This is a genomic window from Arthrobacter sp. AK01 (assembly GCF_021109375.1).
Taxonomy (GTDB): Bacteria; Actinomycetota; Actinomycetes; order Actinomycetales; family Micrococcaceae; genus Arthrobacter.
Genome location: NZ_JAJOHP010000002.1, coordinates 1 through 54,733, shown reverse-complemented (window position 1 = coordinate 54,733; position 54,733 = coordinate 1). Strand labels below are relative to the sequence as shown.

The following is a 54,733-nucleotide window of genomic DNA, read 5'->3' as shown; positions in this document are numbered from 1 at the left end:
ACTATCGGAAAGCGCAGCGTCGCCCTGTCGAAGCCGGTGAGCAGGACCTTCCGGATCATGCGGCGAGGGAACGCGTGGACGAACTCCTGAACCGGGTGCTCATGGAAGAGGCGTTGCTCCGGCTCAGTCACGAGCACCGTGAGGTCCTGGTGGCCCTTCACTACCAACGATTCACCGTCAGCGAGGCAGCACTGCAGCTGAACATCCCGGCGGGAACCGTGAAATCCCGGGCTTTCTATGCTGTGAAAGCCCTCCGAACAATCCTTGATGAAATGGGGGTGGAACGATGAACGGCAACTCCGTCCACCAATTACTGGGCGCCTACCTGCTGGGTGGGCTCGAGCCCGAGGAAGCCCGCACGTTTGAGGACCACCTCGCCACCTGCGCAGAGTGCCGACGCGAACTTGAGGAACTCGAAAGCCTGCCTGCATTGCTCGACGCCGTTCCTGCCGCTGACGCGGTTGCCCTCACTGTCGCTGGGGGTCCGAACGGGCTCTCGCCTCTGGAGCCGAAACCCGAGGTGCTTCCCGAGAACGTCCTGGTGGACTTGTCCGTCCGCAGGCGGAAATCACGACGCCGGTGGGCGGCTTTGGTGGGTGCAGTGGCCGCTGCCTGCCTGGCTGTTGGTTTCCTCGCCGGGCCGCTGTTGAACCAGCCACCGAAACCGGATGCGAGCTACTCGGTGCAGTCGGACAGTGGATTGCAACTGACCGTGGGCATGGTGAAGAAGAATTGGGGCACCGAGCTCGAGGTCGAGGGCCGGTCCATGCCGCTGGAAGGGACACTTTACCTTTGGGTGAAGGGCAGGGATGGCGCCGAGGAACGCACTTGTGGCTGGACGGCCACCGCGAGTGGCCGGATCAAGATCACCGGCGCCACTCCGGTGCAATTGGCTGGGATTGCCGGCGTTGAGCTTCGCGACGAGGCAGAGAAGACGGTGGCCTCGATTTCGGTGCCGTAGAGGGCTTAGTGCTCTGTGACTCCGTTGCCGGGCACGCCTTCGCCTTGCGAGCGGAGTTCTGCCACCAGCGCCGGGTTCTCGCAGGCCCGGGCGAACGCTTCAATACGCCGCTCGATCTCCCGGCCCAGCAGCCAGCTCCCAATCCTCTCAGCCACGGGCTTCAGGAAAGCCGGGCGGCAGGAAAAGGTGTACTTCCAGACTGCCCGTGTGCCGCCGTCGTCTGGTGTGAACCGCCAGCCACCGCCGAAGTTCTCGAAGAACCACGGCCCGGAGACCATAGTCATGCCGACGTTCCTGGGCGGTGTGTAGGAGACGTACTCGCTGACCATCTTCAAGCCCATGCGTGAAACAGTCCGGGTCCGCACGCCTTTGCCAGCTGACGTGGCTCCGTCCAGGAAACCCTGCGCGGAGATGAATGGGTCCCATGTGAGCCGGAATTCGCCTGTGGTCTGGGAGAGGGCAAAGGCGGTTTCAGGGTCAAGCCGAATGAAACGCTCCGCGCGGACTTGCGGCATCAGAACCCCTGGCCCGAGCCAAGCACCAGGAACACCATGAACACGATGCCAAAGATGTTGACCGCCATAATCGCCAGTCCGATGATGCCCGTGATGCGCCCCGCGTTCATGCGCCCGGCGCGAAATACGGCGATCAGCCCACAGACCACAGCAAGGACGGCGAGCACCACCGCGACGCCCGCCAGCACCAGCGCACCGACCCACCACGCGTCGTTGCCCTGGTTGTAGCGGCTCATAGCCGAAGCGATGGCCGCGATGCCCAGGGGAATGCTGACGACAGCCGCGATGGGTGAAAGGACAGCGGCAATGATGCTCGTGATGCCGGCACCCAAGCCGCGATTACCCGTTCGTTGGGGCTGCTGGTAGTAGTCGATCGGTGGCTGGTAGCTCATGGTTCCCCCAAAAGTCCGTGGCTAGATCTTGCGGTAGGTAAGGTCGAAGATCATGCGTCCGGCCTCGTGGGCTTTGTTTTCGAAACTCGTCCGAATGCGGCCTTCGAATCGTGGAGCCCAGCCGCCTTCCTGGTCCACACCTTCGTTCGGGCCAGTGTGTTCGGTGCTGACGGGCGCACGGCCTTCCCTGACCGGGGCACCGCCGACTACGGATTCGACGCCGGATTGCCACACTTGCGTCAGCGGGCTTTCCTCGCCGCTGCGCTCGCCTTCATGCATGTTCTCGAACTCAGTGGAATCCGCCAGCACTTCGCGGACGTGCACTGCGTAATTGGACCAGTCCGTGGCAATTCGCCAGTAGCCACCCTTTTCCAGGGCCTTGGCTGCGACGGAAGCGAAAGCCGGCTGGATGAGCCGGCGCTTGTGGTGACGGGCCTTGTGCCAAGGATCCGGGAAGAACACCCAGAGTTCGCTGACCGAACCTTCGGGGAGCATCGACTCCAGAACCTCGGGAGCGTTGGCTTCCACCACACGCACATTGGTCAGCCCGCGGCTGTTGATCTTGATGATGGTGTTGGCCAAACCGGGCGTGTAGACCTCGACCGCGAGGAAGTCCTTGTCCGGGTTCTGCTCGGCAGCGTGAACCACGGCGTCACCTAAACCCGAACCGATCTCCACAATGAGGGGTGCCTTGCGCCCGAAGACGGCCTCGGCGTCGAAGGTGTAGTCCGGGTGTACGGAGGTGTTGGCGACGTGCCGGGGAACTTGGATGGCCCAGCGCTCGGCGTGCTCTTCCCACGCTGCCTGCCTGCGGCCCTGCAAACGGGTGCCTCGGCGCACGAAGCTCACCGGGCGGCCACCGTAGGTGCCGAAGGAGGCCTGGCTGCCGGGCGTGACTGGTCGCGGGGAATCTGGGGTTTCACTCATCGCTTCCAGAATACTTTGGTTCCGGCTGGCGGCTCTGCAGAGCCCGCCGCTGAGTGCCCGGTACGCCGCAATGCACGCTGGGCTCCATCTCGCTGATGGCGTCCAGTGATGACACCAACGCCTTCGCGCTTTCGCTCCGTTTCCGGTCTATACCCGGCTACCTCCAGTGGCCCGTGTTATCCAGCCCGCCGTACTGGGACTGACCAAGGGTCTTTCCACGGCGGAAATCCCGGAGTGCACGTTCCGACTCCGGATCCGAATCGACCGGCCGCCGCTGCTTCGTCCTCCTCCGCAGATAAACCGCGATCGACGCAACGATCAGCAATCCTGCCGCAATTGCCACCCCTAGCAACTCCATGGCGCCCCCTTTGTGAAACAACTATAGATTCCCCTCCCCGAATGGCCCAGGTATCTGGGCCATCGCGGCATGGTCTACTGCCCACGAGGATGCCCCCGTATTGCTGTCCACCACGGGCTGGGAACGCAGTGCATGCTCGCAGAGATGACCCCATCAGGCATCCCAGACCCGTGGCTGACAGAATAGGACGTGTGACCTCCTCCAAGACCCCCGGCTACCCGGAGAAATCCGTGCTCCCTGACATTGCGGTGGACGCCGAGATCGACGACGAGCCAGCCGCGGACCCCACGCAACTACGGGGCAAGCGCGGGCTCGTGTACCTCGGCATCTGTCTGGTCCTGATCGGCCTGAATCTCCGCACGGTCTTCTCGAGCTTCTCCGCCGTCCTTCCGGAAATAACGTCCGACGCCGGCCTGCCGGGCTGGTCGCTGGTGGTCCTCACCACGGTGCCGGTCACCTTGCTGGGCGTCTTCGCGCCGCTTGCCCCCATCCTCGCCCGGAGGTTCGGTGCTGAACGCGTGCTTTTGGGGGCCATGGCAGTCCTCACGATGGGCTTGCTGCTGCGGCCCGTGGAGTTCCCGGGCATGGGTCACTTGCCCGCACTTCTGGCCGGAACAGCTGCCTGCGGTGCCGCAATAGCGCTTTGCAACGTCCTCCTTCCGGGTGTCGTCAAAAGGGACTTCCCGCACCGGCTTGGCTTGATGGGCGGCCTGTACACCACTGCGATCTGCGCTTCGGCTGCCCTTGGCGCGGGGTTCACGTATCCGGTGTTTACGGCAACCGGCCACTGGACCTCGGCGCTGTGGTTCTGGGCGGTGCCGGCCGCCGTCGTACTTCTGCTTTTCCTGCCGTTGGCAATCCGCCAGCCGTCGGTCAGGCACCAGGCAGTCCACGGCGGCGTGAACGTGTGGCGGTCAGCCGTGGCCTGGCAGGTGACCCTGTTTATGGTGCTGCAGGCCATGATGTCGTTCAGCGTGTTCGCCTGGATGGCGCCCATCCTGCGCGACCGGGGGATCGACGGGAGCACGGCCGGGCTGATCGTCTCGGTGTCGATTGTGCTGCAGATGCTCGGCTCACTGTTTGCCCCGGCGCTGGCCACGCGTTTCAAGGACCAGCGCATCATCAACATGGTGGTGGCCCTCATGACCGGCGGTGGTTTCGCGCTCACGATCTTTGGCCCCACCGAGCTCATCTGGGTATGGACCGGGTTGAACGGGCTGGGACAAGGATCGCTGACTGCCGTGGCCTTGACCATGATCATGGTCCGCACCCGCGACGCCCACACTGCCGCGCACCTGTCCGGGATGATGCAGGGAGTTGGCTACGGGGTGGGTTCACTGGGCACGTTGATGGTAGGCCAACTGCACCAGGCAACGGGCGGATTCGCGGCAGCCGGGATCCTGTTCCTGGTGGTGGGATCCTTGGCCGCGTTCTTCGGATACCGGGCAGGCCGCGACCGCTTCGTTTAACGTTGTGAGGCCCACTCTGCATCCCAAAAACCCAGGGAAGAGCGCAGAGCGGGCCTCGCAACGAAAGCCGGAGTAGCTAGACGGTCAGGTCCTTGCCCTTCGTCTCCGGGATGGAGAAGGCGAACGCGATGCCCACCAGCAGCAGGATCACCGCATAGACGTTGAACAGGTAGCCCTGCCCGATGGTGCCGAGCCACGTCTGCAGGTACGGAGCCGTGCCACCGAAGACAGCGACGCAGATGGAGTACGGAACGCCGACGCCGATGGTGCGGATGTGCGTCGGGAACAGTTCTGCGTAGACCGCCGGGACGATTGCAGCGCTGCCGGCGATGAAGAACAGCATCACGGACATGGACACTGCGAGCTGCCACGGCGAGTCCTTGAGCAGCCACGTCATGGGGAAGTGCAGCAGGGCGGCGCCGGCGGCAGAGACGATGATCACGGGCTTGCGGCCGATGCGGTCCGACAGCTTGCCCCAGAAGGGAAGGGCAGCGATGAATACCACGTTGGCGATCACACCGGCCCACAGGGCTTCACCGCGGTCCATCTTCAAGGATGTTGCTGCGTAGCTCGGCGCCACCACGCCCCAGATGTAGTAGACAACGGTCAGGCCCACAGTGAGGCCGATGACCTGGAAAGCCTGCTTGCGGTACTTGATGATCTGCGGCAGGATCGGCAGGCGCTTCTCGTTCGGAGCCTCGGCCTCGAAAGCCTCGGTTTCCTTCATCTTGGCCCGCATGAACAACGCGTAGATGCCCAGTGCGCCGCCGATCAGGAACGGGATACGCCAGCCCCAGGCGTTCATTTCGTCCTTGCTCAGGACGTTGGTCAGGATCGCGCCCAGCAGGGTGCCGGCCAAGATGCCTGCCGTGCCGGAGGTGTAGATGAGGGTCGCCCAGAAGCCGCGGTGTTCCTTGGGTGCCATCTCGGACAAGTACGTTTGCGACGACGGCAACTCACCACCGTGGGCGAGGCCCTGGATGAGCCGGGCCACCAGCAGCATTACCGAGGCGAAGGCACCAACTGCAGCGAAGGTCGGTGCGATACCGATGAGGAGGCTGCCCACCGCGCCCAGTGCAACGGCGACGGTCATGGACGTCTTGCGCCCGATCCGGTCGCCGATCCAGCCGAACACGAACCCGCCGAACGGACGGGCAACGAACCCGACGGCGAAGATCGCCAAGGTGGACAGCACAGCTGACGTTGGGTCTGCCTGGCTGAACAGGGCACTCGCGATGAATGGCGAGAACGTGGCGTAGATTGCCCAGTCGTACCATTCAACGGCGTTGCCGATGCCGGTGCCGACCAGCGTGCGCATGTGCGACTTGTGGACCTTGACGTCGGGGGACGTTCCTACGGTGGTGGTCATGTGGTTCTCCAAAGTGGGGAGGGGAGTTAGTTGCCGGCGAGGGCGGCGATACGGGATACGGCGAGCTCTGCATACAGTGCGGCGCCGTCGGTGAGGACGCCGTCGTCGAACAGTGCGTAGGGCGAGTGGTTGAACGGCGACGTCGTGTGGTCGGCGCCGGGGGCAACGGCGCTGAGGCCCACAAACGTGCCGGGAACTTCGGCCAGGACGCGGGAGAAGTCCTCGGAACCGCTGAGCGGAGTGGCCATCCGAGTGTGCCTGGACTCGCCGAACATTCCGGCGATCACCTTCTCGGCGGTGGTGGTCTCGTCCTCGTCGTTGATGGTGAGGGGGTATTCCTCCTGGTAGTGCACGTCCGCCTCCAAACCGTGGGCTGCGGCAATGCCGTGCAGCAGCCGGGGTACTGCTTCCATCATCTTCCGGCGGGACTCTTCGGAGAAGGTCCTGATGGTGGCTTCGATGCGGGCGGTCTCAGGAATCACGTTGCGCTTTGTTCCTGCGTGCAGAACGCCGACGGTCAGGACGACGGGATCGAACATGTTGAACTGGCGCGTGACCATGACCTGCAGGGCGGTGACCATCTCGGCGGCTGCCGTGACGGGGTCCTTTGCCGAGTAGGGGGCAGAGCCGTGGCCTCCGGCGCCCAGCACTGTCACCACGAGTCCGTCCGAAGAACTGAGCATCACACCCGGCTTGGTGACGAACTGGCCGTGCGGTTCCAGCGAGGAGAACACGTGCATTCCGTAGGCGGTGTCCGCGCGGCGACCGGCAGCGTCAAGGACACCTTCCTTGATCATGTAGCTCGCGCCGTCGAAGCCCTCTTCGCCGGGCTGGAACATGAGGATCACATCGCCGGCCAACTGATCGCGGCGTTCAGCCAGGAGGGTGGCAGCGCCAGCGAGCATGGAGGTGTGGAGGTCATGCCCGCAAGCGTGCATGGCGCCATCCACACGGGAGGTGTAGTCCACGCCGGTGGTTTCCTGTACCGGAAGTCCGTCCATGTCGGCACGCAGCAGCACCACGGGCGTCTCAGCTGAAGCGTGAGCCGCGCCGCCCCGCAGAACCGCGGTGACCGACGTCGTTTCCTGGCCCAGGGTGATCTCGTACGGCAGTCCGTCCAGCGCCTTGAGTACCTTCTCCTGGGTCCGGGGGAGCTGCAGGCCGATTTCCGGTTCGCGGTGGAGGTCGTGGCGGAGGCGGACGATGTCGTCCCGTAGTTCCTTGGCGTCGGCAGCGATGGTCATCTGTGCTCCTGGTCTATCCGGTGAATATGTTCCTTAGGCCATTCTGGGGTGACCTGTTTCACACTGCTCAAAACATCTGGAAATATGCGCATGACCTATGGATATGACAGGAATCATGCAGCACTCTGAGAGAATCGGCTCATGGAGCTCAGTGAAGAAGATCTGCGGCTGATCAACGCCTTGCAGATATCACCCCGGATCAGCTGGTCCGACGCCGGCGAAGTCCTCGGCGTCCACGCCACCACCCTGGCGTCCCGATGGGAGCGCTTGCGGGCGGCCGGAGCGGCGTGGACAACGGCCCACCTCATGGGGGATCCGAAGGACATGTGCCTGGCCATGGTGGATATCGACTGCGAAATGCACCTCAGGCCGGACGTCACGGCCGCGGTTGCCCAACTTCCCGAGGTCATCACCGTGGAGGAAGCCGCCAGCAACCGCGACCTCACCCTGACGGTCATCACCCAGGACCTTGAACAGTTCAGCACGCATTTGTTGCCGAGGCTCAAGGAAATCCGGGGCCTCATCAAGTACCACACGGCACTCTGCACGCGGATCCACACCAGCGGCTACGCCTGGCGGCTCAACCTCCTGACCAAGACGGAACAACAGGCACTGCGGGCGCTCGCCGGACCCGAGTCGGCCAACCCTTCAGCGCCCGACACCATCGTGGTCCCGCTCCCGGAAAGCCACCTGGCGCTGATCCCGTTCCTGGCGCGTGACGGCCGCGCAACGGCGGCGGAGATCGCCCGCGCGCTGGGACGCAACCCCGCCACGGTTCAGCGCCAACTGGGGCGGGTCCTCAACAGCCGGATGCTGTCCTTCCGCTGCGAAATTGCCCAGCAGTTTTCCGGCTTCCCCATCACAGTCCAATGGTTCGCGAACGTTCCTGCGGGCGAACACGAAGCCGCCGCCACGGAACTGAGAGCTATCCGGAACATACGCTTCTCCGCGTCCACCACGGGCCGCACCAACTTCACCATGATCATGTGGCTGCGCTCGCTGGCCGATGTCATGGAAATGGAGCTCACCATCCAGCAGCGCATTCCGGGCATAGTCCTGGTGGAGAGCGTGGTCATGTTGAACACGGCAAAGCGCGTCGGGTGGATGCTGAACCCGGACTCGACCGCCACCGGAACAGTGGTTCCGCCCTACGGGGAGCTGCTGCCCGATGGTATCTAGGCGTGCTTGGTTGCCCTCAGGACGGTGTCCAAGGTGGTGCCGGACTCGCCGTTGGGACCGGTAATCGTACGTTCGCGGTCAGTGAGGATATTGACGAACCACGGCTCGCGATCCAGGCGCAGCTCGCCGGCCAACTGCTCGGGCGTGAAGAACATGCCGGAGTCGTGGTGGTGGCTCCACGACGGCAGCCCGTGTGGGTGATGCCCCACCACCAGCAAAGTGCCGCCCGGTGCCACAGCGGCCGCTGCCATTGCCACGGACTCGCGCCATGGCAGCAGGGGCGAGTGCAGGAACTGCGCCGAGACCAGATCGAAGACCGGCTCCGGTTCCCACTCAGTAAGGTCCTGCTGCTGCCAGGTGATCCGGTCCGCATGATCGGTCTCCGTTGCGTGTGCGGCTGCCCGTTCAAGCGCGACGGCGGACACATCCAACGCGGTGACCGTCCAGCCCTGCCCTGCGAGCCACAGGGCATCACCGCCCTCTCCGCAGCCCAGGTCCAGTGCCTTGCCCGGCTTCAGGCCCTCCGCTTCTGCCACGAGTTGCGGGTTCGGATTCCCGCTCCACACCCTTGACCGCTCCCGATACATTCCGTCCCACATGTCCACGGCATTGTCCGCGTCCTCATGGAGGTTCAGGCCGCCCTGCTGGGCTCCCTCGTGCTGGTGTCCGCGTTGGTGAGTGCCGGCGTCGTGAGTGTGTTCAGTCATAAGCCAAGCGTGCCGTGAGCCGCGTGCGAAAGGCAACGCTTGTTGCTATTCCGGCAAGTTCCACCGCTGGGCTCCGGCCCCTGAAGCGCCCAGCTCGTCCGACGGGTTCTGCAACGTGCACGACTTCAGGCTCAGGCAACCACAGCCGATGCATCCGTCCAGGTCGTTGCGGAGGTGCTGCAAGGCCGCGATCCGCTCGTCGAGTTCCTTGCGCCACCGCAGGGACAATTTGGTCCAGTCGCGCTTGGTAGGGGTTCGCCCGTCGGGCAAGGAGTCCAAGGCCTCGCGGATGTCCTTGAGCGGCAGGCCGACGCGCTGCGAGGTCTTGATGAATGCGACGCGCCGCAGCGTGTCGCGGCGATACCGCCGCTGGTTGCCTGCTGTCCGCTCCGCTTCGATGAGTCCGTTGCGTTCGTAGAAATGGAGGGCCGACGGCGACACTCCACTCCGCTCGGACAGCTCACCGATAGTGAGGGGCCGGTGGGTATCGACTGGCGGCATGGCGTTGCCTCCGTTGGCAGGGGTGGTGGATTGACCTCAACATTAGTTGAGGTTCTAGGCTGACGTCCATGACCTCTGACACCTCAACGGCCGGGATACTGCGCCGCCCATACTTGCTCGCCACCGTGGGGGCTTGCGCGCTCGTATTCCTCAGCGCGTTCGAGTCCCTCGCGGTGACCACCATCATGCCGCTCGTGAGCCGCGACCTGGACGGCGCCAGCCTGTATGCACTGGCCTTCGCGGGCCCGCTGGCAACGGGTGTGATGGGCATGGTGGCGGCGGGCAACTGGTCCGATCGTCGTGGTCCGGCGGCGCCCCTGTACTCCTCCGTGGCGTTGTTTGTGGCGGGACTGCTGATCGCTGGCACGGCAGGAACCATGGAAATCCTGGTGCTCGGACGGTTGGTGCAGGGACTGGGCGGCGGCGCGATGACCGTGGCCCTCTACGTGTTGGTGGCACGCGTGTACCCGCCGGCGCTGCACCCTAAAATCTTTGCCGCCTTTGCCGCGTCCTGGGTGGTCCCTTCCCTGGTTGGCCCGTTTGCGGCAGGTGTTGTTGCCCAGCTCAGCAGCTGGCATTGGGTGTTCCTAGGTGTTGTTGGGCTGGTTGTTCCGGCATTGCTGATGGTGGTTCCGGCTGTGCGGGGAATGGACTCCGAACCCGCTGCCGAACCCGTCCCCTGGGCCTTCGGTCGCATGGGATGGGCAGCGCTGGCAGCCTTGGCCGTCCTGGGACTGAACCTGTCCGCGGAGGTGCCGGGCGTGGGCGGGGTGATCGCCGTCGTCGCCCTTGTCATTGCGTTGGTGGCTGTCCGCCCGCTGGTGCCGCGCGGAACGTTGACTGCACGTCGCGGCCTTCCCAGCGTGATCCTGGTTCGCGGGCTTGCCTCGGCAGCATTCTTCGGGGCCGAGGTGTACCTGCCTTACCTGCTGACGGAGCGCTACGCGTTCACGCCGACGTTCGCCGGGCTCACACTGACCGGTGCCGCGCTGGCGTGGGCCGGAGCGTCGGCCATCCAAGGGCGGTTGGGCGCCAAGCTGGCCGACGACCTTGCCGTGAAAGTCGGTGCTGCCCTGGTGCTGATTGCCGTGATCTCCACCCTGGTGACCGCAGCGTTCGCTCTGCCCGCGTCCGTGGCCATTGCTGGTTGGATCCTGGCTGGTGGCGGCATGGGGCTCATGTACCCAAGGCTGTCTGTGATGACGTTGGCCCTTTCCACCCCGGAAAACCAAGGTTTCAACAGCGCCGCCATGTCCATCTCCGATTCCCTCGGCGGCGCGCTGTCCCTCGCCGCCACGGGACTCGTCTTCGCTGCATTTACGACGACGAACTCGTTTGCGGGGGTCTTCGCGCTGACGGCGGTGATCGCCGTCGTCGGGGTTCTGATTGCGCCGCGCGTCGCCGCCCGGGCTGCCGCATCCGAATCCGACGCCTCGAGCGCTGAACCCGAGCTCACGCGCCACTCCTGACCCGTTGTGGGGCCTGCTCTGCGCGCTTCGCGAGCCCGGAAGGGCGCAAAGCGGGCCCCACAAGAAGGGCCCCGAGCTGCCCCGATGAGGGTCCATCGTGGAAACACTGCTAAGCTAGGAACACTTGATGTGCGGTGACGCCCTGAAGCAGGTGGCCTGAAAGGCTGCGCGACGGGGCATTTTTCATGTGAGAGGCACATCCTGCGTCGATGAACGCGTTCTATTTGGTCCCGGCCACCGCTGTTGCAGCGAACCGGTAGATCACCTGACTTTTCCTCGGCGAACCCCTGGCCCAACCGGCGTCGGGGGCCGATGTCCGCACTTGGACACCGCCCGAAAGACATGAAGTTTATGACTACTTTTGCTGCCCTTGGCACGCCCAAGCCCATTGCTGAATCCCTCGCCGCAGATGGCATCGAAGAGGCATTCCCCATCCAGGTGAAGACCCTCCCGGACACCCTCGCAGGCCGCGACGTCCTGGGCCGTGGCCGCACCGGCTCCGGTAAGACCATTGCTTTCGCCATCCCGCTCGTGGCCCGCTTGGCCGAGCGCGAAGCAAAGCACTTCCGCAAGCCGGGCCGCCCCATGGGCCTGGTCCTTGCACCGACCCGTGAACTGGCAACCCAGATCAACGCCACCATTGAACCGCTGGCCAAGGCCATGGGCCTGAACACCACGGTCATCTACGGTGGCATCTCCCAGGCACGCCAGGAAAAGGCGCTGCGCGCCGGCGTCGACATCGTCATCGCCTGCCCGGGCCGCCTCGAAGACCTGATCCGCCAGCGCATCCTGACCCTCGAAGCCGTTGAGGTCACCGTGCTGGACGAGGCCGACCACATGGCCGACCTCGGCTTCCTCCCGGTCGTCAAGAAGCTTATGGACATGACCCCCACCCAGGGTCAGCGCCTGCTCTTCTCCGCAACGCTGGACAACGGTGTTGACAAGCTGGTCAACCGTTACCTGTCCAACCCGCTGACGCACTCCGTGGACGATCCCCAGGCCGCTGTCACCACCATGGAGCACCACGTCCTGGTGGTCAACGACCAGACCGTCAAGAAGCAGCTCATCGTCGAACTGGCCTCCGGCGCCGGCCGCCGCGTCCTCTTCATGCGGACCAAGCACCACGCCCGCAAGCTTGCCAAGACCCTGACCGACGCCGGCATCCCCGCCGTCGACCTCCACGGCAACCTGTCGCAGAACGCCCGCGACCGTAACCTTGCCGAGTTCTCCAACGGTGACGTCCGCGTCCTGGTGGCCACCGACGTCGCAGCCCGCGGCGTGCACGTTGACGACGTCGAACTCGTTATCCACGTGGACCCGCCCACAGAGCACAAGGCGTACCTGCACCGCTCAGGCCGTACGGCCCGCGCAGGTTCCGATGGCACCGTGGTCACCCTGACGCTCCCCGAGCAGCAGAGCGACGTCAAGAAGCTCATGAAGGCTGCCGGCGTTGACGTTTCGTTTGAACGCGTGACCGCCAACTCCCCGTTGGTTGCTGACCTGGTGGGCGACATCGCGGACAAGGTTGACCCCCGCACCCGTGCAGCTCTCCTCGCGGCGAAAGCCCCGCAGGGTGGCGGCACGTCCACCGGCGCCAACGCCCAGCGCAAGCGCGCACGCCGTTCCACGCAGGCTGCTCCCACCGCGGGTGGCCGTGGCGGTCGCGGCGGACGCGGCAAGGTTGGGGCTGAGCCGGTTCGTACGGACACCAACCGTGCCGATCGCCGCGCAGCAGCGAACGACGACGTCGCCCGCAGCTCACGTGGTCGCGGCAAGGCAGCTTCCACGCACCGCAACGACGTTCCCGGCTCGCAGGGGCAGAACGGCCGCAGCGGTCGTCCGGCTACCGGCCAGCGCTCAGCTTCGGCTCCGCGCACGGCATCCACCACGAGCACCCGCACCGGTGGAAACAAGGCCGTATGGTCTTCCGCCACGGGCGCTACGTCCGGTGGATCCTACGGTTCGGGTGCCTCCGGCAACTCCGGTCGCGGTGGCTCCGGCGCAGGTCGTCCGGCCCGCAGTGGCCCGCGTCGTGCATCGGCTCCCGCTTCCAACGAGCGTCGCGGCCGCTAACGACTCACCAGCCTCGGGCGCGCCACTCCTCAAGGTGTGGCCGCTCGGCGCCAAGGGTCGTGGGCAATCCATGGCCAGGGTGCACCACGGTTTCGTCCGGATAGGCGTCGAACAGTCGTTCCGACACGTCGTTCAACAGTGAAGTGAAGCGTGCAGGATCTTTCTGTGTGTTGCCGACGCCTCCCGGAAACAGCGAGTCTCCACTGAAAATGTGGGCAGGCCCGTCTGGATCCTGGTACACGAAAGCGATCGAGCCCGGGGTGTGTCCACGCAAGTGGACTGCTGAGATCTCGAAGTCGTCAAAGCGCTCAACGTCGCCATGACTAAGCCGGACGTCCACTGGAACCGGCAACGCATCGGCGTCGTCCGCTCCGGCTGAGGTGGTCGCGCCGGTAACGGCGACCAATTCCGGCAGGGCCCGGACGTGGTCCCAGTGCTGGTGAGTGGTGGCGATCCTGACCAGTTTGGTGGGGGCCGACGAATCGGCAGCACTGTCTTCCAGCATTTGCTGAATAGCCGGGAGGTCGTCTGCTGCGTCGATCAGCAGCTGCCCACCTGTGGACTTTGAGGTCAACAGGTAGACGTTGTTGTTCATCTCGCTGACCGAAATGCTGCGGATAGTGACGTCACGCAATGAGTGAATAAGCGAATCCATCGTGTCAGTCTATGCAGTTGCCGGGTTGCCTTCGCGGCCCTGCGATACCCAGTTGGGGTCGGCCGAGCGTGAACCCACGACGGCGGCCGCGGCTTGGTCGAGCACCTCACGTTGTGCTGTCCCCAGTTGCAGGGACAGTGCCCCCAGGTTCTCGTCGATCCGGTGCGTTTTGCGCGTGCCGGGGATGGGAACCACGGAAATCCCGAGGCGCTGACCTTGGGTGAACAGCCAAGCCAGGGCTACCTGGGCAGGAGTTGCATCCAGCCCGCTGGCTACCTCGCGAACCGCGGCCACGACGGCCTGGTTTGCATCAAGTGCCTCGTCGCCAAAACGGGGGATCTTATGGCGGAAGTCATTCTCGCCGAGGTCACCCGCGCTGACGGTTCCCGTGAGGAACCCTCGGCCCAGCGGCGAATACGGCACGAACCCAACGCCAAGTTCCTTGGCTGCAGGAACAACGTTGAGCTCAACATCCCTGCTCCAGATTGACCATTCACTCTGGACTGCGGCAATGGGATGGACGGCGTTGGCCTGCCTGAGCTCCTCGGCTGTCACTTCGGACAGTCCGAGGTGCCGGACCTTGCCCTCACGGACCAGCTCCGCCATGGCCTCCACGGTTTCCACTATCGGAACGCGGAGGTCGCGGCGGTGCAGGTAGTAGAGGTCAATCACGTCAGTGTCCAGGCGGCGGAGGCTCGCTTCTGCCGCTTGCCTGACGTAGGGCGCATCCCCGCGGACTCCCGTGTACCCGTCCGCGGGGTTGCCCTCAATTCCGAATTTCGTGGCCACTTGGATTTCGTCACGGCGCTCTTTCAGGAGCTTGCCCACGAGTTCCTCGTTGCTTCCGGCGCCGTATACATCGGCGGTGTCGATGAACGTGATGCCCGCATCCACGGCGTGCCTCAGCGTTTTGAGCCCTTCCTGGGGATCGATGCCGCCGTAGACAGGGGTCAGGGCCATCCCGCCGAAACCGAGGGGGCTTACCTTGAGGCCATCGCCGAGTTGAACTGCAGTCATGAACTTCTCCAATGCGCGTAGGTGTTCCAGAGGGCCCTTTGTTGGCGTGAACTCTGTGGCCGCGGTGGGTATTCCTGCTGGGCCCCCCGACTTGGAGTAAGTGTGCGGTGTTGCCCTGCCCCAATTCGACGGCTTGCTGCGCATTCGATGGTAGGAGACGTCTCATGCGCAGCGGGCCATCGAAATGGACCAGCGACCGCGGTGGGGTGTTCGCTACTCGGCTTTGGCCACGGACTTATCGGCAGGCAAGGCCTTCAAACCGGCAGCACAGCCCACGATTCCCGCGATGAAGAGCAGCTTCAGCGGGCTCGCGGACTCCACGCCCGTGATCATGGCCCAGCCAACAGTGAGAGCTGCGCCGATGCCCACCCACACCGCGTAGGCAGTTCCCAAGGGGATTCGTTTGACCGCGATGCCCAGTCCGAGCATGCTCAACACCGCAGTAATCGTGAAGACCACGGTGGGCATGAGCTGCGTGAAACCATTGGAGAGGCCCAAAGCGGTGGCCCACACGGCTTCGAGCAGTGCCGATGCCAAGAGGATTGCCCAGGAGATGCCGTTGCCGGTGTTCTTTGTCTTAGCAGTCATGGCTATGCCACCACCTTCAGGCCGACCACACACGCGCCGATTCCAGCAAGCAGGAGCAGCCGGGCCGTCGTCGCACGTTCAACCTTGGTGACCATCGCGTACGTTGCGGTCAGTACGACACCGACGCCAACCCACACTGCATAAGCCGTGCCCGTGGGGATGGACTGCATCGCGATGGCGAGTCCGGCCATGCTGGCGACGACCGACACCAGGAAAACGACTGTGGGGACGGGTTTACGGAAGCCCTTGGACCGGTGGAGCGCTGCGGCCCAGACGGCCTCGAGTGCTCCGGAAAGAATGAGAATTATCCACGACATGACATTTCCTTTGGCCAGTCTTGTCGCATTCCGGGTACTGAACCGTCGTCCGGAGGTTCCAGAGCGGAACCTTCATTTCAGGCTAGCAACTCCCGCGCGGGGTGGCCACCTCTGGTGGTTAACGTCACCACCTCAGGCGTGGGCCTCCACGTGGTCGATCGAGATGACAGCGATGAATCCGCGGCCCGAGATCTCCGGACTCCGGGTATCGGAGCCGACTACGGCGTCGTACCGTGACAGCTCGACGGGTTCGGCCGCGCTGGGTGCCGGGGCGTCGCCGTCGGACTCTTCCTCCACAGCGGCGCCCGGCGCAACTGTGGCTTTGCCCTCGAGCAGGATGGCAAGCTGGCCCTCGAAAACCGGGTGTGCGCGCTTCTTGGAGATCTCCACGATGGAGGTGTAGCCCTTGAACGCGCCTTTGCGCGCAATGACGTTGAGATCCCGGATGTCACCAGTAGGGAGGGTGGCTCCCGATGCGGCCTCGCCCGAGAACCGGAACGGCCGGTACTTCTCCAGAGGGTGCTCGGCTCCGTCCACAGTGAGGAGCAGCAGTTCGCCTTCGATGATGGTGATCACGCGCTCCATGCCCGGGAAGGTGGAGAATTCTCCGGCTTTGGAGACGTCGGCGATGCTGACGCGCCAATCCCATGCCCCGTCCTGGGCCGAAGCGGCTTTCGGATGGCTGGCCAGTTCACGGGTCACCCCGCCCCCATTGCGCCATGGTTCAGGATGGATGTCGGCAAAGCGGATGATCTCCATCCGACCAGCCTAGTGGTGGACACCGGTTCTGCGTTGGCATTGCGGCTTGCTAACGTCATATGTGGAAAACGTTGTGAGTATGGCTGGAGGCACGGGAATGTTCGTCAAAGTGTGCGGATTGAGCACGCCCGAATCCGTGCGGGAAGCCGTCGACGCCGGTGCGGACGCCGTCGGCTTCGTCCTCACCACCAGCCCCCGTGAAGTCAGCCCTGAACAGGTGCGTATCCTGCTGCCCTTGGTGCCGCCGGGTGTTCAGGCAGTGGGTGTCTTCCGGCACGAGGCCGCAGCTGATGCCGTCGCCATCGCCCGTGACGCAGGGCTTGGGTGGGTACAGCTCCATGGTCACCGGACTGCCAACGACGTCAAAACCGTGCACGACGCCGGGATGCGGCTCATCCGCGCAGTCACCATGGGAGCCGCCCGGGACGAGTTCGCTGACCTGGGCGAGGAAGTGTTCCTGATCGACGCCGCCGTGCCGGGTTCGGGGGAGTCCTGGGACTACGCGTCCGTGCGGGAGAAGGGCCTCGACGGCAGGGAGTGGCTGCTGGCAGGTGGACTTGAACCCGGCAACGTCGCCTTCGCTGCCGCTGTTGCCGGAGCTTGGGGAGTGGACGTTTCTTCTGGCGTCGAGGCATCGCGCGGAGTGAAGGACCTGGCCAAAATCCGCGCCTTCGTCCACGCCGCCAAAGCCTGATCCTCTCTCACCTTCCGCGGGTTTAAGGCCGTTCCTCTCTCACCTTCCGTTAGCTTTCGGTGGTCGCTCTCTCACCTCCAGCCGTCCCTGCGGTGATCAGGTGAGAGATGGTTGATGAAAACGGGTGATTAGGTGAGAGAGCATCGGACTTGTCACTGGCACCCCCTAGAATCGCTCCCAACAGCAGGTCCACCGCTGAAACGCATCGAGAACCACGGAAACCAGGAGCCAAGCATGAGCACGGAACACTTCACCCTGACCATGAGCCGCGAGTTCGACGCCCCCCGTGAGAAGGTTTTCGAAGCGTGGATGGAGCCGGACAAGCTCACCCAGTGGTTCGGACCCGTGGAAGTGGACGCTCCCCGCGACAAGATCATCGTCGAGCCCCGGGTGGGCGGTATCTGGCAGGTCGTCATGGTGTGGTCGGACGAGAATGGCGAGCAGTCGGCCCCCATTGAAGCCGTGATCACCGAGTTGGACACGCCGGCCCTCTTGGTCGCAACAGCCAAAGCTGCTCCGGACGCCGATCACGAATTCGAAGAAATGCGCCTTGAATTCGAAGACCTCAACGGCCGTACACGCATGAACGTCACTCAGGGTCCGTTCGAATCGGAAGAGTGGGTAGACATGACCCGCGATGGCTGGGGCACTTCGTTCGACAAGCTGGACGCGCTCCTGGCCTAGCCCTGCGTACGAACCCGGCGATGAGTCAGGGAAGAATCAGGGCAGACCCCTACGCTTTTTGTCGGGCCCGCAGGGGAGAATGGGGACTATGAAAACGATCCTTAACGTCATCTGGCTTGTCTTCGGTGGGTTTTGGCTGGCCTTGGGTTATTTCGCGGCCGGCATCATTTGCTGCGTGCTCATCGTGACCATCCCGTGGGGCATAGCTTCGTTCCGGATTGGCGCATATTGCCTGTGGCCCTTCGGTCGGATGGTGGTTGAGAAGCCGGGCGGCACAGGTGTCTTCGCGCTTCTCGGCAACGTTATCTGGTTGCTGGTGGCGGGCATCTGGATCGCTATCGGTCACGTGGTCACCGCAGTTGCAATGGCCATCACCATCATTGGCATCCCGCTGGCGATCGCCAACCTGAAGCTGATCCCGGTGTCGCTGATGCCGCTCGGCAAGCAGATTGTCCCTACCAGCCAGCCGTTCGTCAGCACCTACCGCTAAGAAGCAGAAACCGCGCCGGTGCGCAGATCGAGACTGAACGTCCGATCCCTTCGCACCGTCCCGCCGTCGGCCTCTGCAGTGAACGCGAGTTCCAGCGTGCTGTGCCCGATGTCCGACGCCGTGATGGTGTACGTCGGCGTGAAGTAGAGAACGTGCTCGCCGGGCGGCAGGTCCGCGGGTGGGAAGTCACCGGGGTTGTCGTGCGGTCCGAGTAGTACGACGCCGGTAGCCGTCCCGGTGCCGACGTTGCGGACGCGCCCGGTGAAGGCAAGGATGTCCCCGGCCTTGTGGCCGGGGACGATGGGTCCGTAGTTGAGGTCCTGCGCCTCCCGCGTGCCAAGAACCTGGTCCCCGGCGTAGCCTTGGCCGATTTCCTTCCAGGTCTGCACATCCCATTCACCGTCGCTGTTGGAGGGGATCACGTGGAAGTCGCCGGCGTTCTGCCACACCGCGGGCCTGCCTGGGGTGACGGAGCGTAGCTCCATGTCAAAGACCAAGCCGGCCGGTTCCGAAGCATCCGGAACAGCCCGGGGTGGAGCGGAAAGCTGCCCAGTGAGCTGCTCGGCAGGGATCGATGCGAACACGATCTCCCGGTACCCCTGCCTTTCATAGAGAACCCCGATGTTCCCATCCGGTAGCCGCGTCACCGTCGAGTACGCCGAACTGCCGCCGCAGAGCAACAGCTTGGCGGGCCAGGTGGCGCCGTTGTCGGGGGAGAGGCTTAGGACGGTGTTGCGACGCAGATGCGGGTCGTGGTTGTTGCTCGCGAGCAGCCAGGATGAAGTCTCCGGCGTGGCAAGGGCAGCAACACTTGGCATACCGTCGAAGCGCGCCAAGGAACCGTTGTCGCTGGGGTCCGGCAAATCCGGAATAGCCTGCAGCGGGCTCCACGTCTGACCGCCGTCCTCGGACTCGGCGGACAATCTGCAGGGCGTGGCCCGTGAATGCAGGAGCAGCCGGCCATCGTCCAAGCACACAACTTTGTTTTCGTTGGGCCCTATCCCGGCGGGACCCGCTCCAATCAGGTCACCCAGGGCCCAGGTATCGCCATGGTCGTCGCTGAATGCAGATGCAGCCATGATGTCGCCGTCCACTAACAGCACAAACTGCTGCACCAACCGTCCCCTGTACGGCCCGGCATGGATCTGAATTCCTTGTCCCGCCGCGGCGAAAAGGCCTGTTGCTCCGCGCACTTTGAGCTGCGAGGTGAGCCGACGGTGCTGCCAGGTGTCGCCGTCGTCGTCGGAGAAGCTGACATCTGCGTGCTGGACGTCGTCATCGGGCTCCAAACCGGAGACGGCCTCGAAGAAGCCCGCGTGCGTCCCGGCGGAATGGAACATGAATATGCGGCCGGTTTCGGCGTCCACCAGCAGGCTCGGGTCCCCGAAGCCGTGGAGTCCCGATCCTGTGCGGACCAGCTGCTGCGACTCCCAGGTGATCCCGTTGTCGTAGCTGCGGCGCAGGAGGAGATCGATGGGATTGGGGAGATCGTCCAAGTTGGGCCGGCCGTCGTAGGAGGCCAACACGGTGCCCCGCGTGCTGACGGCAAGCGCCGGGATGCGGTACTGACGGTAACCGCCGACGCCCCGGAGAGCCAGAACATGCTCAATGTCGGGGACGGCCAAGGGCATTCTAGGGCGGGAAGAACTCAAGAGGTAGGAGGTCACACCTCCATGCTAGCCCGAAGCCATACGCGCCGATAGCCTTGGCGGGTGACCAACAGAGCCCGGCTGCAAGCCGGTGGCGGACTGCTCACGCCATTTCGCCGGCGAGGTTGCGCCGGGCAGCGTCCAGCCACAGATCCTTGGCGCGTTCGCCGTGGAACAGCGGGTCAAGGCTTAGGAGATGGCGTACGACGGCGGCGCGACCGGTCGCGAAGTCGTCGTCGCTGACGTAGGCGTAGTCTTCCCGGACGGCGGCCAGGTAGCGTGCGTAGGCCTGTTCGTCGCCGCCGAGTACGGAGAGGTCGGCGTCGCAGAGGAGTGCCCCGGCGTGGTCGCCAGGCTCTGGGGAGTGGCTGGACGTGAGCCGGACCAGCCGCGCCACCTCGGCCACATCGGCGGGAGCCAAGCCGGCAGCCATGAGACGGTCCTCGGCCAGCAGGGCTGAGTCCTCCTCATCCTTCCCGGCAACACCTTCATAAACGGCATCGTGGAACCACGCCGCCAAGGAGACGGTCCGCGCAGGCAACGCCGGTTCGGTCAGGACGTCCAGTGCTTCCAGAACTGCCAGGAGATGTGTGCGGCTGTGATACTTCCTGCCGTCCTCACCCCACCGCTCCAACAGCTCAAGCCCCAGCTCCTCATGGCCGGGGAAAATACTGTTCCAACGCTCCATCAGAGGAACTGTCAAGGCTTTGCTCCGCTCCCTCGCAGGAATCCGCAGGCCGCTGGCGATGAGTTTTCGGACCAGCACCCGGGCCTCCACCGGGATTGCGCCGGCGAGCACGAGATCGTCATAGCGGCGTTCCGGAACGTCGTAGTGGTCCCCGTCGAAGGCTCTCTCCGGAACCCCCGCGGCGGCTGCGAACGCGTGGAGCTCGTCCAGCGACGTGTCCGAAACCAGGTGCGAAAATACGGTCCCGTGCGCTGGCCACAGGGGCGGATCGACGTAGATGGCCATTGCCAAAGTGTAGTCCCAGGCGATCCTTCCCAGTTGCCGGCCATCGGGGCGTCTACCGCCGTGCTGCGCCCCGGAAATACGGGCTTCACTGCCCGCGCTGTTCACGGCAACTGGGAAGGAGCGTAGGAGGATCAGCGTTCCGCGGGCAGGATGTTCTGGTTGCCGCGGAACACGTTGTCAGGATCGAACTCACGTTTCACCAAGGACAGCCGGCGATAGTTCTGCTCCCCATAGGCCGCCATGATCCGGTCCTGGCCTTCGTCGCCGATGAAGTTCAGCCACACTCCGCCCGTGGTGTGCGGGGCGATGTCCTGCCGGAACTGCTTGACCCATGCTTTGGCGTCCTGGCCGCCCTCCCGCGTCTCGGATAAACCGAAGGGATGGCTGACCCATGCCGCTCCGCGGTGCTGCAAGGGCGTCTCAGCCGCGGCAGGCCCGGAAACAGCCCCGCCCCATCGGGCCACCAGTTGCTGCGAATGGGGACCAGGGAGCCGCTGCGCCGAATCAACCAGGAGATCGAGCGCATCATCGCTGAGCTCGTTGTGGTAGTCGGCGCTCCAGTAGTTGTAGAGGTTCGGAGGGTCATCGATCATGCACTGGAAGTCCGCGTAGCCCATGGGAGAGACCAGGTCCACAGCGGGGCCAAGATCGCGGAACGGCTTCGCGTGCTCTTCACCGGCCTCCATATCGCCGGCGTAAAGATAGGCCATGCCGACGGCGAGCTTGCCCACCATGTTTTCCGGGACAAACTCTTCCGGGGGAGCGGTGAGGTACACGAGCGCTGTTCCGACGGCGTCGGGGGCTTCCAAAGCGAGCCCACGGAAGGCGCGCGACAAATCCGTGGCATCCTCCCCGGGGAACAGCATGAGGCCGGCCATGACGGTAGGACCGACGTCGTGCAGCTGGAACGTGAGGGAGGTGGCTACGCCGAAGTTTCCGCCCCCGCCGTGGAGTGCCCAGAACAGTTCCGGATTCTCGTCCCGACTGGCGGTCACCTGCTCGCCGGAGGCGGTGACCAGGTCCACGGCGAGCAGGTTGTCGCATGCGAAACCGTACGAACGCTCCAGCCATCCCGAGCCGCCGCCCAACGTGAATCCGGAGAGCCCGGTGGTGGACGCGCGGCCGCCGGTGACGGCTAGGCCGTACTGTTGCGTTGCGCGGTCGAATTCACCCCACGTGAGTCCGGCGCCGGCGGTGGCGGTCTTCGCTTCTGGGTTGACGCTGATCGATTTCATGGGGCGGACGTCAATGACCAGCCCGTTGTCGTTGGTGGACATACCGGCCACCGAGTGTCCGCCTGATCGCACCGCTACGTCCAAATTGTGGTTCCGCGCGTAGCTGAGGGCCTCGGCAACCTCGCCGGGACCGGAACATTTTGCAATGACGGCAGGCTTGCGGTCGATCATCGCATTGAAGAGTTTACGGGCTTCGTCATAGTCCGGGTTGTCCGGACGAATCCATTCCATGGGACGTTCCTTTGAATGTGAAACTCTCCCCCAGAACAGGGTACGGCGGCGGGTCCCTGTGAACCATGGGTAGCGCAAAGAAGTACGACGGCGGCCGCGCCGTTCGCGCCTGACGCACCCATGCTGACCGGTGCGACGGGGCGCAATAACTTGAATCCGGGCATCAAGTCATATTTCGTATGCGGAACAAACAAGTCATCAGAACCGCAAACACGGAACTACACTCATTCCATGCCGCAAATACGAATTTCCGAAGCCGCCCGCTTCCTAGGCGTCAGCGACGACACCGTGAGGCGTTGGACGGAAAACGGAACGCTGACCGCCCAGAAGGACCCAGCCGGACGCCTCGCCGTGGACGGATTGGAACTCGCCACGCTTGCCCGCGACCAGTCCCACCTCCCTGACGACCCCTCGCGGTCGGGAAGTTCGGCGCGGAACCGTTTCGTCGGCCTGGTCACAGGAATCACCGCGGACAAGGTCATGGCCCAAGTCGAGCTGCAGTGTGGTCCGTTCCGGGTGGTGTCCCTCATGAGCAGCGAAGCCGTCCGGGAACTCGGGCTGGAACTCGGTTCAGTCGCCACCGCCGTGGTTAAGGCCACCACCGTCATTATCGAAACTCCGCAGGGAAAGAGCATCATATGAGGACCCTCCACCTGAAGAAGAGCATTGTGGTCATATCGGTTGCGGTCGGGTTGGCCGGCGCGCTCGCGGCCTGCGGCACCACGGCACCCGCCGCAACACCATCGAGCACCGGCAGCACGTCCCAGTTGAGCGGAACAGTGACCGTCTTTGCGGCAGCCTCCCTCAAGTCAACCTTTACTCAACTGGCCAAGGACTTCGAAGCCAGGAACCCCGGCACCAAGGTAACCCTGAGCTTTGCCGGCTCCTCCGACCTGGTCACGCAGATCAGCCAGGGCGCTCCTGCCGACATCTTCGCTTCCGCCGACACCAAGAACATGACAAAGCTGGCCGACGCCAAACTGCTGGACGGTGCCGCTACGAACTTTGCCACCAACGTCCTGGAGATCGCAGTGCCGCCCAGCAACCCGGCGTCGATCTCTTCCTTCGCAGACCTCGCCAAGCCCGGCGTTAAAGTCGTCACCTGCGCCAGCCAGGTTCCTTGCGGCGCGGCAACAGACACGGTTGCGAAGGCCAGCGGCATCACGCTGACCCCCGTCAGTGAGGAATCTTCGGTGACCGATGTCCTCGGCAAAGTCACCTCGGGCGAGGCCGATGCCGGTCTGGTCTACGTCACGGACATCAAGGGGGCCGGCGATAAGGTCAAGGGTGTGCCCTTCCCGGAGTCGGACAAGGCCGTCAATACGTATCCGATCGCCACGGTAAGCTCCAGCCAGAACAAGGAACTGGCAGCGGCCTTCATTGCTGCGGTCACCAGTGAAGCAGGCAAGAAGGTTCTGGGCGACGCCGGATTTGGCGCACCGTAGCCTGGCTGCGGCACTGAACGCACAGCTGTAAGGGGAACATGAAGAGCGCCACCGGCTATCAAGGCATCCCGCGTTGGATCTACGCCATTGCAGTCGTGGGTGGACTCCTGGTTGTCCTCCCGTTGGCGGCAATGCTCGCCAAGGTGAACTGGCCGCAGTTCGTCCCCCTGATCACGTCCGAATCCTCACTGGCCGCCCTGGGATTGAGCTTGCGAACCTCGGCCGCCAGTACTCTGCTGTGCGTCGTGCTGGGAGTTCCATTGGCGTTGGTGCTGGCCCGGAGCGAGTTCCGGGGCCAGCGGCTCCTGAGGGCGTTCGTCCTCTTGCCGCTGGTGCTGCCACCCGTCGTCGGCGGCATCGCGCTCCTGTACACGTTTGGGCGGCAGGGCCTCCTGGGGAAGTCCCTGGAGGTAGCGGGCATCCAGATTGCGTTTTCCACCACCGCGGTGGTGTTGGCCCAAACGTTCGTGGCCTTGCCCTTCCTGGTGGTCAGCTTGGAGGGTGCCCTGCGATCAGCTGGAAACAAATATGAGGCCGTCGCGGCGACACTCGGGGCCCGACCCACCACGGTCCTGCGCCGCGTCACGCTTCCGCTGGTCCTGCCGGGGCTGGCGTCGGGAGCCGTGTTGTCGTTCGCGCGCAGCCTGGGGGAGTTCGGCGCGACGCTGACGTTTGCCGGAAGCCTTGAAGGGGTGACGCGCACGCTGCCGCTGGAGATTTATCTTCAACGGGAGACCGACGCCGACGCTGCCGTCGCGCTGTCCCTGGTCCTGGTGGCTGTCGCGGTGGCTGTGGTGGGGCTCAGTTATGGTCGCCGGCGCAGCAGCACACCTTCGGAGGTCCGAGCATGAGCTTCGAACTGCAAGCCAGCCTCCGCGCCAGGGACTTCGACATGTCACTCAGCCTTGCCGACGGCGAGACTGTGGCCATCCTCGGTCCCAACGGTGCGGGCAAATCCACTTTGCTGGGTGTGATTTCCGGGCTGTTGCGACCGGATTCCGGTTCGGCACGGATCGCAGACAAACAGCTGTTCAACCTCGACGCCGGTACTCGCCATTGGAGCCCGCCCCACCTCCGCGGGACTGCGCTGCTGGCCCAGGAGGCGCTGCTGTTTCCGCACCTGAACGCCCTGGACAACGTGGCGTTCGGTCCGCGAAGTGCCGGGGCTTCCAAAGTGGCGGCACGGGAAACCGCACAGCACTGGCTTGCCGAGGTGGACGCCCTGCCCCTGGCCAACCGAAAGCCCTCGCAACTATCCGGCGGGCAGGCCCAACGTGTGGCAGTGGCCCGCGCTTTGGCCGCCGAGCCCGAGCTCCTCCTTCTCGATGAGCCCATGGCCGCCCTCGATATCCATGCGGCACCGTTGCTTCGCCGCGTGCTCAAACGCGTTTTGAAGGATCGGAAGGCCATCATCGTCACTCACGATGTCCTGGACGCCTACATGCTGGCCGACCGTGTCATCGTGGTGGAAAAGGGCCGGATCGCAGAGGAAGGCCCCACCCGTCAGGTCCTTGAACGGCCCAGGAGCCACTTCGCAGCTGGTTTGGCGGGCCTGAACCTCGTCACGGGCACCATCACCGAGGAGGGAATCACGACGCCGGATGGCCGGGTTTTCGCCGGCCAGCATGATCCGGGCTGGTCACCCCTGCCCGGACAGGCAGGCGTGGCTGCGTTCCCGCCGTCGAGCGTTTCCGTCTTCCTTGGCGAGGTGCACGGAAGCCCCCGCAATTCGTTTGCCGTCACCATCACGGACCTTGAGCCGCATGGGGACCAGATCCGGGTCCGCGCCGCGGGCGGTCCGGCCCAAGCATTGTCCGCCGACATCACCCCCGCGGCGTCCGCCGACCTTGGACTTGTCCCGGGCATGGACGTGCGGTTTGTGGTCAAGTCTGCGCTGGTGGCGGTCTATCCGGCCTGAGCCTGTCTACTCCCGATACATCTTCTCCGCGTAGGACGGTCCGTAATAGGTCTCCAGCTCTTCCAGCGGAGTCTCCGGTTGCGTGTAGGCCTGTGAAAGCACCGCGATGCTCGGCAGGTCGCCGGTCTCCCAGGTCTCGGGTTGCCAGAGTCCGCTGCGCATGAAGGCCTTGCCGCAGTGCGTGAACACTTCCTCCACTGAGACCACGACGGCGGCGCGCGGCCGGTGGCCTTTGACCACCATCAGGTCGAAGAAGTCGGCGTCGCGGACAATTTGCGCGGTCCCGTTGATCCGTAGGGTATCCGTGCGGCCCGGGACCACGGAGAGAATGCCGACGTTCGGGTTCTCCAGGATGTTGTGGAAGCCGAAGGCGAGCTTGTTGCCCGGCCGTTCCGGGATGGCAATAGTGTGCTGGTCCAGGACGAGGATAAATCCAGCGGGGTCGCCTTTGGGTGAGGCGTCAACGCGCCCCTGTGCGTCCGTCGTCGAGATCACGCAGAAGGGGCTGGCGGCCAGCCATTGCCTGTCGAAATCGCTGAGCGCTGTTCGCACCTTCCGGCGCACGCGTTCAAGCGGCAGTCCGATCAATTCTTCGAGTTCGTCAGCACTTGAAATGGCGTCCATGCCCCCAGCCTAAGCTGCTTGCCAAGACGGTGGCTCTGGACACCTGTTTCGCCGTGGGCAAACATGGAACACAGTGGGCCAAAAATCAAAGTTGAGCGTAGTAGACTCAACTTTGAAAGTATTGGTTCAACTCCAGAAAGGGAGCACTCTTTGGACGTCAAATTCACCACCAAAAGCCAGGAGGCCCTTTCTGCGGCCGCCATGAACGCCTCAACTGCCGGTAACCCGCAGCTTGAACCGGCACACCTCTTGAAGGCCCTCATGGACCAGCGTGATGGCGTGGCCGTGGCCCTGCTGCGTGCCACCGGTGCGGATCCGGACGCCGTGAGCGTGCAGGCAAGTTCGGCCATCAAAGCGCTGCCTTCTTCCTCGGGGAGTTCTGTCCAGCAGGCACAGCTCTCGCGCCAGTCCATGCAGGCCATCCAGGCCGCCCAGAACGAAGCCGACAAGCTCGGCGATTCCTTCGTGTCCACCGAGCACCTGCTGTTGGGCCTCTCGGCGGGAAGCGACGCCGTTGGCAAGTTAATGCGCGACGCCGGTGCCTCCCATGAAGCGCTGCTCGCTGCCCTGCCGGGTGTCCGGGGCGACCGGAACGTCAACTCTCCGGATCCGGAAAACACCTTCCAGGCCTTGGAGAAGTTCGGTACAGACCTCACTGCAGTGGCCCGATCCGGCAAGCTGGACCCGGTCATTGGCCGTGACAGCGAGATCCGGCGCGTGGTCCAGGTCCTGAGCCGCCGCACCAAGAACAACCCTGTGCTGATTGGCGAGCCCGGCGTCGGCAAGACCGCCGTGGTGGAAGGACTCGCCCAGCGCATGGTCGCTGGCGATGTCCCGGAGAGCCTCCGGGGCAAGACGCTCATTGCGCTGGACCTCGCCTCCATGGTGGCTGGCGCCAAGTACCGCGGCGAGTTCGAAGAACGCCTGAAGGCCGTGCTGGAGGAAATCAAGAACTCCAACGGCCAGATCGTCACGTTCATTGACGAAATCCACACGGTAGTTGGTGCGGGGGCCACGGGGGACAGCGCCATGGATGCCGGCAACATGCTCAAGCCCATGCTGGCACGTGGCGAGCTGCGCCTCATCGGTGCCACCACGCTGGACGAATACCGCGAGAACATCGAGAAGGACCCTGCCTTGGAGCGCCGGTTCCAGCAGGTCTACGTCGGTGAACCCAGCGTCGAGGACACCATCGGTATTCTTCGTGGCTTGAAGGAGCGTTACGAGGCCCACCACAAGGTGGCCATCGCTGACTCCGCCCTTGTGGCTGCGGCGACTCTATCCAACCGCTACATCTCCGGCCGCCAGCTGCCGGACAAGGCCATCGACCTCGTGGACGAGGCAGCGTCCCGGCTCCGCATGGAGATCGACTCCGCGCCGGAGGAGATCGACCAGCTCCGCCGCGCCGTCGACCGTTTGACCATGGAAGAGCTGGCCCTGCAGGGCGAGACCGATCCAGCGTCGGTGGAACGCCTGGCTGCCCTGCGCGCGGATAAAGCCGACAAGAACGAGGAACTCAGTGCCTTGAACGCGCGCTGGGAGGCTGAGAAAGCCGGCCTCAACCGCGTCGGTGACCTCAAGGCCAAGATCGACGAACTGCGTTCGGTTGCGGACAAGGCCCAGCGCGAAGGTGACCTCGAATCGGCGTCGCGGATCCTCTATGGCGAGCTGCCCGCCCTGGAACGGGAACTGAGCGCCGCCGCTGAGGAGGAATCGGCACGGAGTGATTCGAAGCCCGAGCTCATGGTGGCTGAGGACGTGACTGCCGATGACATCGCCGAGGTCATCTCCGCGTGGACGGGTATCCCTGCCGGGCGAATGCTGCAAGGCGAATCCCAGAAACTCCTCCACATGGAGGAAGAGCTGGGCAAGCGCTTGATCGGGCAGTCAAAGGCTGTCCAGGCCGTGTCCGACGCTGTGCGTCGTGCCCGTGCCGGGATCAGCGACCCCAACCGCCCCACAGGTTCGTTCCTGTTCCTGGGTCCCACCGGCGTTGGCAAGACGGAACTGGCCAAGGCCTTGGCCGACTTCCTCTTTGACGACGAACGCGCCATGATCCGGATCGACATGTCCGAGTACAGCGAGAAGCACTCGGTAGCCCGCCTTGTGGGAGCCCCTCCGGGATACGTGGGCTATGAGGAGGGCGGCCAGCTGACTGAGGCTGTTCGCCGCAGGCCGTACTCCGTGGTGTTGCTGGACGAGGTTGAGAAGGCCCACCCGGAGGTCTTCGACATCCTCCTGCAGGTCCTCGACGACGGTCGGCTCACCGACGGCCAGGGTCGGACCGTGGACTTCCGCAACACCATCCTGGTGCTGACCTCAAACTCCGGAAGCCAGTTCCTGGTTGACCCGACCATGGATGCCAGAGCCAAGCGTGAGGCTGTGATGGCTGTGGTGCAGGCATCGTTCAAGCCCGAGTTCCTGAACCGCCTGGACGAGATCGTCCTCTTCGATCCGCTGTCCGTGGAGGAACTCGCTCGAATCGTGGAGCTGCACGTGGCCGAGCTGAGCAACCGCCTCCGGGATCGTCGCCTGAGCCTTGAGGTGACCGAGGGGGCGCGGGCGTGGTTGGCCATGTCCGGATTCGACCCCGCCTACGGCGCCCGGCCGCTGCGCAGGCTGGTTCAGCGTGAGATCGGTGATCGCCTGGCCAAGGAGATCCTTGCGGGCGAGATCAGCGATGGCGACACCGTGCTGGTGGACACCGCAGCTGACCTGGACGAGCTCACCATTGACGGCCTGGAAGCACTGGCAGGTCCCGACGGCGGTATACCGGTGGGTGCCGGGCTCACAGTCCGTAAGAAATAGCGAGGGTTGGTGGACTACTTCTGGAGGAGGTCTTCCTTGATGGAGTTTCCTGAGTCCACCACGATGAAGCAATCAACGCGGCGGTCGCCCCGATCCCAGCTTGTGGTGCTCGGGTAGACGTTCTGTTGAAGCAGTACGTAGTTGTCGGCTGCCGCGTTGAGATTCGCCACTGAGGCCTTGCACACCTCGCGTCCCTTGTCCCGCAGGGCATTGGTTCCCGGGAACGAATCGTCGCCCGGGTACACGTGCACTCCAATGAGTTGGGCCGAGTGTTCGGTATCGCAGGCGACGGCCCGTGCTTCGCTGGCATTGGGATCAAAGTCGGCGAAGCAGTCGCCCACTTGGAAGTCTTTGGAATTCGCATCCCGGGGGAGGGGTCCCGGGGTTGCCGTGGCGCTCGGAGTGGTGACAGTGGCCTCGGGACGGGCTCCCAGCAGGTTGAGCAGCACCCAGATCACAACACCAATAAGGACCAGCACGCCCACCACGATGCCGCCGATGACCAGGCGCTGGCGATTAACTGGATCGCCTTGGGCTTCCGGGGGCAGCTCCTGGCCCGGGAAGGGCGGCTGGCCCGGGTAGGGTGGCTGGCCCTCTTGCCCTGGATAAGCGCTGGGATAAGAGGGCGCCTGCGCTTCGGTGGGCGGTAGGGCGGGATCGGGCTGGGCCGCGGGGTCCGGCACAAAGTCAGGGTCGAGTTCGGGAGCAGGGTCCGGTTGGAGGCCCGAAGGCGGCGCCCACGGAGCTGCAGGCGGTTGCTCACCGGCCGCCAGCGGTGGCGATTCGGGCGCGGGTGGAGTCTTATCATCGTCCTTGTCGCGTGGTGAACCATCGCGTGGCGGAGTGTTGTCCTGGCTCATTTCCGGGGTGTGCCTTCCTGCTGTGACGCCGCATTGAGGCAGACTCTACCCAATTTTCGGGTCCCTGGGAGGTGTTCGGGCTTGGATTTGGCAGGAGTCGGCCTGGACGCGGGGCTGAGGTGGCGCGCAGGCACCCCTGAAAGCATGTAATCTAGACATACGACAAATTGACCAAACATTCCGGGGCCTCACCGATAGCCAAGGTGACCACCTCCGGTCCAAGTACAAAAGGGGGTCACGCCATGGGGCGCGGCCGTCAAAAGGCAAAAGCTACCAAGCAGGCTCGGGACATTAAGTACTACTCCCCGAACACTGACTATTCGGCACTTGAGCGGGAGCTCACGGGTCCGTCCAGTCGTGTAAAGAGCCACTTCCCCGAAGATCCCCCGGAGCCGGACTATTCGGCTTATGAGGACAAGTACGCGGAAGACGATGACGACGAGGTTGACACCCGCCGAATCGGATAGCTGTCGCAACCAACAGGTGCCGTAGGCACTGAGTTGCGGACCGCCATCGTACTTCAAGGTCATCGCGCATTTCCGGATGCCGTATATCTTTGAAAAAGGGACCTCAGGGCACGTCATTCATTGGCGTACCCTGAGGGCCCTTTTTTGCGTAGGCTGGAGTTTCGAGCGCATCGAAAGGAACACCATGCCGGAGGCCGACAGCTACAAGCAAGGGACACCATGTTGGGTGGACCTTTCCTCCACCGACATTGACGTTTCCAGGAAGTTCTACAGCGACCTCTTCGGATGGGAGCTGGACGCCATGGACGCCGGGAACGGCATGACCTATTACATGGCCAAGCTCAAGGGCCGATACGTCGCCGGCATGATGCAACAGCTGCCAGATGCTCCAGAAGGAATGCCTTCGTATTGGGCAAACTACCTTGCAGTTGATTCGGCTGACGAGGCCGCCCGGCGTGTGGAGGCCGCGGGCGGTGCCCTTGTGTTCCCTCCTGACTCCGTCCCCAACGGCTCAGGGCGTATGTTCTTCGCCACAGATCCCACCGGAGCCCAGATCGGGTTCTGGGAGGCCGGCAACCACCCCGGATCGGGCCTGATCAACGAGCCCGGCACCATGGTTTGGAATGAACTCCAGACCAATGACGTCCCCAAGGCAGTGGCTTTCTATGAGGCCGTCACTGGCTGCACCAGCAACACGGCGCCTGCGGGGGACCTGCAGGAATACACGAATCTGCTGGTGGACGGGAGGGCTGTGGCGGGCGCGCTGAAGCTTCCCATCGAGGGGTTGTCGCCGTTCTGGATGACATATTTCAACGTGGTGGACATCGATGCCACGGTTGCGCAGGCAGTTGAGTTGGGCAGCCATGTCATTGCACCGGCTTTTGACGTTCCGGGGGTGGGGCGCATGGCAGTCCTCATGGACCCGGCGGGTGCAGCCTTTAGCATCATGTCTGGCCTCGCAGCATGACGTCACGGAAGCGGTACGCCAGCGGTGAGCCGTGCTGGGCGGACCTGCAGACAAGGGATGTTGCTGCGGCCAAGGATTTCTATCAGCACGTGTTCGGCTGGAGCTACCAGGACCTGCCCACGCCGGATGGCCGAAGCTACGCGCAGGCCTTCGTGAAGGATCAGCTGGTGGCCGTGATCGCCCCGCAGAATCCCATGCAGGAAGCTGCCGGAACGAACGGCCAGTGGAACGTGTACATCGCGGCTACGGATACTGAAGAGATTGCTGACGACGCGGTCCATGCTGGAGGGAAGCTCCAGTTCGGCCCCGAGGCTGTCGCGGACACTGGGGTCCTGGCGTTCATCGAACCACCTGGCGGCGGAACCACTGGAATCTGGCAGGCTGGAACGCATAGAGGGAGCCACTTGTTCAACGAGCCCGGTGCGTTGGCGTGGGCTGAACTGTTGACGCCTGAGCCACAGGCCGCCGTCGGCTTTTTCCAAGAGCTCTTCGCGCACGAGGTCACCGAATATCCCCAGGACGACGGCGGCAGCTACAGCACGCTGATGGTCAACGGTGACGAGGTGGCCGGCGTTGTGCCTGCCGGCGAAGGGGAAGAGCCCGGCTGGCAGATCTACTTTGCTGTCGCGGACCTGCGCAAGGCGGTGGAAGCCGCGGCAGCCGCCGGGGGAGAGGTCCTGGTGGAAGCGGAAGACCATCCCGAGACGGGCTCCCTCGCTACCATCCAGGACCCACAAGGCGGAGTCCTGAGCCTGATCCAGGTCTAGGAAGAGCAAAAGAGGGGCGGGGGGGGTTGGGCAGGGCGGGCGCGCGAGGTTAAAGGGGGATAAACGCCTATGGGGTTGGGGGGTCCCAACCGGCCCCCCCCCCCGCGCCCCCCCCCCCCCCCCCCCCCCCCCCCCGGGGGGGGCCCCCCCGCCTTCGCCTCTACACAACCCACACCCCCGGGGGGGGGCCTGTGCCCCGGCCCCCCCCCCTCTCTTTAAGAGGCGATAAACCGCTTAGGCGTAGGCGTTCACCAAACGGACAGCCCCGCCGTCGACGCCCTTGGCGCCCTGGACGTAGTCCGGCCCGGTCTTGTCGATCGAGTCGCTGTCAGCCGACACGGTACCCATGACCCAGGACGGAAGTCCGCGGTCGTTGAGGCGGGCAACAGCGGCGTCGGCTGCTTCCGCGGAAACGATGGCCACCATGCCCACGCCGAGGTTCAGCGTGCGCTCCAGGTCGGCCAGCGGAACGTTGCCGAGCTCGGAGACCAGCTTGAAGATCGCGGGCAGTTCCCAGGTATTGCGGTCAACCGTGGCCACGAGGCCCTGCGGAAGGACACGTGCCAGGTTGGCGGCCAGGCCACCACCGGTGACGTGGCTGAAGCCATGAACCGCTGCGCCGCCGGTGACGGGGAAGGCGCGGGCGAGGTCCAGGCAGTCGGCTGCGTAAACGCGGGTGGGCTCCAGGAGCTCTTCGCCCAGCGTGCGGCCGAGCTCGGAAACCTGGCGGTCCAGTGCCCAGCCGGCGTGGTTGATGACGCGGCGGACCAAGGAGTAACCGTTGGAGTGCAGGCCGGAGGAAGCCATGCCGATGACGACATCGCCGGCACGGACGCGGTCCGGGCCGAGCAGGGCGTCGGCCTCGACGATGCCTGTGGCGGCACCTGCGACGTCGTACTCGTGCTCACCCAGAAGGCCCGGGTGCTCAGCAGTTTCGCCACCCACAAGGGCAGTACCGGCAACGGAGCAGGCAGCAGCGATACCGCGGACGATGTCTGCGATGCGCTCCGGCACGACCTTGCCGCAAGCGATGTAGTCGGTCATGTAGAGCGGCTCAGCACCCACCACAACGATGTCGTCCACCACCATGCCCACCAGGTCGAAACCGATGGTGTCGTGGATGTCCATGGCCTGCGCGATGGCAACCTTGGTGCCCACGCCATCAGTGGAGGTGGCGAGCAGCGGCTTCTTGTAGGTCAGGAGCTTCGAGACGTCGTACAGGCCAGCGAAACCGCCGACGCCGCCAATCACCGAAGAGTTGTGCGTCGCCTTGATGGCGCCCTTCATGAGTTCGACTGCGCGGTCGCCCGCTTCAACGTCGACGCCGGCAGAAGCGTAGGTGATACCGGAGTTGTTCTCAGCGGCGGGGGTAGCGGAGCTCATACAGACTCTTTCTTGTCGGCGTCGGTCAAACGATCAGCGTCGGTAAGCAGGTTTTCGAATTCGGCGTCGGGTCCGGGATCGCAACCCGTGGCGCCCGGCTTCTCGGCGGGGTCCTCGGAATCGTCCACTGAGTCGGACTCTGCGGCCGGTTCCAGGCCGCCAAGGTCGGTGCGCTCCAGCAGGTTCTTGCCCAGCTTGTCCGCGTGCGGGAGCTCGATGGGGTACTTGCCGGTGAAGCAGGCCGTGCAGAGACGTTCGCGCGGCTGCTGGGTAGCGCCGATCATGCCGTCTTCGGAGATGTAGGCCAGCGAGTCAGCACCGATTGCCTGGGAGATCTCCTCGATGGTGGCGCCGTTGGCGATGAGCTCTGCCCGGGAGGCGAAGTCGATGCCGTAGAAGCAGGGCCACTGAACCGGGGGAGAGGAGATCTTCACGTGCACCGCAGCGGCACCGGCTTCGCGGAGCATTCGCACGATGGCGCGCTGCGTGTTGCCACGGACGATCGAGTCATCCACCACAACGATGCGCTTGCCGCGGATGACGGATTCCAAGGCGTTGAGCTTGAGCCGGATACCCAGCTGGCGCAGGGTCTGCGACGGCTGGATGAAGGTACGGCCCACGTAGGCGTTCTTGACGAAGCCGTGTGCGAACGGGATACCCGACTGTTCGGCGTAACCAACAGCCGCTGGGGTACCGGACTCGGGAACGGGAATGACCAGGTCTGCCTCATGCGTGTTTTCGCGGGCCAACTGGCGGCCCATCTCAACGCGGGCCTCGTACACGGAGCGGCCGGCAATGGCAGCGTCCGGGCGGGCGAGGTAAACGTATTCGAAGACACAGCCAGCCGGTGTTGCCTCGGCGAAGCGCTGCGAACGGACGCCGTCCTCGTCGATGGCGATGAACTCGCCGGGCTCGATTTCGCGGATGAAGCTCGCACCAACGGTGGCCAGGCCGGCTTGCTCGGACGCTACAACCCAACCGCGGTCCAGGCGGCCAAGGCACAACGGACGGATGCCGTAGGTGTCGCGGGCTGCGTAGAGGGTTCCCTCATCCATGAAGACGAAGCAGAAGCCACCCTTGATCTTGGGCAGCAGCTCCAGTGCGGTCTGCTCCAGGGTCTTGCCCTCTTCGCCCTCAAGGAGTGCGGTCACCAATGCGGTGTCAGAGGTGTTGCCCTGCTTCATTTCACCGGTCAGCTGGCCATCGTTGCGCTCAAGGATCATTTCCCGGAGCTCAGCGGTGTTGGTCAGGTTGCCGTTGTGGGCCAAGGCAACCGTGCCGGTTGCTGTCGCACCCAGGGTTGGCTGCGCGTTGGCCCAGTGGCTTGCACCGGTGGTGGAATACCGGCAGTGGCCAACGGCCAGGTGCCCGGTAAGGGTATTCAGGGTTGTCTCATCGAAGACTTGGGACACAAGGCCCATGTCCTTATAGACATTGATGCGCTTGCCGTCACTGGTAGCAATACCAGCCGATTCTTGTCCGCGGTGCTGCAGCGCATACAGCCCGTAATAGGTGAGTTTTGCTACTTCTTCACCGGGAGCCCAAACCCCGAAGACGCCACAAGCGTCCTGGGGGCCTTTTTCGCCGGGGAGAAGATCATGAGAAAGTTTTCCGTCGCCACGTGCCACTGGTCGATTGTCTCATGTTGTGGCCGTGGTAAGTTCCCTCGCGGCCTATGTGACCCCGGTATTGGGCGTGTTCCTGCAAAAATGCGGCGTGTATCACACTGGCCCCCCTCAAAAGAGGTGGGCCGGGCGCCCGGCTTAGCGGACGTCGTCGTGCTCTGGCCCCTCGTCCGGAACCGAATCCGGCACGGCTTCCACCACGGCCCGCTGCGAGCGTTTGATGCTGATGCGGTCGAGGACCAGGGCGAGGATCGAGAAGAGGATCACGCCGCCGCCGGCGCAGACGATCAGGAAGAAACCGAAGACTGTGCCGGCGTCGAAGGCGGGGTCGGCCTGGCGGCCGTACGCAATGATCGCGGCCACGATTGCGCCCACCACCGCGCCCAGAATCATGAAGGGTACGAACTTGGGTGCCCTGCGAACCGTGATTTCGCGGCGGGCGGAGTTGGGGGTGGTGTCCTCTGAAGCCATGCGTTAAAGCCTACCGTTCCCCGCCCAAGTGACAGTTAATGCCAATGTCCTTCAAGAACATTGGCATTAACTGTCAGGTCGGCGTTGAGTTAGCTGCCGCGGTACGTCGAGAACGCGAACGGGCTGAGCAGCAGCGGCACGTGGTAGTGCTCCCCGGCATCGGAAACTGTGAAGTTCAGGTCCACTTCCGGGAAGAAGGTCTCTGTGCCGAGGCCCTCGTAGTAGGCGCCGGTGGCGAAATTGAGGCGGTAGGCGCCGCCGGGAATCCGCTCCGGACCGAGGGTCTTGATGCGACCGTCGGCATCGGTTTCGCCCTTCGCCACAAGGGTCCAGTCGTCACCTTCACGGACGTAGAGTACGACGGCGACACCCGCCGCCGGGCGGCCGGACCCTGTGTCCAGGATGTGTGTGGTTACTTGTGAAACGCTCATGCGTTGACTCCTTCGCTGATCAATCCGGAGAGGCGCAACAGTGCGATCTCCCGCAATTGGCCAGCCACGATCGTGTCTTCTTCTTCGGGTGTGTGGGTGATGCGTTCCTGGAGGGCGCTGAGCATTTCCTGCGCGCTGCGGCCTGCGGCGCGGATCAGGAATACCCTGCCGAACTTCTCCTCGTAGGCCAGGTTTCCCTCAGCCAGGGCGGCCGTGGTCTGGTTGTCTCGCGGGTCCACTCCAGCCTGTTCCGACCGCGACATCGCGGCCTCGGTGGTTTGGGCCTTGGGGCGTTCGCCGATCCGGGGATGGTGCGCCATGGCAGACTCCACCTCCGCGGGGGTGAACGGATCGGCGGCGCGCTGGGCCTGGCCCAGCAGTTCGTCGACGTTGGTGAAGGGCCGCGCGTCTACGACGGCCTCTACCCAGCGGCTGATATCCAGGCAGGGGGTCAGGATCCTGATGGCCTCGTCCCGGTCAACACTGTTGAATTCTGCAAGCTCCATGCTTGTGACATCCTCGTGCAAATGCTGGCATCCATGGTGTGGGCTATGCGGAACTCCTGCTCTTGCAAGAGGAAGCCTTTGCTTCAAAGCTTCCGCATCATGGAACTGTTATTTCAGCATACGTAATTCAGTTAAGCCGAGTTATTGCCCCGGTGTCAAGAGACTACCGCGCTCCGACGCCGCGTTCGCGTGGTGAGGTACAGGCGGTGCGCGGTGATGACCAGCGCCAACCAGGCGACGCCGATGGCCCACGCCGCCAACACGTCAGTCAGCCAATGGTGGCCGAGGTAGACGCGGCTCAGGCCCATGGTGAAAGCGAAGACCCCTGCCACCAGCACGGTAATGATCCGTGCCCGCATGCTCTTAAGTCGCAGGATGATCAGGTAGGCCACGATGCCGGCGATAACTATGGAGTTCAGGGAATGGCCGCTGGGAAACGACGCGGAATGCTCGTAGGGAGGAATGGCGTCCGCAAGGTCCGGACGTGAACGGCCGAAGATCGGCTTACCCAGGATGGTGATGAGCAGTGAACCCAGCCCGGCGGCAAGCATCAGGATGACAGGTGTCCATGACCGCCGTTTGGCGGCAAGGAAAATCATGATGCCGACGGCAATGATGGGCATGCCCACGGTGCCGCCAATATTCGTGTAGGCGGTGACCGCAACATCCAATGCCGGGGAGCGGACGCTTTTCGCAGCGGCCAGGACGGGATCGTCCAAGCCCGCTACGCCGTCGGCTTCCGTCACGGACTCGTAGACTTCGCCGAAGACCAAAGCCAGGGAGAGTGCTGCGGCAAGCCCGACGACGAGGGTGATGATCAGCGCTGCGTATGGGCCAAGGAGTTTGGTCACCCATTCCGCGCCCCGCGCCATTGTTCGGCCAACCGGTGATTTCCAGTGGGTCAGATCCTGCCCGGCAACGAATCTGTCCTGGCTTACTTCGCCACGGACGCCTTGCTCCGGCGCCTCTTTTCCTTCAGTCGTCACTCTTGTCCCCTATCCGTGGCGGCCTCCGCGTTGGTGAGTAACCTTAGCAGTTTGGGCTTGGGTGATCCTGAAGAGGCGCTGTTCCTTCAGGGGAGGGGCTGGCCCACTTTGACCAGCAGGGTGTCCTCCGGGTCGAGTTCCTTGCCATCAGTGGCGAAGGGTTGAAGCTGTGCAAGCGGCTGTCCCGTTGCCTTGGTGACCAGGATGGAGTGCTTTTCGTCGGTGGCGAAGGCGTTGCGCTCGCCCCACTGCCGGAGGCTGAGGATCAGGGTGAAGAGGTCGCGTCCGGCGCCCGTGAGTTCGTACTCGCTGCGGGTGCCGCGGTCGTTGGGAATCCGGGTCAGGACACCCCTTTCCACCAGTAGTCGCAGCCGGTCCGACAGGATGTTCTTGGCTACGCCCAGGGACTTCTCAAATTCCGAGAAGCGACGTTTTCCGTCCAACGAATCCCTGATGATCAGCAGCGTCCATTTGTCTCCGACAAGATCGGCCGCCCTCGCGACGGGGCATTCGGGATCTGTCCAATCCACCTCGGTTGGTTGCAACATGAAACCATTCTGCCATAGGCTGATTCGGTTGCATATTGAAACCAAACAGAGGAAACCGTGCCATGGGCATTACCGAGCTGACAAGATCCGGACAGGGAGTACGCCGACGCCTCCTGCTGTTGCTCGCCGTCGTGGCGGGTTTCATGGTCTCGAACCTCTATTACGGGCAGCCACTCCTCGACCGGATCGGGGCTGACTTGGGAATCCCTGTGGCGGGCGTCGGTTCGGTGGTGGCATCAGCGCAGGCCGGGTATCTCCTGGGGCTGGTTCTTTTGGTGCCATTGGGAGACGTGGTTGACCGTCGCGCACTGATCGCCCTCCAAGTTGGTGCTACGGCCGTGGGAGCGTCCGTCGTGAGCTTCGCGTCATCGCAGGCGGCTCTGCTCATGGGCTTCGTGCTCCTGGGTGTGGCCTCGTCCGTCGTGCAGACCATCGTGGCGTACACCGCCGCATCCAGTACCCTGGCGGAACGGGGCCGAAGCATCGGTACCGTCACGGCCGGCGTCGTGAGCGGCATCATCCTTGCGCGGACCGTGGCCGGTGGGATGACGGAGCTGTGGGGGTGGCGCTCTGTTTATGTACTCGCAGCGGCGGCCGGTGCCGTCCTCGCCGTCGCAGTTTTTCGGGCCCTGCCGTCAGACCGCCAGGTCCGGGGGGAGGTTCGTTACTGGCGGGCCGTTGGATCTGTGGTGGTCCTGACCCGGAGCAATCCCGTGTTCCGCACGCGGGCGCTCATCACCATGCTGCTTTTCGCGTCATTCGGTGTGCTGTGGAGCGGTATATCTCTGGTGCTGAGTGGGCCGGCTTGGAACCTTCCGCCAAGCCTGATTGGCCTCTTCGGGCTGGCTGGCCTGGTGGGGATATTGGCCGCGTCCAAGGCGGGAGCGGCGGCAGACAGGGGATGGGGCGAACGGGTCACAGGCCTCAGCCTTGCCTTGCTGCTGGGCTCGTGGTTCGCGTTGTCCTTGGGGGATTGGTCATTGCTCTGGCTCATCGCAGGCATCATCATGCTGGACGCAGCTGTACAGGCTGTCCACGTCAGCAGCCAAACACTGATCGTGGCGGGAGCCGAGGAGTCGGCCAGCAGCATCATTGGCAGCTACATGGTGTTCTATTCCGTGGGAAGTGCTGCAGGTGCCGCTACGGTCGCGCCTGTGTACGACGTATGGGGCCGGACCGGGGCCAGTGCTCTGGGGGCATTTTTCGCGTTGCTGGCCTTTGCGGTTTGGGGTGCGGACCAGCTCCGACGCCCCAAGAAGCTTGCTGGAGCACGCTTGGCTCGCACCGCACAGCATGCTGGGGCAGAATGACCTCAACCAGCTAAGGAGTTCGCACATGCCAGAGATTCTGACGTCCAGGTTCCTGTTCGGTCCCGGCCCCAGCAATTGCTACCCCGAGGCCATGGCCGCCCTCGCCTACCCCGTGCTGGGGCATCTTGATCCTGTGTTCATCGAACGCCTTGATCACACGTGCGAAGGACTCCGGACCGTCTGGGGAACCTCCAACGCGCGAACACTCCCGCTGAGTGCCACCGGTTCCGGCGGGATGGAAGCGGCTTTCGTGAACACCGTGTCCGACGGCGACGTGGCAGTCATTGCTGTCAACGGACTCTTTGGAGCCCGGATGTGTGAGGTGGCCAGGAGGTGCGGGGCGACTGTCGTTCGCGTCGACCACGAGTGGGGCCAGCCCGTCGACGCCGATCGGGTTCTGTCCGCCCACCCCCATCCCAAGGTCATCGCGGCGGTCCACGCTGAGACCTCCGTAGGTGTCATCTCCGACATCGCTGCCCTCGGCGCCGGCAAGGGCGATGCCCTCCTTATCACCGATGCCGTCACATCCATCGGTGGACTCGAGCTGTTGGCGGACGACTGGGGGATCGACGTCGGGTATGCCGGAACGCAGAAGTGCCTGGGTGTCCCGCCGGGACTCTCGCCGTTCACGGTGTCCGACCGGGCGTTCGAGCGCCGCGTGAAGGATCCCCGGTCCTGGTACCTCGATATCGGCCTGCTCGGCGGGTACGTTGGCGCGGCCAGCGGCGCCCGGACCTACCACCACACCGCGCCCGTCACCATGATCGCCGGCCTCGAAGCAGCCCTCGACCGTATTCTCGCCGAGGGCCTGGACGTTGTGCAGGCCCGGCACCGGGCAGCGGGCACGGCCTTGCAAGATGGCCTGCAGGAGATGGGGCTGGAACTCTTCGCTGCCGAAGGCGCCCGGTTGCCGAGCCTCACCACGGTGAGAGTGCCCGACGGCGTCAACTCGGCCGCCGTCCGGGCTTACCTTCTGGAGAACTTCAGTATGGAGATTGGCTCGGGCGTAGGGGAGTTCGCGGACACCGTGTGGCGTATCGGCATGATGGGCCCGAACGCCAACAGTGCCTCGGTCACCCTGGTGCTGGGCGCGCTCAAGGAGGCCATCGCGAAGGCCTAACCCCTGGACGCCCTCTCACCTAACGTCGGGTTTTTGGTGTCGCTCTCTCACCTAACGTCGGGTTTTTGGTGACGCTCTCTCAGCGTTCCGCGCCGACCGTCAATCGGTGACGTGACCGGCGTCGTACGTCAACGTCGCGGAGGCGGCGGTACTGCCGTCCGCGGGCTGGATCGAAGTGATGGTCAGCAAACCCGCGCCAGGCAGCGTGACCGACTGGCCTTCGCGGAAGGCCTGCTTCCGCTGCTGCTCTGAGGTCCGGATCCAGAACTGGATTGCGGGGGCGCCGTCGGCGATGCCGATTTTGACCACGCCCACTTTGACGCCATCGAAGGTGGGCTGCATCCCTTGCTTCACTGTTACGAGCTGTTCCACGGCCATCCTTACTTCACGTCCACGGAGTACACGGAGTCGAAGTTTTCCTTGTACTCATCTTCGGTCAGTTCCAGCGTGCCGGACTTGTGGTCGTCGTCGTCTTCCAAGTAGCCGCCCGACGGTCCCCACGGGTTGGCCAGCACCACAACGCGCTCGCCGTCGTCGTTGGTTTTCACGTCCACCACCACGTACGCATGGTTGGGGACAACGTCAGTGCGGTTGACTTCGTCAGACTCCCACACCCAGTCGAAGTCGTCGTCCTTGACGTCTTCGGTGCCCACGGAAATGGCTTGGCCGTCGGAGAGTTTGTCCTCGATGTCATCAAAGTTCAGCTCGCCGTCCTTATCGGCAGACTGGCCGGTCATCAGTTCCATGGCCTCGTTGCTGAACCCGCCGTCGATGTCGTCATAGGACCCACCGCGGTACTCAGCTGCCGCGCGCTCGTAGATGGACAGCCAGTTGGGTTCGCCGTCGGCGCCGCGGACGCCGCCTTCAGTGGACTTGGCCTCCACTGTGACTTCCACGGGTTCGCCGTCTTCGTAGAGCGTGACCACCCAATGCGTCGGTGGGTCGCCGACGGGACGCATGTGCTCCTCAAGGAATTCGTCGAGCTTGCCTTCGCGCTCCAGCACCTGGGCCACCGAGCCGATTCCGGCCAGCAGCCAGCAGTCGCCGATCTGTCCTTGGTTGATGTCGCTGGGGTCGCCAGCGTTGGGATCGTCGCGAACATCGCCGGGAACATCGACGTCGGGAGCGTCCGGGTCCAGGGGGCCAGGGTCGCCGGGCGGGTTCGAATCTCCTCGTCCCGAATGATCGGAGCCCGAGGACCCCGACGCTCCCGAACTGGACTTGTCCTGCTCGTCAGCGTTGCGAGTCAGTTCCTTGGCCTGATTCTGCAGCTCGCTGGAGATCTTCTTCAGCATCGGCCGGTGTTCGGAGTCCCAAGAGGCCCGGAACATCGCGGCGTCCCGGCCATCCCACCGCGCATTGCTGATGAGGTGACCCAGCTCCGTAGACAGCGACGTCATTCGCTCCGAGTGCCGGGACATCGTCTTGGCGAGTGCACGCAACTGTTCAATGTCAGCACCGTAAAATCCCGGCATTACTTGGCCTCCTGAGATAGCTCGTCGGTGTCGCAGCTCTCGGACTGCACTGGGACTGTCATCCGCAGGTACGCCGGGCTCTTTGATTCGATGGTGACCGTGGCGCCTACGCCATCAGTACTGCGCGTGACCACCCAGCCGCCCGGGACTGAGTCCGTGCCGTCGAAGGCAGGGAATCCGTGCTGCTTGAGGACGGGGTCGGCAGCGGCGAAGACCTCTTCAAAGTTCTTGGACGGCTCAACGATGTCCGCGCTGCTTTTCATGGTTTGTGGATGGAAGACGCACTTACCATCTTTGCTTTGGGTCACCGAGGCAGGATCGTCCGCAGCCCAAGTGATGTCGGGCATTTGTTTTTCCAAGGCTGCAATCAGCTCGGCACGCAGGGAGTCGTACTTGGCGGTGCTCTCGGCCAGTGGAGCCGGGCTGGCGGTGACTGCTGGCGCGCTGCTGGGTTCGCGGGTGGGTCCGTCGGGGGTACTGCTGCATCCTGCAGCAAGAGTCACCACCGTCAGGGCAGCAGCCAGCGCCCAAAGTTTACGGTGCATGCGGCGGTTCATGTCGTCCCCAGGTTCAGTTAATGTTCGACGGCGGATCTCACCGAATGCTTTCACGGTTGCGTTGGGTCTGGCGATGGGCAGAACAACCCGTGAAGGTGAGAGCGGATCGGTCGGATGGGCGTCAGGGATGAGAGCGGATCGGTCGGATGGGCGTCAGGGGTGAGAGCGGATCGGTCGGATGGGCGTCAGGGGTGAGAGGGGATCAGGTGTCGCGGGTGAGGATCCAGGTGTTGGTGCCGTCCTGGCGTTCGAACGTCACCGTGGTCACCAGGGCCTCGATGAGTGCCAACCCGCGGCCGGATTCGGCGTCGGAGTCGGGCATCGAAGCCTGCATGTCACCGGCGAACGGCTCGCGGGCGTTGTACGCGCTGACCTGTGCCACCAACCGGGTGGGGCGGACGCTGATGTCCACGTCGATCTCCACGGGCTTCTCTGCCACTGGGAGGGCATGCTGGACGATGTTCGCCGCTGCCTCGATCACCGCGGTTGCGAACGTCATCCGGTCCATGTCCGGCACAAAGGCAGCGTCGTCCCACAGGGCGTCCAGCTCATTGTGGATGGCCTCGATCGCTTCCTCATTCGATGGCCCGTGGAAACCGCGGCGTGCAATCACCTCAGTCATCTCCGAACGCCTCCTCGGCCGACGGGTACGCCGTGAGCACCCGATCCATGTTGGTCAGTTCCAGCACCATCTTGACCTGTGGCTGAACACCTGAGATGCGGAGGTCGCCGCCTGCCTGCCGGGTTGCTTTGAGGCAACCGATGAGCGCCCCGAGACCTGAGGAGTCCATGAAGTCGGTTTCGGCCAGGTTGACCACAACCCGGCTGGACCCGCCGGCCACAACTTCGTTCACTACTTCGCGGAGCTTGGGTGCCGCCACCATGTTCAAGCGTCCTACGCTCTTCACTTCCGCGTAGGAGTCCTTCACCTCATAGCTAAACTGCATCTGCATTCCTCTCTTCGGGGCGCTCCGGCCCAACATCCTCAGGGCCAGCACCTTCAGGTACGAATCCCTTGTACAAAACTGCCTTGACCAGCACGCTCAGGACCACCAGGTCGAAGGCCACCCAGGCGACGTTCACCAGCGTGCCGAGAGGCTCCGAAAGACCAGTCAAAAGCCGGGCGATCCCCACAACCAGCGCAATAGCCAACAACACTGCCACGATGATCTGCGGCCGGATCAGGCTCCAGCTCGGGCCTCCGCTCTGCCTGGCCTTGGGGGTGACGGCGAACCCGAGGGGACGTCCGAACCAAACGTTCCGCGCCGCCGTCGTACATGCCTTGATCCAGGTGGGGAACAGCGCAAGGCTGTACTGCTGTCCGCGCCAGGTGGGGATGCCGTGGCCGGCCACCACAAACAGCAGTTGGTTCACCACCATGAACGGGATGAAGCGGATGAAGAAGTCCCAACTGAGGCTGCTCACCGGCAGGATTCCGAGCGTTAGGTAAATGATGGGAGCCGCGAAGTACACCACGGCCGCGAAGCCGCTCAGGTAGCTCCACATGGTGGAGAAGTACATGAGCCGCTGGCCCCAGGAGAGCCGAGGCTGGACCAGTGGGTTTTCGCGAAGGAGGACCTGCATGGTGCCTTGGGCCCAGCGGAGGCGCTGGGTGAGCATGGTTTTGAGGTCTTCGGGTGCCAAGCCGTTGGCGAGGATTTCGTGGTGGTAGACGCTCTTCCAGCCGAGGGAGTGGATACGCATGGCCGTGGCCATGTCTTCGGTGACCGAGATGGTGGCCAGGGGCATGATCGGTTGGGCTTCGTCGGTGCGTTCCACGGAGATGGCGTCCAGGACAGCGTGGACCGACTCGAGCGCACCCAGGGGGGACCAATCGCGTCCGGACATACGGTCGACGGCGTCACTCGCCACAGTGGTCACGCCGGACTCACCGACGTGGGCGAGTTCCATGGCGGCGATCTCTTCGAGGTCGGCCTGCAGCGCGGAGAAATCGGCGGCCACCAGGGTGCGCACGGCTTCGTCCACTTTGCGGCGCACCCGGTAGGTGATCTCACTGAGGGATGCGCCGGCATCCAGTTCGGTCTGGGCGGTTTCCGTGGCCGCTTCAACCTGGTTCAGCATCTGCTCCACCAGCGGGTTGCGGGCCTCTTCCGAGCGCCGTGCCTTCTTGATGGCCGAGCGGGACGCAGCCAGGGCGCGGCGGACGCTCTTCTCGGTGGCTTTGACGTAGCCCACCAGGCCCAACTGCATGAGGGCTTCCCGGCGCAGGATCGCGTTGGAGCCGCAGAAGAACGCTGCGTTCCAGCCGTCCTTCCCTTGCTGGATGGGACCGTAGAACAGGGGTGCCTGGCTGCCCAGGGGATCGTCGGCTGGGACGTTGATGAAGTACTGCGGGGTCTGGACCAGCGCCACACGGTCGTCGTTGAAGTAGCCCAGTGTCTTGTCCAGGATGTCCGGCTCGGGGATCTGGTCGGCGTCGAGAATCAACAGGTACTCGCCCGAGGTGACCATCAGGGCGTTGTTCAGGTTGCCTGCTTTGGCGTGCCGCGGCATGTCGGGCGTCCAATCCGCGCCGCGGGTGACGTAACCGATCCCGTTCGACTCGGCGAGTTGGCGCATCTCGGGCCGATCGCCGTCGTCGAGTATCCAGGTGCTGTGCGGCCAGCGGATGTCCTTGGCCGCCAGGGCCGTGGTCATGACCAGGTCCAAGGGCTCGTTATAGGTGGTGATGAAGACGTCCACAGTGGCCGTCTCCGGGGGCGCGGGCGGCGGCCTCCGGATTTTGAGGTTCCACACCGTCAGCCCGAACAGCATCACGTCGATGAGGCTGTACGTTTCAGCGATCACCAACGGAACCGCGATCCACCACGCATCCCAGTTCAGGGACGCCATCCAACGCCACGCCACATAGTTGACGCCCAGAATGACTGTCAGGAGAACCAGCAGCCGGGTCCAGAAACGTGTCACAATCCCCCTCTTGTGTAATTAGCGCCCGATGTCCGGTTTGCGGTGAACCACGACGGCGGTCACGTCGTCTTCCGCTGTTGCAGCAGGTGCCAACTCAAGAAGGGCGGCGCACACTCCGTCCGACGTGCCCTCGCTCCGCGCGGCCTTTTCCACGTTCCGGATGAAATCCTCCAGTGAAGCATGGGCGTCCAGTACGCCGTCGCTGACAATGACCAGCGAGTCGCCGGGCTCCAGCTGAAGCTCGGCGGCGGCCCAGTGCTGTCCGTCGAGGATGCCCACGGGAGGTCCGGCGGACACAAGCCTCTGCGCCGCCCCCTCGGCCGGGATGTGCAGCGCGAGGCCGTGACCGGCGTCGATATAGCTGAGCTTTCCAGACGGAGCGTCCAGCCGCGCGTGGAACATGGTTGCGAATGAGCCGGACTGGTCCAGGTCCGACGCGATAGTGGCGCTGGCTGAGGCGAAGGCGGCATCGATGGCCGGGGTGTCCGCCACCGACCGCATTACCGCGCGGACGGTGGCCGCGATCAGGGCCGCGCCCATGCCTTTGCCCATGGCGTCCGCGAACGTCAGGTGCATGCCGTCGCGGGTCTGGTACCAGTCGTAGAAGTCCCCGCCAACGCTGCGGGTCGGGCGGAAGGCGCCGGCGACGTCGTATCCCTCGAGGCGGACTGTTTCGCGCGGGAGCAGGCTTTGCTGCACCACTGCTGCACGGGCGAGCTCGTCCGTTTGGCCAGTGTCTTCGGCTGCTGCGGCCGGCGTGCGGGCCCGGCGGAACAGTGCGCGGATGCGGGCTTGGAGTTCCTTGGGGCTGAAGGGCTTGTTGATGTAGTCGTCGGCGCCGATGTCCAGGCCGTTGAGTCGGTCGATCTCGTCGGCCCGCGCCGTCAGCATGAGGATGTAGGCGTCCGAAAATTCGCGAAGTCGCTTGCAAACTTCCATGCCGTCGATGTCTGGGAGGTTCACATCGAGGGTCACAAGTTCTGCGTTCGTACTGCGGACTGCTTCGACGCCGGACAGGCCGTCAGGTGCTTCGGTCACCACAAAGTCGAGCTGCTCGAGGACGAGGACGAGGAGTCCGCGGATGTCGGCGTCATCTTCGACGACGACAGCGTGGCGTACGGGGGTGGAAGAGACCATGGCTCCATTAACTACTGCTGCTGAGGATTTGTCACGTTTAGTCAAGGCATATGAAACGCCCGCTCACAAGAGTGAGCGGGCGTTACAAGAATTGTGCAGTTAGGTGAGAGAGCGATCCGCTCAAACACGCTGGAGGTGAGAGTGGGTTAGACGCCCAGCTCCTCCTTGAGCGCCTGGACGTGGCCCTGCGCAGCAACCTGGTACTGGGTGAGCTTCACGGTGCCTTCGCCGTCGAGGACCACCGTGGAGCGGACCAGGCCTTCGACGATTTCGCCGTCAACCAGCTTCTCGCCCCAAGCGCCATAGGAGAGGGCCACAGCGTGGTCTTCGTCGGAGAGCAGCGGGAAGGTCAGAGCAAATTCACCAGTGAACTTGGAGAGGGCTTCCGGGGCGTCCGGGGAGATCCCGATGACGTCGTAACCCTTGCCCTGCAGGCTGGCGAGGTTGTCGCGGAAGTCGCAGGCCTCGGTGGTGCAGCCGGGGGTGGCTGCCTTCGGGTAGAAGTACACAATGACGTTGCGTCCGCGGTAATCGGACAGCGAGACCTTGGTGCCGTCGGCGTCGAGAAGCGCGAAGCCAGGTGCTTGCGTTCCGACGAGGAGTTTCTGGGTCATGGCGATCCTTTACGTTTCACCGGCAAAAAGCCGGCCTTCATTTCAAACAACAGCGGTCATACAAATTGCGGGCGTTGATCTTTTACAACAGCGAACTTAGATGCTGTATTCCGCAGGTCCGCGCACTGTGGCATAGGGCCCTGGCACGAACTGGTAGCCGCCACCACGGACGGTGGCGACGGTGTGTCGGGCGGAGCCTAGCTTCCGCCGCACCCTTCCAACATAAACGTCGATCGAGCGAAATGCCGCGCCGGGGAGGTCAAATGACTCCAAAAAACGTTGCAATTCTTCACGACTGATGGCCCGTGAGCAGTTGACCACGAGGTAGCGCAGCAGCTTGTATTCCATGCCAGTAAAGGAAACCGGCTCGCCGTCCAACAGCACTACTTCAGCAGCGAGGTCCACCGCAAGTTGGCTGCGGCGGCTCGCCAACGTTACGGGCTCGACGGCGGTGCTGCCGCCCGCTTCGGTGCGGTCGTCGCCGTCGGAAACAGCTTCAGAACGGGTCACCGAACGCGCCTCCGCGAGGGCATCGGCGAGCGAGAGTGTGCCGTTGGTACCGGCGTCGGCGATGTCCTGCGGAGTGCCGCCCCAGGATGAATCGCCGACGCCGGAGTGCTCTGCCCCGGTGGCGGGCCAGATGCGGACTTCCGCCTCCGGGGCAAGTTTCATGGCGCGGGCCAGCACAAGACGTGCGGCCCGCTCCCAGACTGCGGGATCGATCTCGTCGCCCTCAGCCGGGTTGACCCAAAGAGCCAGCCCGTGCGCGGCCATACCGCGTGCGTTCAGCCCAGGCTGCCGCGCGGAGGAGCCCCGGGACGCGGGACCACGGGTGGGCGGCGGCCCGTAGGCATTGACTGCCATGGCGGTAGGCCTAAACGTTGCCGCGGCGGAGCAGCTTGCCGCCGGGGTTCTGGCCGTCGATCGCGGTGCCGCGCAGGTACGTCTTGCGGACGACGCCGGCCAAGGGACGGCCGTCGTACGGCGTGATCGGGTTCTTGTGCTTGAGCTTGGTGACGTCCACAACGAAGGCTTCGTCCGGGGCGAAGATGGAGAAGTCGGCGTCGTAGCCCAGGGCGAGCTGGCCCTTGTTGTGCAGGCGGGCCAAGGCAGCAGGCTTCTCGGCCATCCAGGACACGACCTGCTCCAGCGGGATGCCGCGGTGGCGAGCTTCGGTCCAGATCAGGGACAGGCCCAGCTGCAGCGAGGAAACGCCGCCCCATGCCACGGCGAAGTCGCCGTTCTCCAGGTCCTTGAGGTCCAGAGTGGAGGGGGAGTGGTCCGAGACGATGCAGTCGATGGTGCCGTCCTGCAGGCCCTTCCAGAGGAGCTCGCGGTTGGAGGCCTCGCGGATGGGCGGGCAGCACTTGTAGGCCGTGGCGCCGTCGGGGATTTCTTCGGCCATGAGCGTCAGGTAGTGCGGGCACGTCTCAACGGTGAGGTTGACGCCGTCGCGCTTTGCTGAGGCGATCATGGGCAGCGCGTCTGAGGAGGAGAGGTGCAGGATGTGGGCGCGGGCGCCGGTCCAGCGGGCTCGTTCGATGACCTCGGCGATGGCCTTGTTCTCAGCACCGCGGGGGCGGGAAGCGAGGAAGGTTTCGTAGTGGTCGCCGCCGGGGTGCGGGGCGCGGTCAATAGCGTGGGAGTCCTCGGCGTGCACGATCATGAGCGAGTCGAAGGACTTGAGCTCAGCCATGTCCTCTTCCATCTCGTCCGCGTCCAGGTGCGGGAATTCGTCCACGCCGGAGTGCAGGAGGAAGCACTTGAATCCGAAAACGCCTTCGTCGTGCAGCGGGCGGAGGTCGCTCTTGTTGCCCGGGATGGCACCGCCCCAGAATCCGACGTCCACGAACGCCTGGTCCTTGGCGACGACGCGCTTCTGTTCCAGGCCGTCCACGCTGGTGGTGGGCGGGATGCTGTTCAGCGGCATGTCGATGATGGTGGTCACGCCACCGGCTGCTGCGGCACGGGTGGCGGAGGCGAAGCCTTCCCACTCGGTGCGGCCGGGCTCGTTGACGTGGACGTGGGTGTCCACCAGGCCGGGGATGAGGGTTTCGTCGTCTGCGAGTTCGATGACCTCGTTGCCCGTGAGGCCGTTGCCCAGGGGTTCGATGGCGACGATGAGGCCGTCGCGGATGCCAACTTCGCGGGCTGCGAGGCCGGCGGTGGTCAGGATGCGCTGGCCCCGGATAACGAGGTCATAGGCGCCGATTGCTTCAGACATTGAGGTACTCCTTGTTTTCGGTCCGTTCCGCCAGGTACACGCCTATGTGCTTACCTAATTGTTCAAGCAACGGACCTGCTTCAGCGATACATTTTTGGACATCTTTTTCCAGATCGGTCAGTGCATGGACCGTGTGGAAGCCGGCATCCGTGAGTTGTTCACGGCTCAGGGTACTCCGGCCGCAGACTGCGATCACGGGAACCCCGTTCCTCTGTGCCGCCCGCGAGACTCCCATGGGGGTCTTGCCGAGCAGGCTTTGCTCGTCCAGGCTGCCTTCTCCAGTGATCACCAGGTCGGCGCCCTTGAGCCTGCGCTCCAGTTCAGTGAATTCAAGCACGACGTCGATGCCCGGCCGCCGCTCTGCCTTCAGTGCCGCGATGGCAATGTAGCCAACGCCGCCTGCTGCTCCAGCGCCTTCTGCCTTGGCGGCGTACTTGGCATGCTGACCGGTTGTGGCCGCGAGGACGTCCACGAAGTGGCTCAGTGCCGCATCGAGGGAGGTGACGTCGTCCGGCGTCGCGCCCTTCTGCGGACCGAAGATGGCTGGGGCTCCGCTGGCCCCCAAAAGGGGATTGTCGACGTCGGACGCCAACACGAACTCCGTTGCCTCAACGCGGACGTCGAAGTTGGAGAAGTCGATGCTATTCAGCTGTGCCAAGGCGGCACCGCCGCCGGGGAGCTCGTTGCCGTTCTCGTCCAGGAAGACGGCGCCGAGGCCCTGCAGGACTCCCGCGCCGGCGTCGGTGTTGGCGCTGCCGCCGACACCCAGGATGATCTTGCGGCAGCCGAGGTCCAGCGCGGCGCGGATGAGTTCGCCCGTGCCGATGCTGGTTGCGGTTTTGGCCGTCTGGGACGTGGGGCCGTCCGGCAGGAGGGCGAGACCGGAAGCTGCCGCCATTTCGATGACAGCTTCCTGGTCCCGCACCGCGAAGTCGGCCTGCACTGGCTCGCCGAGCGGGCCGGTGACGGTGGTGGTCCGGCGGGTGAAGCCGGAGCCGATGGCAGCGTCGATGGTTCCTTCGCCGCCGTCGGCCACCGGAATGCGTGTTACTTCAAAGTTCGTCTGTCCGTACCCCGCCAGCAGTCCTGTTGCCAGGTGCTCGGCGACGTCGGGTGCGGACAGCGAGCCCTTGAATTTGTCCGGGGCGATGACAACACGCATTCCGGTGCCTCCCTTCTTACTGTTACTTACGCTTTGGTCAGGATCGCGGTGGGTGCGTCCGCCGCGGTCTCTGCCAACTCTTCGAACTCGTTCACGCCGTTGATCTCGACACCCATAGAGATGTTGGTGATCTTTTCCAGGATCACTTCAACAACCACGGGAACCTTGAACTCGCCCATCAGTGCCTTGGCCTTGTCGAAAGCGGCAGGCAGATCGTTGGGGTCCTCAACGCGGATGGCCTTGACGCCCAGTCCTTCAGCAACCTTGATGTGGTCAACGCCGTAGCCGTTGGTCTCCGGGCTGTTGATGTTCTCGAAGGCCAGGGAAACGTTCTGTTCCATGTTGAAGCCGCGCTGGCTCTGACGGATCAGGCCCAGGTAGCTGTTGTTCACCACAACGTGGATGTACGGCAGGTTGAACTGTGCGCCCACGGCCAGTTCTTCGATCATGAACTGGAAGTCGTAGTCACCGGACAGAGCAACAACGGTAGCGTCCGGGGTTCCACGAACAACGCCCAGTGCAGCGGGACCGGTCCAACCCAGCGGGCCGGCCTGGCCGGCGTTGATCCACTTGCGGGCACCGAAAACGTGCAACATCTGTGCGCCGGCGATCTGCGACAGGCCAATGGTGGACACGTAGGTGGTGTCGCGGCCGAAGGCCTTGTTCATCTCCTGGTACACACGCTGCGGCTTGATGGGCACGTTGTCGAAGTTGGTCTTGCGGTGCAGGGAACCCTTACGCTCCTGGCACTCGGCAACCCAACCCGAGTAGTCCGGCAGGGTCTTTGCTGCCTGGCGTTCGCGGGCCAGCTCCAACAGACCGTCCAGCGCCGCACCGGCGTCGGACGCAATGCCCAAGTCCGGGGAGAAAACGCGACCGATCTGGGTCGGCTCGATGTCGATGTGCACGAACTTACGGCCAGCCGTGTAGGTGTCCAAGCCGCCGGTGTGGCGGTTGGCCCAACGGTTGCCGATGCCGATCACGAAGTCGCTCTGCAGGAACGTCTCGTTGCCGTAGCGGTGCGAGGTCTGCAGGCCAACCATGCCGGCCATCAGCTGGTGGTCGTCCGGGATAGCGCCCCAGCCCATCAGCGTGGGGATGACCGGAACGTTGAGGATCTCGGCCAGCTCAACCAGCTGAGCGGAAGCGCCGGCGTTGATGATGCCGCCACCGGCAACGATCAGCGGGTGCTTGGCAGCGGTCAGCAGGTCCAGGGCCTTTTCCAGCTGCTTGCGGGAAGCCTTGGGCTTCTCCACCGGCAGGGGCTCGTAGGCGTCGATGTCGAACTCGATCTCGGCCATCTGAACGTCGATGGGCAGGTCCAACAGAACCGGGCCCGGACGACCCGAGCGCATCAGCTGGAAAGCCTTCTGGAACGCGCCGGGAACCTGGCCCGGTTCCAGGATGGTCATGGCGAACTTGGTCAACGGCTTGGCGATGGACTCGATGTCCACGGCCTGGAAGTCTTCCTTGTGCAGCTTGGCTACCGGTGCCTGGCCGGTGATGCAGAGCATGGGGATGGAATCGGCCTGGGCTGCGTACAAGCCAGTGATCATGTCCGTGCCTGCGGGGCCCGACGTGCCGATGCAGATGCCGATGTTGCCATCAGCTGCGCGGCTGTAGCCGTCAGCCATGTGGCTGGCGCCTTCAACGTGGCGGGCCAGCGTGTGGCGGATGCCGCCGTGGGCGCGCATTGCTGAGTAGAAGGGGTTGATCGCTGCGCCGGGCAGACCGAAAGCTTCGGTTGCGCCTTCCTTTTCCAGGATGGCTACGGCCGCATCAACGGTGCGCATCTTTGCCATGGTGTACTCCTTGAAGTCTGTTTTTGGGTGTGCTGAAGCGAGTTTGTGTACAGATAACGCCCTTTAGAAGGTGTTTTCCGGGCGTTATCTGTACACAAACTCTCGAGTTGGAGAGTTGCTGGGCTTACTTCCGGCCGCTGAGCTGGAGGACCTGCTTGAAGAGGCCCGAGTGGTCGAGGCCGCCGTCGCCCTGGTTGACGGTTGCGGCGACGAGCTGGGCGACGACTGCGCCGAGCGGGACAGCGACGTTGGCTTCGCGGGCTGCGGAGGTGACGATGCCGAGGTCCTTGTGGTGGAGGGCCAGGCGGAAGCCGGGGTCGAAGTTGCGGTCGAGCATCTTCTGACCCTTCTGCTCAAGGACTTTGGAGCCGGCCAAGCCGCCGCCCAGGACCTTCAGTGCTGCGTCGGTGTCTACGCCGTAGGCCTCAAGGAAGGCGATGGCCTCGCCGAGGACCTGGATGTTGACGGCCACGATCAGCTGGTTTGCAGCCTTGACGGTCTGGCCTGAGCCGGACGGGCCGACGTGGACGATGGTCTTGCCCACTGCGTTGAGGACATCCTGTGCTGCCTCGAAGTCCTCAGCTGAGCCGCCGACCATGATGGACAGAACGGCGTCGATGGCGCCCTGTTCGCCACCGGATACCGGTGCATCGAGCGGGCGAATGCCGGCTGCAACTGCGTCGTCCGAGAGGCGCTTGGCGACGTCCGGACGGATGCTGGATGCGTCGACCCAGATGGTGCCCTTCTTCGCGTTGGCGAAGACGCCGTCCTTGCCGCTGACTACACCCTCAACATCCGGGGAGTCCGGGACCATGGTGATGACGACGTCGGCGTCCTTGACTGCGTCCGCGATGCTGGTGGCACCCTGGCCGCCTTCGGAGACGAGCTTGTCGATCTTGTCCTGGCTGCGGTTGAAACCGGTGACCGTGTGGCCGGCCTTGACGAGGTTGATGGCCATGGGGAGGCCCATGATTCCGAGTCCGATGACTGCAACGTTGCTCATTGTGGTTCTCTTTCTGAAAGTCTGTGTTTTAACTCGTGCGGGCTATTTGGTGAGCGCCGCCGCTTTAGTGAGTGCCGCCGTCGTTAGTTGGCGTTGGCGCGCTGGCGGATGGCCCAGCTGAAAGCCGATTCCTGCGGTTCCTTGTACTCGAGGCCGATGTAGCCGTCGTAGCCGAGTTCGCGGCTGCGGGCGATCCATTCGCCGAGGGGGAGGGTTCCGGTTCCGGGAGCGCCGCGGCCGGGGTTGTCGGCGATCTGGATGTGGCCGAAGTCCTTGGCGTGGTTCTCGATGACGGATTCGACGTCGTCGCCGTTGACGGCCAGGTGGTAGAAGTCGGCGAGGAGCTTGATGTTCTGGGCACCGGATTCTGCCTTGACACGGGCGATGACCTTGAGTGCGTCTTCGGCGGTGAGGAGCGGGTACTTGGGGGCGCCGCTGACCGGTTCCAGGAGGACGGTGCCACCGATGCGGGCGACGCCTTCCGCTGCTGCGGCGAGGTTCTTTGCCGCGAGTTCGTCCTGCTCTTCAGGGGTGAACTCGTCCTGGCGGTTGCCGTAGAGGGCGTTGAAGGCCTTGCATCCGAGGCGCTCACCGATGCCGGCTACGACGTCGATGTTGTCCTTGAACTCGGAGCAACGTCCCTTCCAGGAAACCAGGCCGCGGTCGCCGCCGGGCATGTTGCCGGCGTTGAAGTTCAGGCCCGTGAGCTGAACGCCGGCGTCCTTGATGGCTGTTTCAAACTCGGTTGTCTCTTTGTCGGTGGGAACCGAAGTGGCGAAGGGCCACCAGAACTCGACGGCGTCAAAACCGGCTGCCTTCGCGGCGGCGGGGCGCTCGAGCAAGGGCAGCTCCGTCAGGAGGATGGAGCAGTTCACTGTGTACGTCATCGTAGGTCCTTCCGAGGAGGGGCTTGGATCTATCTTCGCTTGCTTGGCTGCCGCCTTGGCGCTTGGCTTCAGTTTCCGCTTTGTGGAATTTAGATTCTGCTTTATGAAAAGTTTAGGGAAGGTGGGGGTGGGAGTCAAGGGGGCGACGAGACTCATGAATAGTGCTCGCGAAACGGGGTGCATGCCTCATTTGAGAAACGCTCGCGAAATCATGGGCCGCTGCGGGCGCGGCGGTGACGATGAGGGATGGAC

At 64.1% G+C, this 54,733-nt stretch carries 57 protein-coding genes, 1 pseudogene and 1 riboswitch (1 of these 59 cut by a window edge); of the genes and pseudogenes, 19 read left to right on the top strand and 39 right to left on the bottom strand.

The features are described from left to right. On the top strand, positions 1–290 hold the 3' portion of the coding sequence (locus tag LN996_RS01080; RefSeq protein ID WP_231338354.1) for a sigma-70 family RNA polymerase sigma factor. The gene continues 208 nt to the left of window position 1, outside the view; 290 of the gene's 498 nt are visible here — the last part of the coding sequence; its start codon lies beyond the left edge, outside the window; the stop codon is at positions 288–290. Continuing rightward, complete coding sequence (locus tag LN996_RS01075) at positions 287–961, top strand: zf-HC2 domain-containing protein (RefSeq protein WP_231338353.1); 675 nt, start codon at positions 287–289, stop codon at positions 959–961. Before LN996_RS01080 ends, LN996_RS01075 begins: the two co-directional genes overlap by 4 nt. A 5-nt stretch (positions 962–966) precedes the next feature. Here LN996_RS01075 and LN996_RS01070 read toward each other — a convergent pair whose 3' ends face one another. The 4 genes from LN996_RS01070 to LN996_RS01055 form a co-directional block, all read right to left on the bottom strand. After that, positions 967–1,476 carry a type II toxin-antitoxin system RatA family toxin gene (locus tag LN996_RS01070; protein WP_231338352.1) on the bottom strand — a complete coding sequence of 170 codons (510 nt, stop codon included), beginning with the start codon at positions 1,474–1,476 and terminating at the stop codon, positions 967–969. Then, positions 1,476–1,868 carry a hypothetical protein gene (locus LN996_RS01065; RefSeq protein WP_231338351.1) on the bottom strand — a complete coding sequence of 131 codons (393 nt, stop codon included), beginning with the start codon at positions 1,866–1,868 and terminating at the stop codon, positions 1,476–1,478. The genes LN996_RS01070 and LN996_RS01065 overlap by 1 nt, the downstream gene beginning before the upstream one ends. A gap of 21 nt (positions 1,869–1,889) precedes the next feature. Continuing rightward, positions 1,890–2,795: a tRNA (guanosine(46)-N7)-methyltransferase TrmB gene (gene trmB / locus LN996_RS01060; protein ID WP_231338350.1), complete on the bottom strand. Its 906-nt coding sequence runs from the start codon at positions 2,793–2,795 to the stop codon at positions 1,890–1,892. A 157-nt stretch (positions 2,796–2,952) separates the two neighbouring features. Continuing rightward, positions 2,953–3,153, bottom strand: coding sequence for a hypothetical protein (locus LN996_RS01055; RefSeq protein WP_231338349.1), 201 nt, complete (start codon positions 3,151–3,153; stop codon positions 2,953–2,955). A gap of 191 nt (positions 3,154–3,344) precedes the next feature. Here LN996_RS01055 and LN996_RS01050 point away from each other — a divergent pair, with 191 nt between their 5' ends. Continuing rightward, the gene (locus tag LN996_RS01050; protein ID WP_231338348.1) at positions 3,345–4,622 is read left to right on the top strand and encodes an MFS transporter; all 1,278 of its coding nucleotides are present in this window, start codon (positions 3,345–3,347) and stop codon (positions 4,620–4,622) included. Positions 4,623–4,698: 76 nt separating this feature from the next. On the opposite strand, the gene LN996_RS01045 is transcribed toward LN996_RS01050, so the two are convergent. Further along, complete coding sequence (locus LN996_RS01045; RefSeq protein WP_231338347.1) at positions 4,699–5,991, bottom strand: MFS transporter; 1,293 nt, start codon at positions 5,989–5,991, stop codon at positions 4,699–4,701. A 26-nt stretch (positions 5,992–6,017) separates the two neighbouring features. Then, complete coding sequence (locus LN996_RS01040; RefSeq protein WP_231338346.1) at positions 6,018–7,235, bottom strand: M20 family metallopeptidase; 1,218 nt, start codon at positions 7,233–7,235, stop codon at positions 6,018–6,020. A gap of 141 nt (positions 7,236–7,376) precedes the next feature. On the opposite strand from LN996_RS01040, the gene LN996_RS01035 reads away from it, so the two are divergent. Then, complete coding sequence (locus tag LN996_RS01035) at positions 7,377–8,414, top strand: Lrp/AsnC family transcriptional regulator (protein ID WP_231338345.1); 1,038 nt, start codon at positions 7,377–7,379, stop codon at positions 8,412–8,414. Here LN996_RS01035 and LN996_RS01030 read toward each other — a convergent pair. Together LN996_RS01030 and soxR are read right to left on the bottom strand one after the other, a co-directional pair. Beyond that, positions 8,411–9,121 (bottom strand): cyclopropane-fatty-acyl-phospholipid synthase family protein, encoded by a 711-nt coding sequence (locus tag LN996_RS01030; protein WP_374110756.1) that lies wholly within the window; start codon positions 9,119–9,121, stop codon positions 8,411–8,413. The genes LN996_RS01035 and LN996_RS01030 overlap by 4 nt on opposite strands. A gap of 45 nt (positions 9,122–9,166) precedes the next feature. After that, the gene (gene soxR, locus LN996_RS01025) at positions 9,167–9,622 is read right to left on the bottom strand and encodes a redox-sensitive transcriptional activator SoxR (RefSeq protein ID WP_231338343.1); all 456 of its coding nucleotides are present in this window, start codon (positions 9,620–9,622) and stop codon (positions 9,167–9,169) included. 68 nt (positions 9,623–9,690) lie between these two features. Between soxR and LN996_RS01020 the strand changes: the two genes are divergently transcribed. Further along, positions 9,691–11,091 carry an MFS transporter gene (locus LN996_RS01020; RefSeq protein ID WP_231338342.1) on the top strand — a complete coding sequence of 467 codons (1,401 nt, stop codon included), beginning with the start codon at positions 9,691–9,693 and terminating at the stop codon, positions 11,089–11,091. A gap of 351 nt (positions 11,092–11,442) precedes the next feature. Further along, positions 11,443–13,164 carry a DEAD/DEAH box helicase gene (locus LN996_RS01015; protein ID WP_231338341.1) on the top strand — a complete coding sequence of 574 codons (1,722 nt, stop codon included), beginning with the start codon at positions 11,443–11,445 and terminating at the stop codon, positions 13,162–13,164. Positions 13,165–13,168: 4 nt separating this feature from the next. Here LN996_RS01015 and LN996_RS01010 read toward each other — a convergent pair whose 3' ends face one another. The 5 genes from LN996_RS01010 to LN996_RS00990 form a co-directional block, all read right to left on the bottom strand. Further along, on the bottom strand, positions 13,169–13,819 hold the full coding sequence (locus tag LN996_RS01010) for an MBL fold metallo-hydrolase (protein WP_231338340.1): 651 nt from the start codon (positions 13,817–13,819) through the stop codon (positions 13,169–13,171). A gap of 9 nt (positions 13,820–13,828) precedes the next feature. Further along, on the bottom strand, positions 13,829–14,836 hold the full coding sequence (locus LN996_RS01005; RefSeq protein ID WP_231338339.1) for an aldo/keto reductase: 1,008 nt from the start codon (positions 14,834–14,836) through the stop codon (positions 13,829–13,831). 213 nt (positions 14,837–15,049) lie between these two features. Next, the gene (locus LN996_RS01000) at positions 15,050–15,424 is read right to left on the bottom strand and encodes a multidrug efflux SMR transporter (protein ID WP_256490918.1); all 375 of its coding nucleotides are present in this window, start codon (positions 15,422–15,424) and stop codon (positions 15,050–15,052) included. Between the two features lie 2 nt (positions 15,425–15,426). Next, positions 15,427–15,741, bottom strand: a complete 315-nt coding sequence (locus tag LN996_RS00995; RefSeq protein ID WP_089596307.1) for a multidrug efflux SMR transporter — start codon at positions 15,739–15,741, stop codon at positions 15,427–15,429. Positions 15,742–15,750: 9 nt separating this feature from the next. After that, positions 15,751–15,816: riboswitch (guanidine-III (ykkC-III) riboswitch) on the bottom strand. 57 nt (positions 15,817–15,873) lie between these two features. Further along, complete coding sequence (locus LN996_RS00990; RefSeq protein WP_231338338.1) at positions 15,874–16,500, bottom strand: HutD family protein; 627 nt, start codon at positions 16,498–16,500, stop codon at positions 15,874–15,876. A 97-nt stretch (positions 16,501–16,597) separates the two neighbouring features. Here LN996_RS00990 and LN996_RS00985 point away from each other — a divergent pair, with 97 nt between their 5' ends. The 3 genes from LN996_RS00985 (at position 16,598) to LN996_RS00975 (ending at position 18,368) form a co-directional block, all read left to right on the top strand. Continuing rightward, positions 16,598–17,194, top strand: coding sequence for a phosphoribosylanthranilate isomerase (locus tag LN996_RS00985; RefSeq protein WP_231338439.1), 597 nt, complete (start codon positions 16,598–16,600; stop codon positions 17,192–17,194). A 234-nt stretch (positions 17,195–17,428) separates the two neighbouring features. Next, positions 17,429–17,878, top strand: coding sequence for an SRPBCC domain-containing protein (locus tag LN996_RS00980; protein WP_231338337.1), 450 nt, complete (start codon positions 17,429–17,431; stop codon positions 17,876–17,878). 88 nt (positions 17,879–17,966) lie between these two features. Next, positions 17,967–18,368, top strand: coding sequence for a YccF domain-containing protein (locus LN996_RS00975; RefSeq protein ID WP_159706203.1), 402 nt, complete (start codon positions 17,967–17,969; stop codon positions 18,366–18,368). Here LN996_RS00975 and LN996_RS00970 read toward each other — a convergent pair. From LN996_RS00970 to LN996_RS00960, 3 genes are all read right to left on the bottom strand, one after another. Then, positions 18,365–20,035, bottom strand: coding sequence for an exo-alpha-sialidase (locus LN996_RS00970; RefSeq protein ID WP_231338336.1), 1,671 nt, complete (start codon positions 20,033–20,035; stop codon positions 18,365–18,367). The two genes, LN996_RS00975 and LN996_RS00970, sit on opposite strands and share 4 nt — an antisense overlap. Before the next feature lie 85 nt (positions 20,036–20,120). Then, entirely contained in the window at positions 20,121–20,990 is an 870-nt protein-coding gene (locus LN996_RS00965; protein ID WP_231338335.1) for a DUF4031 domain-containing protein, read from the bottom strand. A gap of 131 nt (positions 20,991–21,121) precedes the next feature. Continuing rightward, positions 21,122–22,456: an FAD-binding oxidoreductase gene (locus LN996_RS00960; protein WP_231338334.1), complete on the bottom strand. Its 1,335-nt coding sequence runs from the start codon at positions 22,454–22,456 to the stop codon at positions 21,122–21,124. Positions 22,457–22,687: 231 nt separating this feature from the next. Between LN996_RS00960 and LN996_RS00955 the strand changes: the two genes are divergently transcribed. Genes LN996_RS00955 through LN996_RS00940 form a run of 4 tightly spaced genes read left to right on the top strand, consistent with a single transcriptional unit; the run spans position 22,688 to position 25,819 of the window. Beyond that, on the top strand, positions 22,688–23,098 hold the full coding sequence (locus LN996_RS00955) for a molybdopterin-binding protein (protein ID WP_231338333.1): 411 nt from the start codon (positions 22,688–22,690) through the stop codon (positions 23,096–23,098). Further along, a complete protein-coding gene (modA, locus tag LN996_RS00950; protein ID WP_231338332.1) occupies positions 23,095–23,901 on the top strand; it encodes a molybdate ABC transporter substrate-binding protein in 807 nt (268 codons plus the stop codon). The genes LN996_RS00955 and modA overlap by 4 nt, the downstream gene beginning before the upstream one ends. A gap of 38 nt (positions 23,902–23,939) precedes the next feature. Continuing rightward, positions 23,940–24,752: an ABC transporter permease gene (locus LN996_RS00945; protein WP_231338331.1), complete on the top strand. Its 813-nt coding sequence runs from the start codon at positions 23,940–23,942 to the stop codon at positions 24,750–24,752. Continuing rightward, positions 24,749–25,819 carry a sulfate/molybdate ABC transporter ATP-binding protein gene (locus LN996_RS00940; RefSeq protein WP_231338330.1) on the top strand — a complete coding sequence of 357 codons (1,071 nt, stop codon included), beginning with the start codon at positions 24,749–24,751 and terminating at the stop codon, positions 25,817–25,819. The genes LN996_RS00945 and LN996_RS00940 overlap by 4 nt, the downstream gene beginning before the upstream one ends. Positions 25,820–25,825: 6 nt before the next feature. Here LN996_RS00940 and LN996_RS00935 read toward each other — a convergent pair whose 3' ends face one another. Next, on the bottom strand, positions 25,826–26,443 hold the full coding sequence (locus LN996_RS00935) for an MSMEG_1061 family FMN-dependent PPOX-type flavoprotein (RefSeq protein WP_231338329.1): 618 nt from the start codon (positions 26,441–26,443) through the stop codon (positions 25,826–25,828). 150 nt (positions 26,444–26,593) lie between these two features. Between LN996_RS00935 and clpB the strand changes: the two genes are divergently transcribed. After that, entirely contained in the window at positions 26,594–29,251 is a 2,658-nt protein-coding gene (gene clpB / locus LN996_RS00930; RefSeq protein ID WP_231338328.1) for an ATP-dependent chaperone ClpB, read from the top strand. 14 nt (positions 29,252–29,265) lie between these two features. Here clpB and LN996_RS00925 read toward each other — a convergent pair whose 3' ends face one another. Next, positions 29,266–30,111: a septum formation family protein gene (locus LN996_RS00925; protein WP_231338327.1), complete on the bottom strand. Its 846-nt coding sequence runs from the start codon at positions 30,109–30,111 to the stop codon at positions 29,266–29,268. Between the two features lie 242 nt (positions 30,112–30,353). Here LN996_RS00925 and LN996_RS00920 point away from each other — a divergent pair, with 242 nt between their 5' ends. From LN996_RS00920 to LN996_RS00910, 3 genes are all read left to right on the top strand, one after another. Then, a complete protein-coding gene (locus tag LN996_RS00920) occupies positions 30,354–30,578 on the top strand; it encodes a DUF3073 domain-containing protein (protein WP_024818182.1) in 225 nt (74 codons plus the stop codon). 184 nt (positions 30,579–30,762) lie between these two features. Then, positions 30,763–31,545, top strand: coding sequence for a VOC family protein (locus tag LN996_RS00915; RefSeq protein ID WP_231338326.1), 783 nt, complete (start codon positions 30,763–30,765; stop codon positions 31,543–31,545). Continuing rightward, positions 31,542–32,312 carry a VOC family protein gene (locus LN996_RS00910; RefSeq protein ID WP_231338325.1) on the top strand — a complete coding sequence of 257 codons (771 nt, stop codon included), beginning with the start codon at positions 31,542–31,544 and terminating at the stop codon, positions 32,310–32,312. The genes LN996_RS00915 and LN996_RS00910 overlap by 4 nt, the downstream gene beginning before the upstream one ends. A 234-nt stretch (positions 32,313–32,546) precedes the next feature. On the opposite strand, the gene purM is transcribed toward LN996_RS00910, so the two are convergent. The 7 genes from purM to LN996_RS00875 all read right to left on the bottom strand — a co-directional run bounded on the left by purM (position 32,547) and on the right by LN996_RS00875 (position 38,262). Further along, positions 32,547–33,695: a phosphoribosylformylglycinamidine cyclo-ligase gene (purM, locus tag LN996_RS00905; RefSeq protein ID WP_231338324.1), complete on the bottom strand. Its 1,149-nt coding sequence runs from the start codon at positions 33,693–33,695 to the stop codon at positions 32,547–32,549. Beyond that, positions 33,692–35,323 (bottom strand): amidophosphoribosyltransferase, encoded by a 1,632-nt coding sequence (gene purF, locus LN996_RS00900; protein ID WP_231338323.1) that lies wholly within the window; start codon positions 35,321–35,323, stop codon positions 33,692–33,694. The genes purM and purF overlap by 4 nt, the downstream gene beginning before the upstream one ends. A 135-nt stretch (positions 35,324–35,458) precedes the next feature. Next, positions 35,459–35,791: a hypothetical protein gene (locus tag LN996_RS00895; protein ID WP_231338322.1), complete on the bottom strand. Its 333-nt coding sequence runs from the start codon at positions 35,789–35,791 to the stop codon at positions 35,459–35,461. 89 nt (positions 35,792–35,880) lie between these two features. Beyond that, the gene (gene uraH / locus LN996_RS00890) at positions 35,881–36,222 is read right to left on the bottom strand and encodes a hydroxyisourate hydrolase (protein ID WP_017199951.1); all 342 of its coding nucleotides are present in this window, start codon (positions 36,220–36,222) and stop codon (positions 35,881–35,883) included. Then, positions 36,219–36,728, bottom strand: coding sequence for a 2-oxo-4-hydroxy-4-carboxy-5-ureidoimidazoline decarboxylase (gene uraD, locus LN996_RS00885; protein ID WP_231338321.1), 510 nt, complete (start codon positions 36,726–36,728; stop codon positions 36,219–36,221). The genes uraH and uraD overlap by 4 nt, the downstream gene beginning before the upstream one ends. 155 nt (positions 36,729–36,883) lie before the next feature. Beyond that, the gene (locus tag LN996_RS00880; RefSeq protein ID WP_231338320.1) at positions 36,884–37,714 is read right to left on the bottom strand and encodes a phosphatase PAP2 family protein; all 831 of its coding nucleotides are present in this window, start codon (positions 37,712–37,714) and stop codon (positions 36,884–36,886) included. Between the two features lie 86 nt (positions 37,715–37,800). Continuing rightward, positions 37,801–38,262 (bottom strand): helix-turn-helix domain-containing protein, encoded by a 462-nt coding sequence (locus LN996_RS00875; RefSeq protein ID WP_231338319.1) that lies wholly within the window; start codon positions 38,260–38,262, stop codon positions 37,801–37,803. Positions 38,263–38,324: 62 nt separating this feature from the next. On the opposite strand from LN996_RS00875, the gene LN996_RS00870 reads away from it, so the two are divergent. Together LN996_RS00870 and LN996_RS00865 are read left to right on the top strand one after the other, a co-directional pair. Continuing rightward, on the top strand, positions 38,325–39,572 hold the full coding sequence (locus LN996_RS00870; protein WP_231338318.1) for an MFS transporter: 1,248 nt from the start codon (positions 38,325–38,327) through the stop codon (positions 39,570–39,572). 25 nt (positions 39,573–39,597) lie between these two features. Next, on the top strand, positions 39,598–40,692 hold the full coding sequence (locus LN996_RS00865) for an alanine--glyoxylate aminotransferase family protein (RefSeq protein WP_231338317.1): 1,095 nt from the start codon (positions 39,598–39,600) through the stop codon (positions 40,690–40,692). A 99-nt stretch (positions 40,693–40,791) separates the two neighbouring features. Here LN996_RS00865 and LN996_RS00860 read toward each other — a convergent pair whose 3' ends face one another. From LN996_RS00860 to LN996_RS00795, 14 genes and pseudogenes are all read right to left on the bottom strand, one after another. After that, on the bottom strand, positions 40,792–41,064 hold the full coding sequence (locus LN996_RS00860) for a hypothetical protein (RefSeq protein ID WP_231338316.1): 273 nt from the start codon (positions 41,062–41,064) through the stop codon (positions 40,792–40,794). 8 nt (positions 41,065–41,072) lie between these two features. Then, positions 41,073–42,167 carry a C2 family cysteine protease gene (locus LN996_RS00855; RefSeq protein ID WP_231338315.1) on the bottom strand — a complete coding sequence of 365 codons (1,095 nt, stop codon included), beginning with the start codon at positions 42,165–42,167 and terminating at the stop codon, positions 41,073–41,075. Next, the gene (locus tag LN996_RS00850) at positions 42,167–42,712 is read right to left on the bottom strand and encodes a hypothetical protein (RefSeq protein WP_231338314.1); all 546 of its coding nucleotides are present in this window, start codon (positions 42,710–42,712) and stop codon (positions 42,167–42,169) included. Before LN996_RS00850 ends, LN996_RS00855 begins: the two co-directional genes overlap by 1 nt. A 214-nt stretch (positions 42,713–42,926) precedes the next feature. Next, positions 42,927–43,346 carry an ATP-binding protein gene (locus tag LN996_RS00845; RefSeq protein ID WP_231338313.1) on the bottom strand — a complete coding sequence of 140 codons (420 nt, stop codon included), beginning with the start codon at positions 43,344–43,346 and terminating at the stop codon, positions 42,927–42,929. Next, positions 43,339–43,671 (bottom strand): STAS domain-containing protein, encoded by a 333-nt coding sequence (locus tag LN996_RS00840; protein ID WP_159706254.1) that lies wholly within the window; start codon positions 43,669–43,671, stop codon positions 43,339–43,341. Before LN996_RS00840 ends, LN996_RS00845 begins: the two co-directional genes overlap by 8 nt. Further along, on the bottom strand, positions 43,661–45,652 hold the full coding sequence (locus LN996_RS00835) for a glycosyltransferase family 2 protein (RefSeq protein ID WP_231338312.1): 1,992 nt from the start codon (positions 45,650–45,652) through the stop codon (positions 43,661–43,663). Before LN996_RS00835 ends, LN996_RS00840 begins: the two co-directional genes overlap by 11 nt. An 18-nt stretch (positions 45,653–45,670) precedes the next feature. Continuing rightward, on the bottom strand, positions 45,671–46,789 hold the full coding sequence (locus LN996_RS00830; RefSeq protein WP_231338311.1) for a PP2C family protein-serine/threonine phosphatase: 1,119 nt from the start codon (positions 46,787–46,789) through the stop codon (positions 45,671–45,673). Positions 46,790–46,935: 146 nt separating this feature from the next. Beyond that, positions 46,936–47,403, bottom strand: coding sequence for a thioredoxin-dependent thiol peroxidase (gene bcp / locus LN996_RS00825; RefSeq protein ID WP_231338310.1), 468 nt, complete (start codon positions 47,401–47,403; stop codon positions 46,936–46,938). A gap of 96 nt (positions 47,404–47,499) precedes the next feature. Beyond that, positions 47,500–48,267, bottom strand: a complete 768-nt coding sequence (locus LN996_RS00820) for a winged helix-turn-helix domain-containing protein (protein ID WP_231338309.1) — start codon at positions 48,265–48,267, stop codon at positions 47,500–47,502. Positions 48,268–48,277: 10 nt separating this feature from the next. Continuing rightward, on the bottom strand, positions 48,278–49,627 hold the full coding sequence (gene allB, locus LN996_RS00815; protein WP_231338308.1) for an allantoinase AllB: 1,350 nt from the start codon (positions 49,625–49,627) through the stop codon (positions 48,278–48,280). Next, positions 49,620–50,789 (bottom strand): glycerate kinase, encoded by a 1,170-nt coding sequence (locus LN996_RS00810; RefSeq protein WP_231338307.1) that lies wholly within the window; start codon positions 50,787–50,789, stop codon positions 49,620–49,622. The genes allB and LN996_RS00810 overlap by 8 nt, the downstream gene beginning before the upstream one ends. A 26-nt stretch (positions 50,790–50,815) precedes the next feature. Next, entirely contained in the window at positions 50,816–52,591 is a 1,776-nt protein-coding gene (gene gcl / locus LN996_RS00805) for a glyoxylate carboligase (protein WP_231338306.1), read from the bottom strand. 124 nt (positions 52,592–52,715) lie between these two features. Further along, positions 52,716–53,600: pseudogene (locus LN996_RS00800) on the bottom strand (2-hydroxy-3-oxopropionate reductase); the annotation flags it as partial. Positions 53,601–53,677: 77 nt separating this feature from the next. After that, the gene (locus LN996_RS00795) at positions 53,678–54,481 is read right to left on the bottom strand and encodes a hydroxypyruvate isomerase family protein (RefSeq protein ID WP_105692055.1); all 804 of its coding nucleotides are present in this window, start codon (positions 54,479–54,481) and stop codon (positions 53,678–53,680) included. Positions 54,482–54,733: the final 252 nt, after the last annotated feature.

Excerpts from the sequence above, each read along its gene's own strand:
- LN996_RS01035 (WP_231338345.1), top strand. The coding sequence starts at position 7,377 with ATGGAGCTCAGTGAAGAAGATCTGCGGCTGATCAACGCCTTGCAGATA.
- LN996_RS00820 (WP_231338309.1), bottom strand. The coding sequence starts at position 48,267 with ATGGCAGTCAATGCCTACGGGCCGCCGCCCACCCGTGGTCCCGCGTCC.
- LN996_RS00865 (WP_231338317.1), top strand. The coding sequence starts at position 39,598 with ATGCCAGAGATTCTGACGTCCAGGTTCCTGTTCGGTCCCGGCCCCAGC.
- gcl (WP_231338306.1), bottom strand. The coding sequence starts at position 52,591 with ATGGCAAAGATGCGCACCGTTGATGCGGCCGTAGCCATCCTGGAAAAG.
- LN996_RS00870 (WP_231338318.1), top strand. The coding sequence starts at position 38,325 with ATGGGCATTACCGAGCTGACAAGATCCGGACAGGGAGTACGCCGACGC.
- LN996_RS00920 (WP_024818182.1), top strand. The coding sequence starts at position 30,354 with ATGGGGCGCGGCCGTCAAAAGGCAAAAGCTACCAAGCAGGCTCGGGAC.
- LN996_RS00945 (WP_231338331.1), top strand. The coding sequence starts at position 23,940 with ATGAAGAGCGCCACCGGCTATCAAGGCATCCCGCGTTGGATCTACGCC.
- LN996_RS00965 (WP_231338335.1), bottom strand. The coding sequence starts at position 20,990 with ATGGCCATCTACGTCGATCCGCCCCTGTGGCCAGCGCACGGGACCGTA.
- LN996_RS00910 (WP_231338325.1), top strand. The coding sequence starts at position 31,542 with ATGACGTCACGGAAGCGGTACGCCAGCGGTGAGCCGTGCTGGGCGGAC.
- LN996_RS00980 (WP_231338337.1), top strand. The coding sequence starts at position 17,429 with ATGAGCACGGAACACTTCACCCTGACCATGAGCCGCGAGTTCGACGCC.
- LN996_RS00960 (WP_231338334.1), bottom strand. The coding sequence starts at position 22,456 with ATGGAATGGATTCGTCCGGACAACCCGGACTATGACGAAGCCCGTAAA.
- LN996_RS00855 (WP_231338315.1), bottom strand. The coding sequence starts at position 42,167 with ATGCCGGGATTTTACGGTGCTGACATTGAACAGTTGCGTGCACTCGCC.
- LN996_RS00925 (WP_231338327.1), bottom strand. The coding sequence starts at position 30,111 with ATGAGCCAGGACAACACTCCGCCACGCGATGGTTCACCACGCGACAAG.
- soxR (WP_231338343.1), bottom strand. The coding sequence starts at position 9,622 with ATGCCGCCAGTCGATACCCACCGGCCCCTCACTATCGGTGAGCTGTCC.
- LN996_RS00845 (WP_231338313.1), bottom strand. The coding sequence starts at position 43,346 with ATGACTGAGGTGATTGCACGCCGCGGTTTCCACGGGCCATCGAATGAG.
- LN996_RS00830 (WP_231338311.1), bottom strand. The coding sequence starts at position 46,789 with ATGGTCTCTTCCACCCCCGTACGCCACGCTGTCGTCGTCGAAGATGAC.
- LN996_RS01020 (WP_231338342.1), top strand. The coding sequence starts at position 9,691 with ATGACCTCTGACACCTCAACGGCCGGGATACTGCGCCGCCCATACTTG.
- uraD (WP_231338321.1), bottom strand. The coding sequence starts at position 36,728 with ATGGAGCTTGCAGAATTCAACAGTGTTGACCGGGACGAGGCCATCAGG.
- LN996_RS01045 (WP_231338347.1), bottom strand. The coding sequence starts at position 5,991 with ATGACCACCACCGTAGGAACGTCCCCCGACGTCAAGGTCCACAAGTCG.
- bcp (WP_231338310.1), bottom strand. The coding sequence starts at position 47,403 with ATGACCCAGAAACTCCTCGTCGGAACGCAAGCACCTGGCTTCGCGCTT.
- LN996_RS00935 (WP_231338329.1), bottom strand. The coding sequence starts at position 26,443 with ATGGACGCCATTTCAAGTGCTGACGAACTCGAAGAATTGATCGGACTG.
- LN996_RS00840 (WP_159706254.1), bottom strand. The coding sequence starts at position 43,671 with ATGCAGTTTAGCTATGAGGTGAAGGACTCCTACGCGGAAGTGAAGAGC.
- LN996_RS01040 (WP_231338346.1), bottom strand. The coding sequence starts at position 7,235 with ATGACCATCGCTGCCGACGCCAAGGAACTACGGGACGACATCGTCCGC.
- allB (WP_231338308.1), bottom strand. The coding sequence starts at position 49,627 with ATGTCTGAAGCAATCGGCGCCTATGACCTCGTTATCCGGGGCCAGCGC.
- LN996_RS01000 (WP_256490918.1), bottom strand. The coding sequence starts at position 15,424 with ATGACTGCTAAGACAAAGAACACCGGCAACGGCATCTCCTGGGCAATC.
- LN996_RS00990 (WP_231338338.1), bottom strand. The coding sequence starts at position 16,500 with ATGGAGATCATCCGCTTTGCCGACATCCATCCTGAACCATGGCGCAAT.
- LN996_RS01065 (WP_231338351.1), bottom strand. The coding sequence starts at position 1,868 with ATGAGCTACCAGCCACCGATCGACTACTACCAGCAGCCCCAACGAACG.
- LN996_RS00915 (WP_231338326.1), top strand. The coding sequence starts at position 30,763 with ATGCCGGAGGCCGACAGCTACAAGCAAGGGACACCATGTTGGGTGGAC.
- LN996_RS00810 (WP_231338307.1), bottom strand. The coding sequence starts at position 50,789 with ATGCGTGTTGTCATCGCCCCGGACAAATTCAAGGGCTCGCTGTCCGCA.
- LN996_RS01005 (WP_231338339.1), bottom strand. The coding sequence starts at position 14,836 with ATGACTGCAGTTCAACTCGGCGATGGCCTCAAGGTAAGCCCCCTCGGT.
- trmB (WP_231338350.1), bottom strand. The coding sequence starts at position 2,795 with ATGAGTGAAACCCCAGATTCCCCGCGACCAGTCACGCCCGGCAGCCAG.
- LN996_RS01075 (WP_231338353.1), top strand. The coding sequence starts at position 287 with ATGAACGGCAACTCCGTCCACCAATTACTGGGCGCCTACCTGCTGGGT.
- LN996_RS01055 (WP_231338349.1), bottom strand. The coding sequence starts at position 3,153 with ATGGAGTTGCTAGGGGTGGCAATTGCGGCAGGATTGCTGATCGTTGCG.
- LN996_RS01030 (WP_374110756.1), bottom strand. The coding sequence starts at position 9,121 with ATGACTGAACACACTCACGACGCCGGCACTCACCAACGCGGACACCAG.
- LN996_RS01010 (WP_231338340.1), bottom strand. The coding sequence starts at position 13,819 with ATGGATTCGCTTATTCACTCATTGCGTGACGTCACTATCCGCAGCATT.
- uraH (WP_017199951.1), bottom strand. The coding sequence starts at position 36,222 with ATGAGCGTTTCACAAGTAACCACACACATCCTGGACACAGGGTCCGGC.
- purM (WP_231338324.1), bottom strand. The coding sequence starts at position 33,695 with ATGAGCTCCGCTACCCCCGCCGCTGAGAACAACTCCGGTATCACCTAC.
- LN996_RS00975 (WP_159706203.1), top strand. The coding sequence starts at position 17,967 with ATGAAAACGATCCTTAACGTCATCTGGCTTGTCTTCGGTGGGTTTTGG.
- LN996_RS00875 (WP_231338319.1), bottom strand. The coding sequence starts at position 38,262 with ATGTTGCAACCAACCGAGGTGGATTGGACAGATCCCGAATGCCCCGTC.
- LN996_RS00795 (WP_105692055.1), bottom strand. The coding sequence starts at position 54,481 with ATGACGTACACAGTGAACTGCTCCATCCTCCTGACGGAGCTGCCCTTG.
- LN996_RS00895 (WP_231338322.1), bottom strand. The coding sequence starts at position 35,791 with ATGGCTTCAGAGGACACCACCCCCAACTCCGCCCGCCGCGAAATCACG.
- LN996_RS00995 (WP_089596307.1), bottom strand. The coding sequence starts at position 15,741 with ATGTCGTGGATAATTCTCATTCTTTCCGGAGCACTCGAGGCCGTCTGG.
- LN996_RS00985 (WP_231338439.1), top strand. The coding sequence starts at position 16,598 with ATGTTCGTCAAAGTGTGCGGATTGAGCACGCCCGAATCCGTGCGGGAA.
- modA (WP_231338332.1), top strand. The coding sequence starts at position 23,095 with ATGAGGACCCTCCACCTGAAGAAGAGCATTGTGGTCATATCGGTTGCG.
- LN996_RS01015 (WP_231338341.1), top strand. The coding sequence starts at position 11,443 with ATGACTACTTTTGCTGCCCTTGGCACGCCCAAGCCCATTGCTGAATCC.
- LN996_RS01070 (WP_231338352.1), bottom strand. The coding sequence starts at position 1,476 with ATGCCGCAAGTCCGCGCGGAGCGTTTCATTCGGCTTGACCCTGAAACC.
- LN996_RS00850 (WP_231338314.1), bottom strand. The coding sequence starts at position 42,712 with ATGCACCGTAAACTTTGGGCGCTGGCTGCTGCCCTGACGGTGGTGACT.
- LN996_RS00955 (WP_231338333.1), top strand. The coding sequence starts at position 22,688 with ATGCCGCAAATACGAATTTCCGAAGCCGCCCGCTTCCTAGGCGTCAGC.
- LN996_RS00940 (WP_231338330.1), top strand. The coding sequence starts at position 24,749 with ATGAGCTTCGAACTGCAAGCCAGCCTCCGCGCCAGGGACTTCGACATG.